At 75.2% G+C, this 55,233-nt stretch carries 51 protein-coding genes and 1 pseudogene (1 of these 52 only partly in view); 27 read left to right on the top strand and 25 right to left on the bottom strand.

Features of this window, described 5'->3' with window-relative positions; genetic code table 11:
* A protein-coding gene (locus AB0D01_RS29965) for an NAD(P)-dependent oxidoreductase (protein WP_363060684.1) crosses the window boundary here: on the top strand, positions 1–98 show its 3' end. Its footprint begins 808 nt before the window's first position; 98 of the gene's 906 nt are visible here — the last part of the coding sequence; its start codon lies beyond the left edge, outside the window; it ends in the stop codon at positions 96–98.
* Between the two features lie 66 nt (positions 99–164).
* Here AB0D01_RS29965 and AB0D01_RS29960 read toward each other — a convergent pair whose 3' ends face one another.
* Positions 165–359, bottom strand: coding sequence for a hypothetical protein (locus tag AB0D01_RS29960; RefSeq protein ID WP_363060682.1), 195 nt, complete (start codon positions 357–359; stop codon positions 165–167).
* A gap of 161 nt (positions 360–520) precedes the next feature.
* On the opposite strand from AB0D01_RS29960, the gene AB0D01_RS29955 reads away from it, so the two are divergent.
* The 5 genes from AB0D01_RS29955 (at position 521) to AB0D01_RS29935 (ending at position 3,681) form a co-directional block, all read left to right on the top strand.
* On the top strand, positions 521–910 hold the full coding sequence (locus AB0D01_RS29955) for an STAS domain-containing protein (RefSeq protein ID WP_363060680.1): 390 nt from the start codon (positions 521–523) through the stop codon (positions 908–910).
* A gap of 123 nt (positions 911–1,033) precedes the next feature.
* Complete coding sequence (locus AB0D01_RS29950) at positions 1,034–1,213, top strand: DUF6381 family protein (protein WP_363060678.1); 180 nt, start codon at positions 1,034–1,036, stop codon at positions 1,211–1,213.
* Positions 1,214–1,340: 127 nt separating this feature from the next.
* Positions 1,341–2,225 carry a GNAT family N-acetyltransferase gene (locus AB0D01_RS29945; protein ID WP_363060676.1) on the top strand — a complete coding sequence of 295 codons (885 nt, stop codon included), beginning with the start codon at positions 1,341–1,343 and terminating at the stop codon, positions 2,223–2,225.
* A gap of 118 nt (positions 2,226–2,343) precedes the next feature.
* Positions 2,344–2,745: a BlaI/MecI/CopY family transcriptional regulator gene (locus AB0D01_RS29940; protein WP_363060674.1), complete on the top strand. Its 402-nt coding sequence runs from the start codon at positions 2,344–2,346 to the stop codon at positions 2,743–2,745.
* Between the two features lie 6 nt (positions 2,746–2,751).
* A complete protein-coding gene (locus AB0D01_RS29935; protein WP_363060672.1) occupies positions 2,752–3,681 on the top strand; it encodes a M56 family metallopeptidase in 930 nt (309 codons plus the stop codon).
* Positions 3,682–3,727: 46 nt separating this feature from the next.
* Here AB0D01_RS29935 and AB0D01_RS29930 read toward each other — a convergent pair whose 3' ends face one another.
* The 3 genes from AB0D01_RS29930 to AB0D01_RS29920 all read right to left on the bottom strand — a co-directional run bounded on the left by AB0D01_RS29930 (position 3,728) and on the right by AB0D01_RS29920 (position 5,617).
* Positions 3,728–4,183 (bottom strand): tellurite resistance TerB family protein, encoded by a 456-nt coding sequence (locus AB0D01_RS29930; RefSeq protein ID WP_363060670.1) that lies wholly within the window; start codon positions 4,181–4,183, stop codon positions 3,728–3,730.
* 144 nt (positions 4,184–4,327) lie between these two features.
* The gene (locus AB0D01_RS29925; protein WP_363060668.1) at positions 4,328–5,314 is read right to left on the bottom strand and encodes a sporulation protein; all 987 of its coding nucleotides are present in this window, start codon (positions 5,312–5,314) and stop codon (positions 4,328–4,330) included.
* Between the two features lie 81 nt (positions 5,315–5,395).
* Entirely contained in the window at positions 5,396–5,617 is a 222-nt protein-coding gene (locus AB0D01_RS29920) for a hypothetical protein (RefSeq protein ID WP_363060666.1), read from the bottom strand.
* 401 nt (positions 5,618–6,018) lie between these two features.
* On the opposite strand from AB0D01_RS29920, the gene AB0D01_RS29915 reads away from it, so the two are divergent.
* The 4 genes from AB0D01_RS29915 to AB0D01_RS29900 all read left to right on the top strand — a co-directional run bounded on the left by AB0D01_RS29915 (position 6,019) and on the right by AB0D01_RS29900 (position 9,915).
* The gene (locus tag AB0D01_RS29915) at positions 6,019–7,359 is read left to right on the top strand and encodes a hemolysin family protein (protein WP_363060664.1); all 1,341 of its coding nucleotides are present in this window, start codon (positions 6,019–6,021) and stop codon (positions 7,357–7,359) included.
* The gene (locus AB0D01_RS29910) at positions 7,356–8,369 is read left to right on the top strand and encodes a hemolysin family protein (protein ID WP_363060662.1); all 1,014 of its coding nucleotides are present in this window, start codon (positions 7,356–7,358) and stop codon (positions 8,367–8,369) included. Before AB0D01_RS29915 ends, AB0D01_RS29910 begins: the two co-directional genes overlap by 4 nt.
* A 238-nt stretch (positions 8,370–8,607) precedes the next feature.
* Positions 8,608–9,606 (top strand): zinc-binding dehydrogenase, encoded by a 999-nt coding sequence (locus tag AB0D01_RS29905; RefSeq protein ID WP_363060777.1) that lies wholly within the window; start codon positions 8,608–8,610, stop codon positions 9,604–9,606.
* A 132-nt stretch (positions 9,607–9,738) separates the two neighbouring features.
* Entirely contained in the window at positions 9,739–9,915 is a 177-nt protein-coding gene (locus AB0D01_RS29900; RefSeq protein WP_363060660.1) for a hypothetical protein, read from the top strand.
* A gap of 81 nt (positions 9,916–9,996) precedes the next feature.
* Here AB0D01_RS29900 and AB0D01_RS29895 read toward each other — a convergent pair whose 3' ends face one another.
* Positions 9,997–10,338, bottom strand: a complete 342-nt coding sequence (locus AB0D01_RS29895; RefSeq protein WP_363060658.1) for a transglycosylase family protein — start codon at positions 10,336–10,338, stop codon at positions 9,997–9,999.
* A gap of 427 nt (positions 10,339–10,765) precedes the next feature.
* Between AB0D01_RS29895 and AB0D01_RS29890 the strand changes: the two genes are divergently transcribed.
* The 3 genes from AB0D01_RS29890 (at position 10,766) to AB0D01_RS29880 (ending at position 14,621) form a co-directional block, all read left to right on the top strand.
* A complete protein-coding gene (locus AB0D01_RS29890) occupies positions 10,766–12,289 on the top strand; it encodes an oligopeptide:H+ symporter (protein ID WP_363060656.1) in 1,524 nt (507 codons plus the stop codon).
* Positions 12,290–12,443: 154 nt separating this feature from the next.
* Positions 12,444–13,580 (top strand): Gfo/Idh/MocA family oxidoreductase, encoded by a 1,137-nt coding sequence (locus tag AB0D01_RS29885; protein ID WP_363060654.1) that lies wholly within the window; start codon positions 12,444–12,446, stop codon positions 13,578–13,580.
* 15 nt (positions 13,581–13,595) lie between these two features.
* Complete coding sequence (locus tag AB0D01_RS29880; RefSeq protein ID WP_363060652.1) at positions 13,596–14,621, top strand: Gfo/Idh/MocA family oxidoreductase; 1,026 nt, start codon at positions 13,596–13,598, stop codon at positions 14,619–14,621.
* Between the two features lie 66 nt (positions 14,622–14,687).
* Here the strand turns inward: AB0D01_RS29880 and AB0D01_RS29875 are convergent, their stop codons facing one another.
* The 5 genes from AB0D01_RS29875 to AB0D01_RS29855 form a co-directional block, all read right to left on the bottom strand.
* Positions 14,688–14,855: a hypothetical protein gene (locus AB0D01_RS29875; RefSeq protein ID WP_363060650.1), complete on the bottom strand. Its 168-nt coding sequence runs from the start codon at positions 14,853–14,855 to the stop codon at positions 14,688–14,690.
* Positions 14,856–15,018: 163 nt separating this feature from the next.
* A complete protein-coding gene (locus tag AB0D01_RS29870) occupies positions 15,019–15,894 on the bottom strand; it encodes an alpha/beta hydrolase (RefSeq protein ID WP_363060648.1) in 876 nt (291 codons plus the stop codon).
* 175 nt (positions 15,895–16,069) lie between these two features.
* Positions 16,070–17,185 carry an FUSC family protein gene (locus AB0D01_RS29865; protein ID WP_363060646.1) on the bottom strand — a complete coding sequence of 372 codons (1,116 nt, stop codon included), beginning with the start codon at positions 17,183–17,185 and terminating at the stop codon, positions 16,070–16,072.
* 181 nt (positions 17,186–17,366) lie between these two features.
* Positions 17,367–18,362, bottom strand: a complete 996-nt coding sequence (locus AB0D01_RS29860; RefSeq protein ID WP_363060644.1) for an AMP-binding protein — start codon at positions 18,360–18,362, stop codon at positions 17,367–17,369.
* 412 nt (positions 18,363–18,774) lie between these two features.
* Positions 18,775–21,465 (bottom strand): LuxR C-terminal-related transcriptional regulator, encoded by a 2,691-nt coding sequence (locus AB0D01_RS29855; RefSeq protein ID WP_363060642.1) that lies wholly within the window; start codon positions 21,463–21,465, stop codon positions 18,775–18,777.
* Between the two features lie 205 nt (positions 21,466–21,670).
* Here AB0D01_RS29855 and AB0D01_RS29850 point away from each other — a divergent pair, with 205 nt between their 5' ends.
* Complete coding sequence (locus tag AB0D01_RS29850; RefSeq protein ID WP_363060640.1) at positions 21,671–21,859, top strand: hypothetical protein; 189 nt, start codon at positions 21,671–21,673, stop codon at positions 21,857–21,859.
* Between the two features lie 80 nt (positions 21,860–21,939).
* Here the strand turns inward: AB0D01_RS29850 and AB0D01_RS29845 are convergent, their stop codons facing one another.
* Positions 21,940–22,125, bottom strand: a complete 186-nt coding sequence (locus tag AB0D01_RS29845) for a hypothetical protein (RefSeq protein ID WP_363060638.1) — start codon at positions 22,123–22,125, stop codon at positions 21,940–21,942.
* Positions 22,126–22,340: 215 nt separating this feature from the next.
* Between AB0D01_RS29845 and AB0D01_RS29840 the strand changes: the two genes are divergently transcribed.
* From AB0D01_RS29840 to AB0D01_RS29830, 3 genes are read left to right on the top strand one after another with little or no spacing between them, the layout of a single operon-like run.
* Positions 22,341–22,526, top strand: coding sequence for a hypothetical protein (locus AB0D01_RS29840; protein ID WP_363060636.1), 186 nt, complete (start codon positions 22,341–22,343; stop codon positions 22,524–22,526).
* Positions 22,527–22,572: 46 nt separating this feature from the next.
* Complete coding sequence (locus tag AB0D01_RS29835; protein WP_363060634.1) at positions 22,573–25,749, top strand: lantibiotic dehydratase; 3,177 nt, start codon at positions 22,573–22,575, stop codon at positions 25,747–25,749.
* Positions 25,746–26,987: a lanthionine synthetase LanC family protein gene (locus tag AB0D01_RS29830; RefSeq protein ID WP_363060632.1), complete on the top strand. Its 1,242-nt coding sequence runs from the start codon at positions 25,746–25,748 to the stop codon at positions 26,985–26,987. Before AB0D01_RS29835 ends, AB0D01_RS29830 begins: the two co-directional genes overlap by 4 nt.
* Positions 26,988–27,163: 176 nt before the next feature.
* On the opposite strand, the gene AB0D01_RS29825 is transcribed toward AB0D01_RS29830, so the two are convergent.
* Positions 27,164–27,451, bottom strand: coding sequence for a hypothetical protein (locus tag AB0D01_RS29825; protein ID WP_363060630.1), 288 nt, complete (start codon positions 27,449–27,451; stop codon positions 27,164–27,166).
* Between the two features lie 331 nt (positions 27,452–27,782).
* Between AB0D01_RS29825 and AB0D01_RS29820 the strand changes: the two genes are divergently transcribed.
* Positions 27,783–29,138, top strand: coding sequence for an MFS transporter (locus tag AB0D01_RS29820; RefSeq protein WP_363060628.1), 1,356 nt, complete (start codon positions 27,783–27,785; stop codon positions 29,136–29,138).
* 53 nt (positions 29,139–29,191) lie between these two features.
* Here AB0D01_RS29820 and AB0D01_RS29815 read toward each other — a convergent pair whose 3' ends face one another.
* Positions 29,192–30,421 carry a helix-turn-helix domain-containing protein gene (locus AB0D01_RS29815; protein WP_363060626.1) on the bottom strand — a complete coding sequence of 410 codons (1,230 nt, stop codon included), beginning with the start codon at positions 30,419–30,421 and terminating at the stop codon, positions 29,192–29,194.
* A gap of 157 nt (positions 30,422–30,578) precedes the next feature.
* Between AB0D01_RS29815 and AB0D01_RS29810 the strand changes: the two genes are divergently transcribed.
* The 3 genes from AB0D01_RS29810 (at position 30,579) to AB0D01_RS29800 (ending at position 35,069) form a co-directional block, all read left to right on the top strand.
* Entirely contained in the window at positions 30,579–32,039 is a 1,461-nt protein-coding gene (locus AB0D01_RS29810) for an alkyl sulfatase dimerization domain-containing protein (RefSeq protein WP_363060624.1), read from the top strand.
* Complete coding sequence (locus tag AB0D01_RS29805; RefSeq protein WP_363060622.1) at positions 32,036–33,514, top strand: MFS transporter; 1,479 nt, start codon at positions 32,036–32,038, stop codon at positions 33,512–33,514. Before AB0D01_RS29810 ends, AB0D01_RS29805 begins: the two co-directional genes overlap by 4 nt.
* A 637-nt stretch (positions 33,515–34,151) precedes the next feature.
* Positions 34,152–35,069: an oxidoreductase gene (locus AB0D01_RS29800; RefSeq protein ID WP_363060620.1), complete on the top strand. Its 918-nt coding sequence runs from the start codon at positions 34,152–34,154 to the stop codon at positions 35,067–35,069.
* A gap of 92 nt (positions 35,070–35,161) precedes the next feature.
* Here AB0D01_RS29800 and AB0D01_RS29795 read toward each other — a convergent pair whose 3' ends face one another.
* The 4 genes from AB0D01_RS29795 to AB0D01_RS29780 all read right to left on the bottom strand — a co-directional run bounded on the left by AB0D01_RS29795 (position 35,162) and on the right by AB0D01_RS29780 (position 39,358).
* The gene (locus AB0D01_RS29795; RefSeq protein ID WP_363060618.1) at positions 35,162–35,809 is read right to left on the bottom strand and encodes a GAP family protein; all 648 of its coding nucleotides are present in this window, start codon (positions 35,807–35,809) and stop codon (positions 35,162–35,164) included.
* Between the two features lie 181 nt (positions 35,810–35,990).
* On the bottom strand, positions 35,991–36,803 hold the full coding sequence (locus AB0D01_RS29790; RefSeq protein ID WP_363060616.1) for a methyltransferase domain-containing protein: 813 nt from the start codon (positions 36,801–36,803) through the stop codon (positions 35,991–35,993).
* Positions 36,804–37,013: 210 nt separating this feature from the next.
* Positions 37,014–38,222, bottom strand: a complete 1,209-nt coding sequence (locus tag AB0D01_RS29785) for a NupC/NupG family nucleoside CNT transporter (RefSeq protein WP_363060614.1) — start codon at positions 38,220–38,222, stop codon at positions 37,014–37,016.
* Between the two features lie 224 nt (positions 38,223–38,446).
* Complete coding sequence (locus tag AB0D01_RS29780) at positions 38,447–39,358, bottom strand: hypothetical protein (RefSeq protein WP_363060612.1); 912 nt, start codon at positions 39,356–39,358, stop codon at positions 38,447–38,449.
* Between the two features lie 257 nt (positions 39,359–39,615).
* On the opposite strand from AB0D01_RS29780, the gene AB0D01_RS29775 reads away from it, so the two are divergent.
* Positions 39,616–42,357, top strand: coding sequence for a M4 family metallopeptidase (locus AB0D01_RS29775; RefSeq protein ID WP_363060610.1), 2,742 nt, complete (start codon positions 39,616–39,618; stop codon positions 42,355–42,357).
* A gap of 60 nt (positions 42,358–42,417) precedes the next feature.
* On the opposite strand, the gene AB0D01_RS29770 is transcribed toward AB0D01_RS29775, so the two are convergent.
* The 6 genes from AB0D01_RS29770 to AB0D01_RS29745 form a co-directional block, all read right to left on the bottom strand.
* The gene (locus AB0D01_RS29770; protein ID WP_363060608.1) at positions 42,418–43,899 is read right to left on the bottom strand and encodes an amino acid permease; all 1,482 of its coding nucleotides are present in this window, start codon (positions 43,897–43,899) and stop codon (positions 42,418–42,420) included.
* A 152-nt stretch (positions 43,900–44,051) separates the two neighbouring features.
* Positions 44,052–45,509 (bottom strand): multicopper oxidase family protein, encoded by a 1,458-nt coding sequence (locus tag AB0D01_RS29765; protein WP_363060606.1) that lies wholly within the window; start codon positions 45,507–45,509, stop codon positions 44,052–44,054.
* Between the two features lie 249 nt (positions 45,510–45,758).
* Positions 45,759–46,022: a hypothetical protein gene (locus AB0D01_RS29760; RefSeq protein WP_363060604.1), complete on the bottom strand. Its 264-nt coding sequence runs from the start codon at positions 46,020–46,022 to the stop codon at positions 45,759–45,761.
* Positions 46,019–48,250 (bottom strand): FUSC family protein, encoded by a 2,232-nt coding sequence (locus tag AB0D01_RS29755; protein ID WP_363060602.1) that lies wholly within the window; start codon positions 48,248–48,250, stop codon positions 46,019–46,021. The genes AB0D01_RS29760 and AB0D01_RS29755 overlap by 4 nt, the downstream gene beginning before the upstream one ends.
* Positions 48,251–48,674: 424 nt before the next feature.
* Entirely contained in the window at positions 48,675–49,478 is an 804-nt protein-coding gene (locus AB0D01_RS29750) for a hypothetical protein (protein WP_363060600.1), read from the bottom strand.
* Positions 49,475–50,359, bottom strand: a complete 885-nt coding sequence (locus tag AB0D01_RS29745) for a DUF692 domain-containing protein (RefSeq protein ID WP_363060598.1) — start codon at positions 50,357–50,359, stop codon at positions 49,475–49,477. Before AB0D01_RS29745 ends, AB0D01_RS29750 begins: the two co-directional genes overlap by 4 nt.
* 469 nt (positions 50,360–50,828) lie before the next feature.
* Here AB0D01_RS29745 and AB0D01_RS29740 point away from each other — a divergent pair, with 469 nt between their 5' ends.
* The 3 genes from AB0D01_RS29740 to AB0D01_RS29730 all read left to right on the top strand — a co-directional run bounded on the left by AB0D01_RS29740 (position 50,829) and on the right by AB0D01_RS29730 (position 53,263).
* Positions 50,829–51,008 (top strand): hypothetical protein, encoded by a 180-nt coding sequence (locus tag AB0D01_RS29740; protein ID WP_363060596.1) that lies wholly within the window; start codon positions 50,829–50,831, stop codon positions 51,006–51,008.
* A 330-nt stretch (positions 51,009–51,338) separates the two neighbouring features.
* Positions 51,339–52,406, top strand: coding sequence for an ATP-binding cassette domain-containing protein (locus AB0D01_RS29735; RefSeq protein WP_363060594.1), 1,068 nt, complete (start codon positions 51,339–51,341; stop codon positions 52,404–52,406).
* Positions 52,403–53,263 carry an ABC transporter permease gene (locus AB0D01_RS29730; RefSeq protein ID WP_363060592.1) on the top strand — a complete coding sequence of 287 codons (861 nt, stop codon included), beginning with the start codon at positions 52,403–52,405 and terminating at the stop codon, positions 53,261–53,263. Before AB0D01_RS29735 ends, AB0D01_RS29730 begins: the two co-directional genes overlap by 4 nt.
* A gap of 47 nt (positions 53,264–53,310) precedes the next feature.
* Here the strand turns inward: AB0D01_RS29730 and AB0D01_RS29725 are convergent, their stop codons facing one another.
* Complete coding sequence (locus AB0D01_RS29725) at positions 53,311–53,991, bottom strand: hypothetical protein (RefSeq protein WP_363060590.1); 681 nt, start codon at positions 53,989–53,991, stop codon at positions 53,311–53,313.
* A gap of 164 nt (positions 53,992–54,155) precedes the next feature.
* Positions 54,156–54,575 carry a hypothetical protein gene (locus AB0D01_RS29720; protein ID WP_363060588.1) on the bottom strand — a complete coding sequence of 140 codons (420 nt, stop codon included), beginning with the start codon at positions 54,573–54,575 and terminating at the stop codon, positions 54,156–54,158.
* Between the two features lie 330 nt (positions 54,576–54,905).
* Here AB0D01_RS29720 and AB0D01_RS29715 point away from each other — a divergent pair, with 330 nt between their 5' ends.
* Positions 54,906–55,097 (top strand): hypothetical protein, encoded by a 192-nt coding sequence (locus AB0D01_RS29715; RefSeq protein ID WP_363060586.1) that lies wholly within the window; start codon positions 54,906–54,908, stop codon positions 55,095–55,097.
* 42 nt (positions 55,098–55,139) lie between these two features.
* Positions 55,140–55,233: pseudogene (locus AB0D01_RS29710) on the top strand (sugar ABC transporter permease); the annotation flags it as partial.

The following is a 55,233-nucleotide window of genomic DNA, read 5'->3' as shown; positions in this document are numbered from 1 at the left end:
CCAACCTGCGCGTCTCGAACGCCCGGGCCCGGACCGAACTCGGCTGGACCCCCCGCTACACGGGCTGCGCCGAAGGCCTCGCCGCCCTCCGCGGCTGACGCCGTCCGACAGCCCTGAACCCCCGAGGCCCCTCCGCCCCCGCGCGGCGTACGGTCCGTCCTCGCTCAGCCCTCCTTGCCACGTCCGCCGCGTTCGTGGCGCTCTTCGCGGTGCGGGGTCGGCTCGGGGTGGCGATCCCGGTCCGTGCGGCGGCCGCCGCCTCGGTGCTCCTGGGTCTGGCCGGGGCGGGTCGTGAGGTCCTGCGCCTGCTCCTCGCGGCCCTTGCCGGGTTCCTGCCGCTTGTCCTGCATGCCTCCCATGACGTAAGGCTCCTTTCAGGTCGGGTTCTGCCTTGCCTCGCTCCTACCCGCTGCCACCCGTCGCACCGCCGGGGCGGCCGGCCCTCGTCCGCGGACGGGCACGGGTACGCATGCCCGGGCCGGGGCGGGGCAGACGCCTGGTGCCGTACAGGAGGTGCACGATGAACACCGGCACGACGCAGCCCCACGGTCCCGGCCCCTACGTGGTCCGCGTGAGCGGTGACATGGACCTGGAGCACGCGGAGGACCTGCGTACCGCGCTCGCGGCGGCGCTCGCCCGGGCCCCGGCCCGCTCGGAGATCGTCGTCGACCTCCGGAACTCCTCCTTCTGCGACTCGACGGGACTGAACGTGCTCCTGGAGGCGCGGCAGCAGGCCCTGAACCTGGGCCGTCGACTCGTCCTCGCCGCGCCCGGGCACCAGATGATCAGGATGCTGGAGATCACCTCGACGGCCGGCCTGCTCGCGTGCGTCCCCGCGCTCGCGGAGCGGGAGGAACCACTCGGGCGGGCCCCGGCCGAGGGCGGCGCACGGCCGACGTCGACACCGTAGGGCGCGCCGGTCGCTACGCCGCTGCCGGGAGCCGGACCAGCATGATGGGGCTGTCGGTGATCGCCGAGCACCGTGTCGCCACCGAACCGGAAGACCGCCCTCCCAGGTAAGGATCGATCGCTCATGAAGGATGCAGAGGAAGACGCCCGGCAGCTGCGTCGGCAGGCCGAGGAGCTGGAGTTCCAGGCCCAGCGGTCGCCCGATCCGGCGCGACGCCGGGAGCTGATCCGCAGGGCCCTGGAGATCCGGAGGGAATGCGAACGGCTCGGCGGGCCGGAGGCGGCCACCATGGACCCCATGTAGGGCCCGGCGCCGACACGCGTGTGCGCGGTGGCGCCCGCCCGCCGAGCGGGTGCGTGCGCCATCGTCGGTCGCCCTCGCCCGGAAATATCGGTGGGGCTCTGTCGGTGGGGGTGCCTACGGTGTGCCCATGCAGCAGATGGAGATCATTTCCGAAACGGGTGTGTGGCGCGACGAGTTCGAGGGGCGGGTGTTGGCCGGGTACCGGGATGCGGGGTGTTCCGAGCCGTTGGCGCGGGCCCTTCTCGAACAGGCCGTGAAGGGGATCGACGGTTGGACGGTGGCCACGGACGGCGCCGGATGGGCGGCCGTCGAGGTCCGCGAGGAGGACGGCGCCCTCGTGGGCCGGATACACGACCTCACGACGCCGCGCGGACGCGAGTGGGCCGAGCGGTGGTGCGCCGAGCGCGGGGCGCAGCGGGTGGCGGTGCGACTCACTGGCGCGGCGGGGGCGTTCGCCGACTATCCCGTGCGGGCGCAGAACCGCATGCGGGCCGTGGCCGAGGCCCCCGAGCTCCCGGCGGGCCTGACGGCCCGGCGCCTCACCGAGGACGAGTATCCGGACTGGCTGGCCGGTGAGCAGGCCGGTTACGTCGCGGACATGGTGCGGGCCGGGGCGATGACCCCGGAGCAGGCGAAGGCCAAGTCCGACCGGGACTTCGCCCGGCTCCTGCCTCAGGGGTACGCGACCCCGGGGCACGCGTTCTACGCGATGGAGGCCGAGGGCGTCGTGGTCGGGACGGGGTGGGTGAACCACGCCTTCCTGCCGGGGGTGACGTTCGGCTTCTCGTTGGAGGTGTACGAGGAGCACCGGGGCAAGGGCTACGGTCGGGCCGCGATGGCGGTCGGCGCGTGGGCCACCCGTCAGGGCGGCGACGAGGTGCTGATGCTGAACGTGTTCGGCGGCAACGACGTGGCGATGGGGCTGTACGAGAGCGCGGGGTTCACCGTGCTGGAGGAGTACCGGTCGATCGACCTCGACCCGCGCCTCGACCCGGTCCCCGCCCCCGCGTGAGCCGCGCCGCGTAGGAGTCCGGGCCGCGGCACGGCCGCCCCGGCGGGAGCGGCGGCCCGGGCTGCGTACGATGGGGCCCACCTCAGGTGGAACACGATCCCGGACGGGAGGCCCCGGCATGGCGGACGGGCACGGCACGGCGGGCGCGTCGCCCGCGCGGCGCGGGCAGGGCGAGCTGGAGGCCCAGATCCTCGCCGTACTCGGTAACGCGCCCGGGCCGGTCACCGTCGCCTGGGTGCAGGAGCGGCTGCCGGGGGCGCTGGCCTACACCACCGTCATCACGATCCTGACCCGGCTGCACGCCAAGGGGGCGGTGGAGCGCGAGCGCGTGGGCCGTTCCTTCGAGTGGGTCCGGGTGGCCGACGAGGCCGGGCTGGCGGCGCTGCGGATGCGCAGGGTGCTGGACGGCGAGGCCGATCGGGAGGCGGTGTTGACGAGCTTCGTCACCTCGCTCTCGCCGGGGGACGAGGAGCTGTTGCGGGGTCTGCTCGCGCAGACCGAGGACGAAGGAGAACGCTGAGCTCCCATGGGGGTCTTCGTCTTCCTTCCCCTGGTGCTCCCGTTCACCGCGTGGCCCATCGCGCGGCTGGCCGAGCACCATCTCCATCCCCGTACCGCGACGTGGCTGTTGACGGCCATCGCGGCCGTCCTCGCGGTCTGCAGCACCTTGTGCCTGGCGTTGTTGATGGTGGTCGGTACCGCCCAGCTGCCCGGGAACCCGCTGCCCGACGGCTGGTCCGACCCGGAGGTCCGTGACGCGGTGCCCTACGACGAGGTGGCGGGCAAGGCGGCCATCCCGGCGCTGCTGGCCGCCCTCGCCGGGTGCGCCTCGATCACGTGGCGCCACTTCCGGGTGCGGCGCGGGGCCGTGCGCGCCCTGGCCGGGTTGCCCCGGCGGAGCGTGACGGTACTGCCCGACGACGCGGGTTACGCCTACGCGGTGCCGGGGCGGCGCGGGCGGATCGTGGTGAGCACCGGGATGCTGGCGGCCCTCGACGGGCGCGAGCGGCGGGCCCTGTTCGCGCACGAGCGGGCCCATCTCGCCGCGCGCCACCACCGGTTCCTGTTGGTGGTGCGGCTGGCCGCCCGGGCCAATCCGTTCCTGCGTCCGCTGTGCACCTCGGTGGCCTACACCACCGAGCGGTGGGCCGACGAGGACGCGGCGGCGGTGACGGGCAGCCGCCGGGGGGTCGCGCGGGCCGTGGCGAAGGCGGCTCTGGTACGGGGTTCCGCTCCGGCGGGGGCGTTCGCCCACTTCGCCGTCGCGGGTCCGGTGCCGCGGCGGGTGGCCGCGCTGCTGGCTCCGGCGCCGGCCGTGCTGCGTTGGCCTCCGGTGTTCACGGCCGTCGGGCTGGCCGTGTGGGGGGCGACGGTCGGTGCGGCGGTCTCCGCGCTGTCGTCGGCGAACGCCGCGGTCACCCTGTTCTTCATCCTCAAGGCCGCCACGCCCCTGTAGGGGGTGGCGGCCCCGCCCCGGTCGTCGCGCGGGCGCCGTCGCGCGCTCAGAGGTCGAATTCGTGGGGCGGCAGGTCGAGGGTGTAGCAGGCCTCCCGGACGACGGTCTGTTCGGTCTTGTCGAAGTCGCCGTCGGCGCCGCCGATGACGATGCCGATCTGGACGACCGCGCGGGCCTCGGCGGGCTTCTTCCGTGCCTTGGCGACCTCCTGGAGGACGGCGACCTTGCCGAAGTCGAAGTCGGCCAGCAGCTTGTCGAGGTTGGCGTCGAAGCGGCGCTGGAGGTCGGTGGCGTCGAAGTTCTGCAACACCTCGTTGGTCATGATGAGCTGGGCCACGCGGCGCCGTTCGGACGGGTCGACCGTGCCGTCGGCGGCGGCGACCAGCGCACACATGGCCATGCTCGCGTCGCGGAAGGCGCCGCTCTTGAGGTCGTTCTTCCTGGCCACCAGCTGGGTCTGCATCGTCGATGCGGATTCCTTGATCCGGTCCCACAGTGCCATGCCCACTCCACATCCCTCGGTTGGTGGCCCCGGCGGACACCCGGAGCCCCTTGTTTCTACAACTCTGTAGAAGTTACCAGCAGGGCTGTGCCCGCAGGTGATCACCCCCGGGCCGCACACCCCGTCCGGGCCCGCGGCGGGCGACTACGCCTCGTCGCCCTCGTCGTCGTCGCCCTCGAAGAAGTCGCCCACCTCGTCGACGACTTCGGCCGCGACGAGGCCGCCGACCACACCGACGGCCAGGCCCGCGGCTCCGGCCGCGACGACCGCTCCCGCGCCCGGGCCCCGGCGGGCGCCGTGGCCCTTGTCGGCGTACCGGGCTCCGCCGAGGTCGCCGCCGAGCCCTCCGTCATGGCCGGCGCGGTATTCGACCAGGTGCCGGATCCAGCCCTCGACCTCCGCGTTCCAGTTCCGGTGCGGGACGTCGGCGTGGGCGACGGTGTGGCGGCCCACGGCGTCGTGGCCGTCGGAGAAGGGTCCGCCGCGCCGGTCGGCCTCCAGGACGACCTCCACCGCGTCCGGGCCGGCGAGGAAGGTCACCTCGATCTCCTCCACCCGGTGCGCGTACGCGGCGGGGGGCGTCAGCTCGATCTCCTGGTAGAACGGCAGCCGTTGTCCGGTGCCGCGGATGTGCCCGAGTTCCAGGTCGGCGGACCTGAAACCGAACCCGAGCTGCCCGAAGGCCTCCAGGACGGCCTCCTGGACGGGCAGCGGCCGGACGGCGACGGGGTCGAGGTCGCCCTTGTCCTTCGCGGCGGCGATGCCCAGCTCGGTCCGCAGGCCCAGGACGACGCCCAACGACTGCCCGTGCAGCTCGGTGACGGGCGTCTCCCAGGGCAGGGTGACCGCGAAGGGGAGGTCGCGCTCCTCCCCCGCGGCGAGGCGGAATCCGCCGGCCACGGTGAAGCTCTCGAAGACGACCACGCCGTCGGACTCGCCGTGCTCGTGCTCCGCCTCGACCCGGGCGATCAGTTCGAGGGTGACGTGCTCGACCGTGAAGTCCGCGGCGCCTCCCTTGAGGTGGACCTGACCGCCGAGGGTGCCGCCCGGCAGGGCGGCGAAGGGGTCCGGCACCGTGTCCACGGTCGGGCCTCCCAGACCGAGCGAGCCGAGCAGTCTCTTGAACACCATCGCGGTGTCCACTCCTTCCGGTTGTACGGGTGAGGACCGACGAGCGGGGTGGCGCGGCCGGGCCGGCCACCCCGCGCGCGGTTACTTGACGGAGGCGTCCAGCGTCGCCAGCGCCCGCGCCCAGTGGGCGTACTTCAGGTCGGCGAGGTCGGCGACGGTCTTGACGCCGAAGGCCTCCTCCAGGAGGCCGCCCTGGCGCTCGCTGACGCCCTTCAGCGCCGACACGGGCGCCGCGAGCACCTCGGGCAGGCTCTTCTCCGCCCACGCCTTGTCCAGCACCTTGCTCAGATCGATCGAAGCCACAGCGGTTCCCTCCACGGGTCAGGCGACGGATGCGAGAGCGCGGGCACGCGGAACCCGCGGCACGGCGCCGGTCGAGATCCCGGGGGCGGCCGCCTCTCGCTTTTTCTACAAAGCTGTAGAAGCATAGGGGTGGCAAGGCCACGAGCAGGCCACATCTCGGAATATTTCGGAAGCAAGGCCGGAAAACATCCACCCACGAGACGCGGCCCCGCCGACGCTTTGCCCTTCCTTTACTATTGGGGTGGGGTCTTCCCCACCGATCACCACCCGACCACCCCCGGGCCGCGCGACGCGGCCCGCGAGAGCAGAAGGAGCAGTAGACCCGCAATGGGTGAACCTCCCAGTCCACGCCGTGCCACGTCCCACCCGCAGCGTCCGAGCCGGGAAGCGGAGGTGGCACGGTGACCGAGATCCTGCTGCTCCTCCTCGCCCTGGTGCTCACGCTCGCCTGCGCGGTGTTCGTGGCCGCGGAGTTCTCCCTGACGACCGTCGAGCGCGGCGAGCTGGAACGTGCCGCCGCCGCCGGGGAACGGGGCGCCGAAGGCGCGCTGAAGGCCGCCAAGCGGCTGACCTTCCAGCTGTCCGGCGCCCAGCTCGGCATCACCGTCACCTCCCTGGTGATCGGCATGCTCGCCGAGCCCTCCGTCTCGGCCCTGCTGCGCGGCCCCCTGGAATCCGCGGGCCTGCCCGCCGGCGCCGTCTCCACCACGGCCACCCTGCTGGGCGTGGCGCTCTCCACGGTCGTCCTCATGGTCGTCGGAGAGCTCGTCCCCAAGAACTGGGCGATCTCCCGCCCCCTGGCCGTGGCCAAGGTCGTGGCGGGTCCCCAGCGCGCGTTCACGGCGGCCTTCGCCCCGCTGATCCGCCACCTCAACAACACGGCCAACCGGCTCGTCCGCCGCTTCGGCCTGGAGCCCGCCGAGGAACTGGCCTCCGCGCGGACCCCGGAGGAGCTGGTGGCGCTCGCGCGGCACTCCGCCCGAGAGGGCGCGATCGAAGCGGACTCGGCCGAACTGTTCGTGCGCACGCTGCACCTGTCCGAGCTGACCGCCGAGAACGTCATGACGCCCCGCATCGACGTGCAGGCCCTGGAACTGCACGCCACCGCGGCCGACGCCGCGAACCTGACGCTGGCCACCGGCCTGTCCCGGTTCCCCGTCTACCGCGACACCCTCGACGAGGTCGTCGGCACCGTCCACATCCGCGACGTGCTCGACCTCGACGAGGACAAGCGCCCGCTGACGGCGGTGTCCGACCTCATGACCTCCCCGCTGCTGGTGCCGCACTCCCTGCCCGTCGACACCATCCTCGGGCGGCTGCGCAAGGCCCGCACCATGGCCGTCGTCATCGACGAGTACGGCGGCACCGCCGGCGTCGTCACCGTCGAGGACATCGTGGAGGAGGTCGTGGGCGAGGTCCGCGACGAGCACGACCCGATCGAGGTCGCCGACCTCATCGAGGGCCCCGAGCAGGACGGCCGCAAGGTCTGGGAAGCCGACGGAGGCGTCCGTCTCGACCAGCTCGCGGAGATCGGCTTCGACGTCCCCGAGGGCCCCTACGAGACCCTCGCGGGCCTGGTCGCGACCCGACTGGCCCGCATCCCCGTCGCGGGCGACACGACGACCGTCGACGGCTGGGAACTCACCGTGCTCGACATAGACCACCACCGCGCCGACCGACTCACGGTCGTCGCGCCCGCCGGTGACGCCGCGCGGGACCACCGGCCGGAGGAGGGCCGATGACCGCGATCCAACTGCTGATCGGCGCCCTGACGCTGATCACGAACGCCTTCTTCGTCGGCGCCGAGTTCGCCCTGATCTCGGTCCGCCGCAGCCAGATCGAACCGGCTGCCCTCAAGGGGAGCCGCCGCGCGAAGACGACGCTGTGGGCCCTCGAACACCTCTCGGCGATGATGGCCACGGCCCAGCTCGGCATCACCGTCTCCTCCCTGGTGCTGGGCGCGGTCGCCGAACCGGCCATCGCCCACCTCCTGGAGCCGCCGTTCGAGGCCATCGGGGTCCCCGAGGCGCTCGTCCACCCCATCGCGTTCGTCATCGCCCTCACCGCGGCGACGTACCTGCACATGCTCGTCGGCGAGATGGTCCCGAAGAACATCGCCCTCGCCGCGCCGGCGCCGACCGCCCTGTTGCTGGGACCGCCCCTGGTGGCCCTCACCCGCGCCCTGCGCCCGTTCGTCTTCGGCATCAACGCCTTCGCGAACACGCTGCTGAGGCTGCTGAAGGTCGAGCCGAAGGACGAGGTCGGGGCGGTCTTCACCGACGACGAGCTGGCCCGACTGGTCAAGGACTCCAGCGCCGCGGGGCTGCTCGCCCCCGAGGAGGGCGAGCGACTGCGGGACGCCCTGACCCTCGGCAAGCGGCCCGTCGGCGAGATCATGATCCCCCGGGCGGAGTTCGTCACCGTACCGCTGGGCATCACGCCGCGCGGTCTGGAGCGCACGGCGGCCGACCACGGCTTCTCCCGCCTCGTCGTCACCGGCGGCGCCGGCGAGGTCATGGGCTTCCTGCACATCAAGGACGCCCTCGGCGTGAGCGACCGCACCGCGCCGTTCCCGGCCGACCGCCTCCACACCGTCACCGCGGTCCCCGAGACGACCCCGCTCGACGACACCATGGACGCCATGCGGGACGCCGGCACCCACCTCGCGGCGGTCACCGACGCCGCGGGCGCGGTCATCGGGTTCGTCACCATGGAGGACGTCCTGGAGGAACTCGTCGGCGAAGCGGTCTGACCGGGGCGGGCCGCGGAGGTCCCGGACGTCCCGGAGGCCCACCGCAGGAGGCCGGTCCCGTCACGGGGCCGGCCTCCTCCGCTTCACCCGAGGGGCGAGGGTCCGATCAGCGGCGGGCACCGGCGCGTCCCGCGCGGGGTCGACGCCGCGCCGGGGCCCGTGCGCTTCACTCGACAGGGCCGCACCGCCGGTGGTGCGGCCCTGTCGAGGAAGCGGAAGGAGGACGGACGTGAAGACGATGCTCGCCGGACGGCTCACCACCGAGGGGGGCGGCTTCGCCGTCGAGGAGGTGCCCGTACCCGAGCCCGGCCCGGGCCAGGTCCTGGTCAGGGTGCGCGCGGCCGGGGTCTGCCTGTCGGACGTCCACCTCATCCAGGGCATGCTCGCCCCGCACCCCCTGTCGGGGAACAAGGTGACGCTCGGCCACGAGACCGCGGGCGAGGTCGCGGCCCTCGGCGGCGGTGTCACCGCACTCGCGGAGGGCGACCGCGTCGTCCTCCAGGCCGGTGAACGGCGCGACGGAACCACCTGCACCCGGGGGGTGAACATCGACGGCGGCTGGGCGGAGTACGCCGTGGCCGCCGCCGACGCGGTGGTCCCCCTCCCGCCCGGGATCCCGTTCGAGCAGGCGTGCATCATCCCCGACGCGGTCTCCACCCCCTGGGCGGCCATCACCTCCGGCGCCCACGTACGGCCCGCGGAGGCCGTCGCGGTGTGGGGCGTCGGCGGGCTCGGCGCGCACGCGATCCAGTTGCTCCGCATGGTGGGGGCCTGTCCGGTCATCGCGGTGGACCCGCTGGCCGCCGCCCGGGAACGGGCCCTGCGGCTCGGCGCCGACACCGCCCTGGACCCGACCGACCCGGAATTCGCGACGCTGCTGCGCGCCGCCTCGGCCGGGGGCGTCGCCGCGGCCTTCGACTTCGCCGGTGTCCCCGCCGCACGCGACCAGGCACTGGCCTCCCTCGCCGAGTCCGGCCGACTGGTCCTCGTCGGCCTCACCGACCAGCCCTTCACGATCCGCGACAACCTGTGGTTCTGCCGCTTCCGCCAGCGGGTCATCGGCCACTACGGCTCCGCTCCCGAGGACCTCGTCGACCTGGTCCGCCTGGTCGGCATGGGGCGACTGGACCTCTCCGGCTCGATCAGCGCGATCCACCCGCTGGCCGACGCCGCGCGGGCCGTGGACGTCCTGGAGCGCAAGGAGGGCGACCCGATCCGGCTGATCCTCAGACCGTGAAGGGGCAGCGCGGCGTCGCCGCGCGCCGGATCGTCGGCGTATTCGTCCGATGGGAGGAGGGCGGCCGGGGTCGGGCGTGGTGATGTGGTCCGTGCAACGTCCCCCTTCCCACTCCTCACCCGGGAGGCAGTCATGCGTTCCACCGTCCTCGCCGTCAGCGCCCGCACGGGCACGGCGGCGTCCTGCGCCTTCGAGCCCGTCGACCTGCCCGCCCTTCCCCCGCGGGACCGACGGGCCTGCCCCTACTGCCAGTGCAACCGCAATTCCGGCTCCGCGGAGGACCGGCCGGGCCTGCGCCGCAAGGGCTGAGCCCCGCGACGCGGCCGGGGCCCCTCCTTCCGAAGGTTCGGTGAGGAGGGGCCCCGGCCGCGTCGCGCGCGCCGGCGGGTGTCACAGGCCGGCGGCCTCGCCACACACCGGCCATGCCCGCGGTCCCTGTGCCCGAAGGACGTTCCGGGCGACCTGGATCTGCTGCCCGCGCCCGGCCTCGTCGGCTCGGGCGGCGAACCGGTCCCCGCCGAAGGCCTTCCAGTCGGTCGCGGTGAACTGCAGGCCACCGCTGAAGCCGTTGTGGGTGTCGCTCGCCCAGTTCCCGCCGGACTCGCAGGCCGCGACCCGGTCCCAGGTCGAGGAGGAGGTGTCCGCGCGGGCCGGCGAGGCGCCGGAGAGGGGCAGGGCCATGCCCGCGGTGAGGAGGGCGGCGGCGAGGGCCCGTACGGCGAACATGGTCATCCCTTCGTTGGCGTTCGGCGGTCGGCTGCCGGCGGGCCGCTTTCGGCGTTCGGCAGCCGGTTCACTGCGACCACCCTGGCGGGGCCGGCGGTGGGAGCGGATCGACCGACCGGGGGTACGGGGCGACGACCCGCCCGTACCGATCGACGTCGTTCACCCGGGGCCACCGGCTGCGGCGGCGGGGCGGCGGCCCGGCCCCGCCCGGCCCGGCCCGCAAGCCTCCGATCGGAGGAGGCCACGGGCCGGTGCGCGGCCCCCTCCGGCCGACCCTGCGTGCGCCCCACGAGGCGTCGTACGGGTCTGCCGCGCACCCGCGCCCGGCGCGAGAGTGGCCGGTGCACGGCCTCGTGCGCCGGGGCACCCGCCCGGCGTCGCCCGTGCGGCTCTGCGGCCGCACGCCTCCCGATCCCCCGAGCATTGGCACGCCATGACCACCACGAGTCGGGTTCCCGCCCCGCAGGGCGGAGGGATCTCCGAGAAGACCTTCTTCGGACACCCCCGCGGACTGGCCACGCTCTTCCTCACCGAGATGTGGGAGCGGTTCAGCTTCTACGGCATGCGGGCGCTCCTGCCCCTCTACCTGATCTCGGGCGGGCCCGAAGCGGCGGCCGGTTCCCAGGGGCACGGTCTGGCCATGAACGGGTCCACCACCCTGGCCATCACCTCGCTCTACATGGCCATGGTGTACCTGCCCTGCATGGCCGGCGGCTGGCTGGCCGACCGGCTGTGGGGGCCGCGGCGCACGGTCGTCGTGGCCGGGTGCGTGATCATCACGGGCCACCTGTTGCTGGCGGTGCCGGGGCTGCCCCCGTTCTTCGGCGGCCTGGCCCTGGTCGCCGTCGGCTCGGGCCTGCTGAAGCCGAACGTCTCCACCCTGGTCGGTCACCTCTACGAGGGGCCGGACGACCCCCGGCGCGACGGCGGCTTCACCGTGTTCTACATGGGCATCAACCTCGGCGCCCTGCTGGCCCCGCTGGTCATCGGCACCATCGGCCAGCAGTACTCCTGGCACCTGGGGTTCGCCCTCGCCGCCGCGGGAATGGCCCTGGGCCTGGCCCAGTTCGTGCTGGGCACCCGGCACCTGCGGGGCCCGCACGACATCGTCCCCCGGGCCCTGGAGCGCGGCGTGCCCGCCTCCCTCGCCCGCAGGTGCGCGCTCTGGTCGGTGGTCGTCGTCCTCTGCTACGCCGCGCTCGTCCTGTCCGGGCACTACACCCTGAAGTGGGCCCTGGTGCCCTTGGCGTTGGCGGGCGTCGCCATCCCCGTCGGCGTGCTGGTCCGGATCCTGCGCGACAGGGAACTGGACGCGGCGGAGCGGTCCCGCATGGGCTCCTACGTGTGGCTCTTCGCGGCCGCCGCCGTCTTCTGGATGGTCTACGACCAGGGCGCCTCGACCATGGCGGTCTTCGGCGCGAACTCCACCGACGGCCGGCTGTTCGGCCTCGCGTTCCCGAGCTCGTGGCTCCAGTCGGCGAACCCGGTGTTCATCATGCTGCTGGGGCCGCTGTTCGCCTGGGGCTGGCTGCACCTGGCGCGGCGCGGACGGGAGCCGACGACCACGGTGAAGTTCGCCCTGGGCCTCGGGCTGGTCGGCGTCTCCTTCCTCGTCCTGGTCGCGCCGATGGCCATGGCCGGGGAGGGTGCGAAGGTCAGTCCCCTGTGGCTCGTGTCGATCTACCTGATCCAGACCGTCGGCGAGCTGTGCCTGTCGCCCGTCGGCCTCTCGGTGACCACCAGGATGGCTCCGCTGAAGTACGCGAGCCAGACCATGGGGATCTGGTTCCTGGCCGTGACGGCCGGCGACAGCGTGGCCTCGCTGCTGGTCCTGTCCGGGGTCGACCTGGGCACGACGGCGGTCGTGGCCGCCGAGGGCTGCCTGGCCGTCCTCGCGGGCGCGGCCCTCTTCCTGCGGCGCGCGCGGGTCGACTCCTGGCGACGGACGACGCCTTGAGCCGCCCGTCCGCACCCTGCCCGGCGGAGGGTACTTCGTCCCCGGCGGAGTCCGAACGCAGGACGCGGCGCGCGGGGCGGCGTCCCTACGGTGACCTTCCGGCGCGCCGCCCACCGGCGGCGGCCTGCGACGCGTCGACGGAAGGAAGACGACGGTGAACCGGTCCGCGACCACACGACCCGCACCCCGCCCCCCTGCCCCGTCGCCGGCGACGACCTGCGTGTTGGTCGGCCACGGGGTGATGGGGCGGCTCCAGCTGGCCAAGCTGACGGAGCTGGGGGTGCGGACCGTCGCCGTGGTCGACCCCCGGCGGGCGGGGACGGCACTCGCCCCCGGCCTCCCGGTCGTGGGCCGCCTCGACGAGGTGCGCGATCCCCGGTCGGTGGGCCTGTGGAGCATCTGCGCCCCGACGGCCACGCACGCGGCGGTGTTCCATCGGATCGGCCGGCTGGCACCGCGGGCGGACGTGATCGTCGAGAAGCCGGTCTGCGCCCCTCGGGACGTGCCGCGGATGTACCGGCTGCTGGAGGCCCACCTCGGCCGGGTCAGCGTGGACGAGCACTACCTCTCCTCGGCGATACCCGAGGCGGTGGCGGCGGCCGTGCTGTCGGTGCCCGGCGCCGCGGTGGTGCGGGTCGTCGTGGAGATGACCAAGCACCGCGGGCCCGACCGGGCCCGGGGCCGGTTCGAGGACCGGGCGCTGGGCGCGCTCGGGTACGAGGGTCCCCACCTGCTCGGCGTACTCGACGCGCTCGGGCGCCGGCTCGGCGTGCCCATGACGCCCGCCTCCCCCGCCGCCTGCGCCTTCGACGGGCCCTGGGGGGCGGACGGCTCGCCGCCCCAGGACGGCGCCGAGGTCTCCTACCGCACCGCCGGCGGGTGCGAGGTCGTCCTCCACACCTCGCTCGTCGGCCGCACCCGCTTCCCGGACCACCCCCCGATCGCGTACGGGTCGCCCCGCCGCCACCGCGTGCTGCGGGTCGAGGCCGTGGACCCGGCCGGCCACCGGTGGCGGGTGATCGGCACGTTCGCCCCGACGGGCGAGCGGGACCGCGAGGTGGGCACGCTCACCGTGCTGCGCGACGGCCTGCCGCTCGCACCGCCGCGGACGGTGTACGACGACCCGCTCGGCCGCCATCTGCGGCGGATCCTGGGCTACTTCGCGGGAGCCGCGCCCAACCCCGCGCCGGCCCCGCACTGCATCGGCCACGTCGCGCTCCTGGAGGAGTGCGTCGCGACGGCACGATCCGCGGACCCCCGCCACCGCGCGGTGCGGTCCGCGACCCGATAGGAAGGCGACGAGGAGATGTCCTACCAGCGCGAATACGACCGGCGGCTGCGCGTCGGCCTGGTCGGTCTCGGCGGACACGGCTACCGGACCCTGCTGCCCGCCCTCAACAACCTCCCGGTGCGCCTCGACGCGGTCTGCGACGTGGACGCCGGCCTGGCCGTCCTGACGGCCCGGCAGTACGGCGCGGTCCCCTACACGCGCCAGCGCGACATGCTGGCGGGGCAGTCCCTCGACGCCGTCCTGCTGGCGGCGCCGCCCCACGAGCATCCGGCACTGGCGGTCGAGGCCCTGGAGCACGGACTGCACGTGTGGATGGAGAAACCACCAGCGGTACGCGCCGCCGACCTCGACCCCGTGATCGCCGCGCGCGGCGACCGGGTCGTCGTGGTCGGCCTGAAGAAGGTGTTCATGCCGGCGGCGCGCAAGGCGCTGGAACTGCTGGCGATGCCCGGAACGGGACGGCTGACGAGCCTGTACGCCCGGTACGCCCTGTCGGTGCCCGAGACCGGTGGGGAGCTGCCGGCCCGGCGGGAGTCCAGCCACTGGCTGACCGAGGGCTGCCACCCGCTGTCCCTGCTGCTGGCCGCGGGCGGCCCGGTGGAGGCGGTCGAGGTGCACCGCGGCGGGCTGGGCGACTGCGTGTGCGTGCTCCGCTTCGGGGACGGCGCGCTGGGGGTGCTCCAGATGAGCGAGAACCTCACGATGTCGCAGCCGTTCGAGCAGTACACGTTCGTCGCCGAGCACGGCACGGCCGAGATCCTCAACGGCAGTCGCGTCACGTTCCAGCGGGGCATTCCCTACGAGTACGGGGTCACGACCGGCTTCGCGCCCGAGGGCGCGGACGGCGGGCTGCTCACGTGGGAGCCGCAGCACAGCAGGGCCGCGCTGGAGAACCAGTCGCACTTCGTCCAGGGGATCCACGCCGAACTGGACCACTTCTGCCACAGCGTCCTGCGGGGCCGCCCGGCGACCCTGGGCACCCTGGAGTTCGCGCGCCGGGTCATGGAGGTGTACGAGGCGGTGCTGCTCGCCGCCCCGTGACACGGGCGCACGCGAACGCGCGGCCGTCGGGGTCGGCCGGAGCCGACCCCGACGGCCGCGCGGGGTTCAGGAACGGGTCCGCTTCGCCTGCGCCACGCTCTGGTGGGCTGCGGCGCGCCGGACGGTGGACACCCGGGAGCACGGCTGGCACAGGAGCGCCGGCCGGGTGGTGGCGGCGACGGGGACGGGGCTGAATCCGAGGTGGAAGGACGGGGTGACTCGGTGCTCGACCATGGTTCCTCATTCCTGGTTCCTGCGAAGGGGGTGCGGGGCCTCGCGGTGAAACGCGGTCCGGCCCCGCTCGGTCGACTCCAGTGTGGGAACCGCCGTGCGCGTGGGGGTTCCTCCCAACGGGCGACGGTCCGGCTGAACGCCCTTCGGTGGGAGGGACCCGCGCTCAGGAGTCGGCCGGGTGGGCCGCGAGGTGGGTCAGGAGGAGCGGGTCCACGCGGTCGGCGTGCTCGTCCGGCAGCCAGTGGCCCGCACCTTCGAGGACCTCGAAGCGGTAGTGGGCGTCGATCCAGGCGCCGGTGCCCTCGGCCGCGCCGCGGCCGAGGGCACCGTCCCGGTCGCCCCAGACGAACAGCGTGGGGACGCGGATGCGGCCGCTGGGCACGGTGAGGGTGTCGGGCAGTGCCCGGTACCAGTTCAGTGCGGCGGTCAGCGTGCCGGGCTCTGCGAACCGGGCGACGTAGGAGTCGACGCGGTCGGGCGGCAGGGAGTCCCCGTAGACCCGCCGCAGGGCGGCCGCGCCGTCGGCCAGCAGGTCGGCCTCGGCGAGGCCACCGGGCTGCCGGAAGCGTGGGACGTAGGCGCTGCGGCGGGCCTGGTCGGGATCGGACCGCAGGGCCGCGGCGAGGGCCCGCGGGTGCGGGGTGGAAAGGACCGTGAGCGAGGCGATGAGTTCGGGGTGCTCGGTGGCGAAGGCCCAGGAGACCAGGCCGCCCCAGTCGTGGCCCACGAGGTGGAAGGGCCCGCCGCCGAGGGTGCGGGCGAAGGCGAGGGCGTCTGCGACGAGCCGGTGGACGGTGTAGTCGGCCACGCGGTCGGGCCGCGCGCCCCGCGCGTAGCCCCGCTGGTCGACGGCGAGGGCCCGGTATCCGGCGCGGGCGAGGTGGGTGAGCTGGTCCGTCCACGAGTCGGCGAACTGGGGGAAGCCGTGCAGGAGCAGGACCTTCTCGCCGCCGTGCGGACCGGCGGCGAGGGCGGTGTGTATGTGGGGGCCGACCGCGAGGGCGGTGCGCACCGGCTCGTACTCGTGCTCGTACTCCATCGGACTCGTCGCCCTTCCGGTCGGGAAAGGTGCGGCCGTCGCCGGGTGTCGGGATGGAGCGCGGAGGCGGGTCCGGCGGGGTGCCGCACCGATCCGACCAGTGGACCCGTCACGCCTACCCCGCCGCGTCGTCCGATCGGCCCCCGGGCAGGACGAACGCCCGCCCGCGCCCGGCTCATCGGCCGACGGGGAGCGGTCGGGGACGTACGGACGCCTCGCCCGAGGCGGCGACATCGGCGGTGCGGCCGGCGTCCGAGCGGCTTCGTCGGGCCCCCGGCCACAGGAGGTGGCCCACCACCAGCGCTATCGCGCAGCCGATCAGGCTGTCTTGCATCAGCTGGCCGACGAGCTCGGCCCCCTCCAGGTTTCCGAGGTCGGACAGCAGGAGGATGACGGGGGTCACGGCCGCGGTCTGGAAGCCGTAGCCGCGACGGGACAGGACGGGGAGCAGCGCGCCCAGCAGCATCAGCACGGGCAGCTCCCACCAGCCGCGCGGCACGGCGGCGAACACGGCGACGGCGACCAGGAGCCCGGTGGCCGTGCCGGCGGCCCGCAGCAGGGCGCGCGAGAAGACGGAGCCGAGGTCCGGCTTGAGGACGAAGACCACGGTGACGGGGACCCAGTAGGCCCGCTCGTACGGCATCAGGACGACCAGGGCCTGTGCGAGGCCCACGCACAGGGCCAGGCGCAGGCCGTAGCACCACGGGGCGGGCGAGGCGAGGAAGGCACGCGGCCGACGGGGCGCGGGCGGTGCGGGCGGCGCCGGGGCGGCGGCGCGGGCGCGCCGGGCTCCCGTGCCCGGGAGCCCGGTGGGCAGGCACAGGGCCAGGATGAGCAGCCCGCCTCCGGCGACCAGCAGGGGCGGGAGCCACCACGGCGTGCCGGTGGGGGGCACCCCGGCCGCCAGGACGGCGTTCAGCAGGAGCATCAGTCCGGCCAGTGAGGCGGCGCGTCCGAGCGCCGAGAGCATCCCGGAGAGCAGGGCCAGGGCCGTCAGCACCCCGAACGCCGTCCAGCCCCGGCCGTCGACGAGTCCGCCGAGGGCGGCGCCCGCAGCACCGAGCAGGAGGGAGGCCGTGACCGTGCGCAGCCGCGTCCGGCGGGCGGGCGCGGTGGCGGTGAGCACGCCGAGGAGGGCGCCGAGGGAGGCGAGCGCGCCGTACTCGGGGTGGTGGGCCGCCAGCCCGACGGCGAGCGGGGCGGCCAGGGCGACGGCCCCCCGGACGGAGGCGGTCCCGGGGGCGCACGCGGCGGTGGCGCGTCCTGTGGGGCGGTGGCCGGGGCGGTCCATGGCGGTCCTTCGTACGGGTGCGGGGTGGGGTGTCCGGGTGGGCCTGTCGTCCGACTCCCGTCGTCGCCCGGCGGGCGGCCCCGGAGTTTGACGACAGGCCCCAGCACACCAGGGGTCCGCCGCACCGGTCGTCCTGCCTTCGGACCATCCGCCGGAGGAACCGTGATCGGCTGCGGGGCCGTCAGCCCCTGTTCCTCGTCCGGCCCACCGCGCCCGGCGGTGCCGGACACACCCCCTCGTCCGACGGGTACGCGCGCGCGTACGTGTCGATCATGCGGCGGCCCGGCGACCACCGCGTGGTGAGCTCCGCCGGGCAGGCCTCGCCGCCCACCACCAGGGTCCGCAGGTGCGGGAAGTCGTCGTGGGGAAGGGTGGCCAGGGTGGCCGGGGGAATCAGCGCGTGGCTGACGCGGTGGTCCGTGAGGGTGCGGGCCAGTTCCTCGCCCGCGAGGGGGCCGGGGGGCGGCAGGACGAGCGTCCCGCCGCAGGCGAAGGCCATCAGCAGTTCCGTCGAGGCGGCGTCCAGGCTCGTCGAGGCGAGTTGCAGCACCCGGCTCGTCCCGTCCAGTGCGAACCGTGGTTCGAGGTTCGCGGCCGGGCCGACGAGGCCGGCGTGCGTCGTCACGACGCCCTCGGGGGTGCCCGTGGGGTCGGGGGTGGGGAGGAGCCGGGCCGGGTGCTCGGGGCGCAGGGGCGCGGTCCGGTCCCCGTCCGTCGGATCGGCCGCCGACCAGCCCGCGCACGTCAGCTCGTCCACCAGGATCCGGCGCGTCCCGGTCCGCGGCAGCGCCTCGGCCTGCTCGCGCGTGGTCAACAGCAACCGGGGAGCGATCGACTCCAGGACGGCCGAGGTCCGGCGCGCCGGATGCGCCGTGTCCAGGGGCAGGTACGCCGCCCCCGCTTTCGACACGGCCAGCAACGCCGTGATCGCCGTCGTCGACCTCGGCACCGCCAGGCCCACCACGTCCTCCGGGCCCACCCGGTGGACGGCGACCAGATACCGCGCCAGCCGGTTCGCCCCCTCGTTCAACTCGGCGTAGCTCACCATCCCGTCGGGCCCCGCCACGGCCGGCGCACACGGCGTGCGCGCGACCTGCGCCTCGAAGAGGCCGGGCAGGGTGGTGTCGGTCGGGGGCGATCCGGTCGGGGTGGGGGAAGCCGTGTCGATCTGATTCATGGCTGGTGACGCTCGCAATCGGGAGCACGGGCGCGGCGCGCGTTCCGCTTGTGCTGCGTGCGCCGCGCGTGGTGGCGCGGCGGCGCGCCGTACGCCCGCTCGGGGACCCGACAACGTTAGGAATCCGCGGAGGTCTGCCTCGCCCTCCGTCCGGAGGAACGGGGGGAGGACGCGCCGCGACCGCTCGCGCTCCGCCTCCCGCTCCGATTCCCGCTCCGATTCCCGCTCCGCACCGGGGTCACTTCCACTGCCTCCCCAGGTCCCATCCGCTGTCGTACGTCTCGTCTCCCACGCCCGCCCCTCTTCTCCTCCGGTGTGGCGGCTCCGTGCCGCCCGGTCGGAATCTAGGGCGGCCGGATCCGCGCGTCGTGAGTGTTCACCACTCATTGCGCGGGCTCGGTGAGCGGCCGTGTCAGTGGGGGCGGAGGGCGGCCCCGAGGTCCCCACGGCCGTCCACGCCGAGCTTGTGGTAGACGCGGTTGAGGTGGTTCTCCACGGTGCGCGGCGATATCCGCAGGTCCGCGGCTATTTCCTTGTTGGAGACACCCCGGGAGGCCAGCAGGGCGATCTCGGTCTCCCGCGTGCTCAGCCGGTTGCCCGCGTGGGCCGTGCGCAGCGCGGGGGTCAGGGCCCCCTGGCACCGGTCGAGGAGGGTCGAGGCCGTACGGGAGGCGGCCTGGGCCCGGCGCGCACGACCCTGGGTGCGCAGGGTCGCGGCTGCGGTGGAGGCCGCTTCCGCGGCGAGGAGGTCGGCTCCGCGGGCGTGGAACCGGTCCGCCAGTTCGAGGAGGCGGTCGGGGTCGTCGTCGCGCCAGGCCCGGGCCAGGTCCGAGCGGGCCACGTGCCCGGGCTCGGGAAGCTCGGCGGCGATCTCGCTCAGGCGTGGCGCCGCGTCGGCGGCTCCGCCCAGTCGTGTCAGATCGGTCAGCAGCACCGACTCGCGCCAGGTGTGGCCGAGGAGGCGGGCCTGTTCGGCGGCGGTGGCGAGCAGGTGCCGGGCCCGGCCGAGTTCGCCCCGGCACGCCGCGGTCCAGGCGGCGCCGAAGGCATGGTCCGGGAGGGCGGCGCCGGGCGGGGCGGCCCGCCCGCCCTCGTCCAGGGCGCGGTTCGCGGCCTCCAGGTCTCCCTGCTGCGCCGCGGCGGCGGCCTGGAGGCACAGGGCCTCGGCGAACAGGGCCGCGCGCTGGGTGCGGGTGGCCCGGACGACCTCGGCGAACATCAGGCGTGCCTGTTCCAGTCGGCCGCCTGCCAGCGCGGCCCGTCCCAGGGCCATCACCAGCCATCTGCTCTCGTACGGGTCGAAGGGGCGGCGCCCGCCCCGGGTGCGGGTCCCGTACGTCAGTGCCTCCCCGAGGCGCCCCGCCGCCGTGAGGACGCTGACGAGGACCGTGTCCAGGGCCACCGCCGCCGTCACCTCCGCGTACGGATCCGGCCCCGGTGCCGGTGGCGACGTCGGCACGGGTGTGGACGCCCGCGTCTCGACCGCGGCGCGGGCCGAGGTCACCGCCTCGTCGGCCCGGCCCAGGCAGGCCAGGGACAGGGCCTCCAGGAGCTTGGCGCGCAGGGCCAGGGGCGTCGGCACGGGTTGCGGGGACGACGCCCCGGAGCCCGTGAACTCCGCGCAGAGCTCCAGCGCGCGCCGGAACTCGCCGGCTCCGGCGGCGACCGTGGCCCTCAGGAGGGACAGCTCGCCGCGGCCGACGGCGGTCGTGACCCGCGGCCCGCTCTCCTCGATGGCCTCGATCGCGGCGCGGCCGCGGTCCGTCGCGTCGCCGAGCCCGTAGACGAAGTTGTGCACGCGGGCGGCGAGGGTGTCGCGGACCTCCCGCTCGTCGCCGGCGAGCGCGGCGGCCTGGGCGAGGGCCCATTCCGCCCGGGTGCAGTCCCCGGCCCGGAACAGGGCCTGGCCCAACAGGTGCAGGGCCTCGTAGTCGCGTTGTGCGCGCGGCACGGACTCCAGGAGCCCGCGCGCCCGGTCGAGGTCCTCGAAGTCGGCGGCGTGCCGGACGGCCTCGGCCAGGTCGCCGGGCATGCTGCGGCCTGTGGCCCGGAGCGTGAGGACGGCCCGCATGCCCCGGTCGCCGCTGCGGCGGGACCCGCGCTCCTCGTTCCAGGCCAGGTAGTGCAGCAGCAGGCTTCGGGCGCGGACCTCGGGCACGTCGCGGCGCAGGACGACCGTGTGGAGCGGCTGGGTCAGGCGCACCGTGGTGCGGCGGCCGTCGCGGGTGACGGCGACCAGCCCGGTGCGTTCCAGTGCGGCGATCCGGTCGTGATCGAGGTGTTCCCGTACGTACGCCAGCGGGCAGGGGCCGCACACGGCCGGCACCTCCAGGTCCCGGATCGGGCCGCCGGCCCGGAGTTGGGCCCGCAGCCGGCCCGCGAGGTGCGGGGTGAGGGCGACGTCCGTGGAGGTCAGGTCCCACACGGCGCCGTCGCTCGTCAGGGTGGACGCGGCGAGGGCCGCGCGGACGAGTTCGCGCAGCGGCAGGGGCATGCCGCCCGACAGCAGGTGCAGGCGGGCGACCGCCCTGCCGGTGACGGGCCGTCCGAGGGCATGCCTGAGCAGGGCGGCGGTCCGTTCCTCGTCGAGGGGGTCGAGGTCCACCCGCCGGACGGTGTCCTGTTCGGCCATGACGGCCGCGGCGGCGACACCGGGGCTGTCGTGCACGCCGGTGCGGACGGTGGCGAGCAGGAACACCCTTCCCGCGTCCAGGAGTTGCCGGATCAGGATCGTGGAGGCGGTGTCGAGCAGGTGCAGGTCGTCCACGAACAGCACGGGCCGGCCGCGGCCCGTGGCGCGACGGGGCAGATGGGCCGAGGTCCGGGAGTAGAGGTGGGCCGGTCGGGTCGCGGAGACGTCCGGGGGCAGCAGGTGCGCGAGGGCGCCGAGCGGCACCCGCGCGGCCGCGGCCGTGGCCCGGGCGACGGACACCGGGTGCCCCGCCCCCGCCGCCCGGCGCCGGCACTCGGCGGCGAGCCGGGAACGGCCCGCACCGGGCGGGCCGAAGACGAGGAAGGCCCCGAGGGAGGGGTCGTCCAACGCGGCGGCGAACTGTTCCAGCTCCGCCCCGCGCCCGGTCAGCGGCCATGTCGTGCCGGACACGTGGTTCTCCGTCATCCGGACAGTAGGTGGGGTCGGGGGGCCTCGCCGGTACCCCCGATCGGAGGACGCGGGGTGTCGTCGCAGCGCCTCGGGGCCGCCGCGTCGGTCCGGACCGTCCGACGCGTGGTCCGATCGGATGACCTGACGCGCGGCGGGCCGCTGGTGTGCTGGTGCGGACCGAACGTCCAGTCTTCCAGGAGGAATCGTGTCCGAGAACGTACTCACCTCGACCACCACCGCACGCGCGAGCGACATCAGCCTCGTTCCGACGCCGCTGCCCCGCAGCGGGTCCGAGGAGCGCGGGTGCTCCTGCATCTACTGCTTCAACGCCCCGACGACCTTCGTCGAACCGCCGGCACGCCACTCCGGCGACGGGGTGGGCGCGGCCCGTTGACCACAACCGCCCTTGATCCGGTCCGCGTACCGGGTCAAGGGCGGTCGGCTGTCCGCGTCTTCGTTCCTCCACCTCCTCTCCTACCGGCGCCCGCGGCCCTTGCGGCGCGGCGGGACGTCCGTCTTGACCTGCATGCAGGTGCCCATGCAGAAGACGCAGAAGGTCTTCGCCCAGGCGTCCCGCGCGGGCCCCCGGGCATCGAGCCGTTCGAGGGTGAGGAGCGGGCCGGGCGACGGGGTACCGGTGACGGGCGGGTCGTTCTCCATGAGATGTCCTCCCAACGGGGCGAGCGGAAAAGGTGGCCATCGTCGCCCCGCCCGCGACCGGTCGCCGTCCTACGACCGGATGACGGGCGGGACCACGGCGGGCGGAGCGGGTCGTCCCGGGAACCGTCCGGTCGGAGGACGGGAGCCGGCGGCGACGGTTCCTACGGTGGTCGCGGCCGGCGGGACCGCCCCGCCGGCTCGATGGAGGAGGAACCATGGACGCGCACTTCCTCGGCGACGCCTTCCGGCTCGACCCCCGTACGCGGGACACGTACAGCGCGGGCGCCGGTGCGTTGGGTGTCCGGGGCCGGGACCTGACGGTGCCCGACTGGATGACGACCGGCTGTGCCGACCCCGTGCCGCCGCCGGCCGCCGGCCGCCCGACGCCGGCCGGCGACTGAACCCCGTGCCGGACCGACCGCGACCGGAGCCGATCGAGGCCGGGTCATGACGCCGAGGCGGCTCTTCGACCCCGAACCCGTGGCCCTCGCGCGGATCGCGCTGCGGGCCGCGGACCGGCCCGGCGCCGGCCTCGGCCTGCTGGCCGAGGGGATCCTGCTCGCCGCCCCGGACCTCGCGGCCGCCGACGGTACGCGTCCCCGGGCCCAGCGGGCCCTGCGGGCGTACGAGGTCCGTTCGCGGACCCGGCCGACGCCCCACGGCGTCTTCGGCGCGGTGGCCACGGCCCGGTTCCGGAGCGGGCGGACCGACCTCCCGGAGGGGGCGGGGCCGCCCGCCCCGACCCTCGGCCCCGCGCACCGGGCGGTGACGGCCCCGAACCCGCTCTGGCTCGCGGCCGTGTACGACCGGATGCTCGACGATCCCTCGGTGCTCGACGGTCTCACCCTCACCACCCACCCCCTGGTCCGTACGGTGGACGGGAGGTACGAGGTGGAACACGCCCGACCCCCCGGGCCGCTCGCCCTGCACAGCGTCCGCGTCACCGGGGTCTCCCGGTGGCTGCTCGACACCTGCGTCGGCGGGCACGCCGCGGCCCCGCTCCTCGCCCGGCTCACCGCGTGGGCCGCGTCCGGCGACGGCGAGGACGACGGTGCCGACGGCGGCGAGCCCGGCGACGCCGACGGCGGGACGGGCGGTGACGGGACCGGCGACGGCCGTGACGGGACCGGCGACGGCGGTGTGGGCCGGCGCCCCGGCACGACGGCCGGCACGACCGCCCGAGCGACCGCCGGCGCGGCGGAACCCACCGCGGCGGCCCGGTCGGCGGCCGAGTCGGCGGTCCGGGAGCTGATCCGCTCCGGGCTGCTGCTGACCGACCTCGCCCCCGACGGCCGGCCGGACGCCGCCCTGCGCCGCCTCGCCCACCACGCGCCGCCGACCCCCGAGGGGCTCGCCCTGCGCCGGGTCCGGGACCTGCTGGCGCGGGCCGACGCCCTGCCGCCCGGCGCGCCCGATCGCATCGCGCTGCTGCGCTCGGTCGGCGGGCTGATGCGCGATCCCGCGCCGCCCCGACGACCGTTGGTGGCCGACGCGTACGCCGACGCCCGGATCGAACTGCCCGCGCGCCTCGGCGAGCAGGCCGCCGTCGCAGCCGACGTCCTGTGGCGCACCACGCCGACCCTGCCGCCGCTGGCCGACTACCACCGACGGTTCGTCGCCGCCTACGGCACGCGGCGGCCGGTGCCGCTGGCCGAGGTGCTGGACCCGGCGGCGGGCCTCGGCCCGCCCGGTGCGGACGACGGCCTGGGCAGGCTCCGCGAGCCGGGGCCGGACCGGTCCGCCCTGCTGGCCCGGCTCGCCACCGGGGCCGGGGGTGAAGCTGAAGTGGAGGGTGAGGGTGGGAGCGGCGGAGCGTGCGGGGAGGTCGTCCTCACCGATGCCCTGGTCGACCGTCTGACCTCTCCGTCCGCGGAGCCTCCGCCGCGGTCCGCGGAGATCCACGTCCGGGTGGTGCGCGCGCCCTCCGGGGCGTTGCGGTTGGCCGTGTGCCCGTACTCCGGCTCGCAGCAGGCCGGCTCGGCGGCAGGCCGGTACGCCGCCGAGCTGGGGTGGCCGCGCCGGCCCGACGACGGGCCGTCGGACGGGACGGGCCCGATGGTCGCCGAGATCGTCTGCCGGCCGACCGACGCGGCCGCCGGCGCGCTCACGGCCCCGGCCGGCCTGGCACCGTACCGGATCGCCGTGGACGTGCCGCCCCGGCCCGGCGACCTCGTCCCGGCCGACCTGTACCTGGTGTCCGCCGGCGGCCGGCTGGTGCTCTGGGCGCCGCGGAACGGCCGGCCGGTGCTGCCCGTGGTCGGCCACCGGGCCGTCCCCGCGCTGCTGCCCCCCGCCGCCCGACTGTTGCGGCTGCTGGGGCAGGCGGGCACCCGGCCCTGGCGCACGTGGTCCTGGGGCCCCTACGAGGCGCTCCCCCACACCCCCCGCGTGCGGTACCGGGAGGTGCTGCTCGCGCCGGCCCGGTGGAACCTGCCCGAGGAGGTCCTCGAAGCGGCCGACCGGCCGCACGGGTTCGCGGCCCGGCTGGCCGCGTGGCGGGCCGGCGCCCGGCCGGCCCCGCCCCGCACCGTCCTCGTCGACGAGGCGGACCGCCTGCTCCCGGTCGACCTCGACGACGCCCGGGACCGGGAGGTGCTGCGCGGCCGGGTGCGTCACGGCGTCCGGGCCGTCCTCGAACCGTTGGGCGGTCCCGGCCACGACCCGGCGGTCGTGCGCGGACCGGACGGCGGGCACGTGCTGGAACTCGTCGTGTCCCTGCGCGCCAGGGCTCCCGGGAACGCCGTCCGGCTCGATCCCCGCTGCTTCGCCGTACCGTCCGGCGCGGCGCGCGGGCCGGTGCTCGACCCCGCCGGGGCCCGCGGCTGGGCCTCCCTGGCGCTGCGGGTGCCAGAGCACCGGCAGGACGCGGTGCTGCGCCGGCTGGCCGCCGAGGCACCGCGGTGCTTCTGGCTGCGCTACGACACCCCGGAGTTCGGACCCCATCTGCGGATCCGGTTCGGCGGTCCGGGGGGTGGGCCGGCGCCCGGGGTGCGGCGGGCCGCCGAGCGGTGGGCCGCCCGGATGGCGGCCCTGGGATTGGCGGGCGCCGCGCGCTGGGAGGCGTACGTACCGGAGACCGAACGCTACGGCGGGAGCGCGGGGCTCGCGGCGGCGGAGGAGGTGTTCGTCGCCGACAGCGCGCTGGTGCTCGACGCGCTCACGGAACTCGACCGGCCCGACCCGTCCCTCCCCGGTCCCGACGACGCGGATCCAGCCGACCCCGCCCTCGCGGCGACGGCGGACCGCGTCCTGCTCGCGGCGGCCGGGGCGGTGTCCGTGGCACGGGTGCTGGCGGCCGGGTCGCCCTCGGCGCTCGGCCGGGCCCCGCTCGACGCCACCGGCCGCCGGTGGCGGGAGGCACTGCGCGGTCGGCTCCGGGCCGCGCCGGGCGAGGGCGTGGTCCCCGTACGTCCGACCGCGCGGTGGCAGGCCCGCGAACGGGCCCTGGCCGCCTACCGGACCGCGCTGTGGGAGGGCTTCGACGTGGCGCGACGGGAGGAGGTGGCGTCCCTGTGCGCCTCCGATCTGATCCACCTGCACGTCAACCGGCTCCTGGGACCCGATCCGGCGCTGGAGCGCCTCGTGCGTTCCCTGGCCTCGGACCGGTTGCGCCGCCCGTCGTGACCGCCGACCGGCGAGCGGCGGCCGACGTCGCCCTGCGGATCGCGGACGCGCTGGCCGACCCCGTCGAGGTGGCCCGCGCGCTGCCCCCGGACCGCGGGCACACCCTCTGCGACGGCCTCGCCGGCACCGCGCTGCTGCACGCCGCCCTCGCCGACGCCGTACCCGGGTCCGCCGCGCGCGCCCTGGCGCACTGGCGGCTCGCCGCCGAGACCCTCGGGGCCGCCCGGCCCGACGGGGTGTACCGGGGCCCGGGCGGCCTGGCCGCGTCGCTGACGGTCGGGGCGGGGTCGGTGTTCCGGGACGAGCCGCCGGGCGACGCGGTGCGGGACGCGGTGCGCTGGTTGGCGGCGCGGGCCCAGGCGTTGGCGGCGCGGGCCGAGGCACTGGAGGCCCACCCGTGGCCGGGGCCGGTCCACGACGTGATGAGCGGGCTCACCGGCATCGGGAGGGTGCTGCTCGCGGCGCACGGATCCGGCCTGGCCGCCGAGTCGGCCTCGGGGCTGACGGCCGCGCTGTCCACCCTGACGCGGATGGTCCTCGACGGAACGCCGGATCGCCCGGGACGGTGGCGGCCCGCCGGGCGGTGGCCCGGCCCGGTCCCGGGGCACCCCGGGGGCGGCGCCGTCACCGGGATGGCCCACGGCATCGCCGGGCCGCTGGCGTTGCTGGCCCTCGCCGAGACCACCGGTCCGCCCCTGCCGGGGCGGAGGGCCGCGGTACGGGTCGCGGCCGACTGGCTGGTGGCCGTACGGGAGGGCGGTTCCTGGCCACCGCGCGTCACGGGCGCCGGAGCCGGCTCGGGTTCCGGCCCTCGGAACGGCCGCCGGGACGCGTGGTGCTACGGCGCCCCGGGCATCGCCCGCGCCCTCGGACCGGCCTCCGCGGCCCTGGGCGATCCGGCGTACGCGCGCCTCGCGGACCAGGTCCTGACCGCGTCGGCCGGACGGCCCGCCGCCGGTTGGGACACCGTCGGGCCGGGCCTGTGCCACGGCAGCGCGGGCGTCCTGGTGTGCGCGCTGCGCGCGGGTCACCGGACGCTCGCGCGCAGCGCCGCCCGGGTCACCGTGGACCTGGCGGCGGAGGCCTCTCGGGGACCCTCGGGCCTCCCGGCGGCCGGGGGGACGGGACTCGGGTTCCTCAACGGGGCGGCGGGCACCTGCCTCGCGCTGGCGCAGTACGCCGGGCTGCTGCCGCGGTCCCTCGCGGTGCCGTGGGACTGCCTGCTCCTGAACGCGTGACGGCGTGACGGCGTGACCGCTTTCACGCAAACCGACCGCCCCGCACGCGGAGGTCGCGTGCGGGGCGGTCGACACCACGGAGACGGGCGCGTCGTGCCTGCCGGGGGTGGGGAGGCCCGGGAGGGGGACGGCCGCGCCCGGCTCCGTGTCAGGGGGTCGTGGCCGGGCCCCGCCGCTCAGATCTCGAACCCGCCCCGGGGAACGGACGTCAGCTCGAACCCGCCGCTCTCGGGGGCGGAGGCGAGCTTGACGCCGCCACCCTCGGGGGCGGGAGCGAGCTTGAACCCGCCGCCCTGGGCGAAGACGGTCGCGGGGTGGGCGTGCGGGAGGTTGGCGGCCGAGGAGTGCGGGACCGCCACCTCGGGGCGGCTGTGGGCGGTGTCCGCGGCGAAGGCGGCGGAGCCGGTGAAACCGAGGGCGGCGACGGCGATACCGGAGACGGCGATGGTACGGGTGACACGCATGATCAGGTCCTCCAGAACGATGGGACCCGTCGGTGCCGTACGGGGTGGGCGGGTCCCAGGGGGTGGGGGGTCTGCTGCACCGACCCCTCCACTGAACCGTCAGGCCCCCGGCCCGCCCGTCATCCGTTCGGCCCCCCGACCGGACGAACGCGTCAGCCCCCTCGACCGCCCGCGACCACGCGGTTCCTCCCCCGCGCCGACCGTCCGGAGGAATCCGCGGCCCGGACTTCCCTCCTAGCGTCGAGGAGCCACCGGAGCCGACCGGCGGACCGCGCCCCGTTCGCGCGGCCACCGCGACGGACTCCACGCCACGCCCAGGAGCGAACGTGCCATGTCCCCCCTCCCGCACAGCACCGCCCCGTCCGTCACCGCCCTCCCCCGCGCCCTGCGCGAGCTGCGCCGTCGCGACCGCGGGAACGGTCCCCTCGCCTCCCGGGCCTTCCGGCTCTTCCTGCTCTCCCAGTCCGTGGCCGGTACCGGCACCTGGGTGCAGCGCACCGCCCAGGACTGGCTGGTACTGCAACTCACCGGGAGCGCGGCGGCGGTCGGCCTCGTGGTGACCGTGCAGTGCCTGCCCGCGCTGCTCCTCGGCCTGTGGGGCGGTTCGATCGCGGACCGCCACCGGCCCCGGCGCCTGATGGTGTGGTGCAACGCGGCCGCCGCGCTCCTGGCGCTCGCGATGACGGTCCTGGTCACCACGGGTACCGCCCGCATGTGGTCGGTGTGCGTCCTCGCCGGGGCGCTCGGCGTGATGACGGCGGTCGAGGGGCCGGCCCGACAGGCCCTCATCCCGCGCCTGGTCGCGCCCGAGCACCGCCGCGCGGCGACGGGACTGGCGACGGCGAACTTCCAGTTGGCCCGGATCCTCGGACCGGCCGCCGCGGGTCTGGTCATCGGCTGCCTCGGCACCGGTTGGGCCTTCCTGCTCTGTACGTTCACCCCCGTGCTCTGCGCGGTCGTCCTGCTCGCCCTGCGCCACGTCCGGGCTCTGGACCGGGCGCCCGGAGCGCACGCGGAAGCCCCGGCCCGGCGCCACGGGGCCCTCGTGGTCCTCGCGGCCCGGCCGCGGCTGCGGTGGACGCTGGTGCTGAGCGGGCTCATGGCCCTGTTCGGGATCAACCTGCCGGTCCTCCTGCCGGCCCTGGCCACCGACGGTTTCGGCGCCGCACCGCAGTCCTTCGGCGCGCTCAGCGCCCTGCTGGCCGTCGGGTCCCTGCTCGGCGCCCTGTTGGCCGCCCGGCTGCGGACCTGTCCGTTGCGGACCCTCGCGGTCTGCGCCGCTTCGATCGGCGCCCTCCAGGTCACGGCCGGTTTCGTCCCGTCGATGGCGGCCTTCGGGGCGCTGCTCGTCCCCGTCGGGATCGCCGCGCTGTGTTTCACCACCACGGCGGCGACGGCCGTGCAGATGGAGGCGGGGCCCGGGCTCCAGGGCCGGGTGGCCGGGCTGGCCATGCTGGTGACGCTGGGTTCGGCCGCCGCGGGCGCCCCGCTGGCCGGCGTGGCCGCCGAGGCCTTCGGGGCGCGCGCGGCGTTCGCCCTGGCGGGTGCCTGCTGCGTCGCCATCGCCGTCGTGGCGGCCGTGGCCGTGGTCCGTACGCGGTCCGCCGTCCGCACGGCTCCCGTACGGGTGCGGACCCGAAGCGCCATCGCCCTGGCGGCACGGCGGCCCGCGACCGCCGAGGCGTGAGGGGTCGGTCGGTGTCCCGCGCCGTGCCGCAGGAGGGGTCGGGGCCCGGCCGCTCAGGCGCCGTCGCGGGCGCCGTGGGCGGGTCGGCGGGTCTCGCGGAGCAGTTGGGCGGCCAGGGCGAGCGCGGTGCCCCGGGGAGAGGAGAGGTCCAGGCCGGTCAGGGCGGTCAGCCGGGCCAGGCGTTTGTCCACGGTGTTCGGGTGGACGCCGAGGGCGGCGGCGGTGGCCCGGCGGTCCAGCCGCAGTTCCAGGTGGCTGCGCAGCGTGGCCAGCAGTTCCGGGCGGTGCCCGACGGGGTCCAGCAGGCCGGCGATGCTGTCGCTGCCGGGGCCGGGCCGCGAGAGGTGGAACTCCAGCAGGACGCCGTCCAGTCGGTGCACGCGGTCGGCCGGCAGACCGCTCGCGCGGGCGATCCGTACGATCTCGGCCGCGGTCCTGGCGGCTTCGGGCACCCCTGCCGGATCCGGGGCGTGCGCCGCGGCGACGTACAGCGGGGCCCCGTACCCCTCCGACAGGTGCGCTGCCAGGCCGGTGGGGACGCCGGCGCACCCGGGCACCACGGCCCGCCCGGCGAGGTCCCCGCCCTCCGGCTCCTCGGCCAGCAGTGCGGTGGTCGCGGCGCCGGGGATCCGGGCGAGGGCGCTCCGCAGGCCCCGCAGCCGCCGGTGGTGGCCGACGGGTCCACCGGGTGGGGTGGGGGCGGCGGGCTCGGCTCCCAGCGCGAGGACGAGGAGCGGGCCGGTGAGGTCCACGTCGGCGTGCCGGACGTCCTCGGGGCCGAGTCCGCCGTCCAGCAGCCGGTGCGCGAGGCGCGTGCCGTCCGCCGCGCGCTCGGCGGCGAGCGCCTCCCGCTCCGCCAGGTAGCGTTCCGTCACCACCCCCACGACGTCGGTCTGGGCCCGCAGCAGCAGGTCGACGAGTTCGGCCACGGCTCCGCTCTCGTCCGGCCGGGCCTCCTCCCGGATCACCTGCCACAGGCCGTGCACGCCGAGCGCATAGGTGCGCAGCAGCAGGTGCAGCGGGACCCCTTCCTCGGCGCGCCGGGCGGCGCGTTCCCGGAAGAGGGCGTACCCGTCCGGGTCGGCGGGTGGGTGGGCGACGCCGCGCAGGAAGAGGCGTACGCCGTGCCGGACGGTGGCCGCGATCTCCAGGTCCTTGATCTCCGGGGGCAGTTCGGCGTACCCGGGCACGCTCTCGAAGACCTCCCTGCTCAGTTTCCGGGCGAGGGAGTTGGCGCGCCCCTCGCAGCGGACGGCGAGCGTGCGGGCGGCCTCGGATACCACGTGCCCTCCAGGGGCCGGAGATGTGACGCGTCACCCTAACCGGCCCCGCCCTGTGTGACGAGGGACGGTGTCGCGGCGCTCCCCGGGCGCCGAGACTCACGGTGCGAGCGCGGAACCACCGTTCGCGCGTACGAGCGGAAGCAGAAGGAGAGGATCCATGAGCGCATCCGTCGTTCCCGAGCCGTTCGCCGACGGCCCGGACCTGCCCGACCGGTCCCCGGAGTACCTGGCCTACGCCGATCGCGTCTGGCACGGGACGGCGGGCCTGGAGGACCACCTCACCGGCGTCTGGTCCGGGGAGCGGCTGATCCGGTTGCGCGAGGAGGTGGGCTTCTGCCCGGGGTTCGCGAACTCGGTGGTGTTCGACACCGGCGACGGGCTGGTGCTGGTCGACTCGGGGGACGTGCTGTCCGCGCCGCAGCGGCACACGGCCGTACGGAACTTCTCCGCGGCCCGCGTGGCCGCGGTGGTCCTCACCCACGGTCACGTGGACCACGTGGGCGGGATCGGTCCGTTCGACGCCGAGGAGCACCGGCCTGAGGTGGTGGCGCACGAGGCCGTGGCGGCCCGTTTCGACCGCTACCGTCGCACCGACGGCTACAACTCCTGGATCAACCGGAAGCAGTTCGGAGTGCCGTGGCTGGACTGGCCCACCGAGTACCGCTACCCGGACAGCTCCTACCGGACCCGTCGCACCCTGCGGCAGGGCCGCCTCACCTTCGAGCTGGTGCACGCCCGGGGCGAGACCGACGACCACACCTACGTCTGGGTGCCCGAGCTCAAGGTGCTGTGCACGGGCGACCTGTTCATCTGGAACACGCCCAACGCGGGGAACCCGCAGAAGGCGCAGCGCTATCCGGAGGAGTGGGCGGCCGCGCTGCGGGCCATGGCCGACCTGGGGGCCGAGGTCCTGCTGCCCGGTCACGGCGTGCCCATCGTCGGGGCGGGGCGGGTGCGGGAGGCGCTGACCGACACGGCCGTCCTGCTCCAGACGCTGTGCGACCGTACGCGCGAGCTGATGAACCAGGGGCTGCGCCTGGACGAGGTCGTGCGGGGGGTGCGGGTCCCGGAGTCCCTGCTCGCCAGGCCGTACCTGCGGCCGGCGTACGACGAGCCGGAGTTCGTCGTGCGCAACCTGTGGCGCCTGTGGGGAGGTTGGTACGACCAGAACCCGGCGCACCTCAAGCCGGCGCCGGAGGCGGAGGTGGCCGTCGAGTTCGCCGTCGCGGCGGGGGGCGCGCACGTCCTGGCGGCGCGGGCGGCCGAGTTGCTGGCGGACGGACGGCCGCGCCTGGCCGCGCACCTGGCGGAGACGGCGGCGCTCGCCGCGCCCGGGGACAAGGAGGTGGCCCGGGTGCGGGCCGAGGTGTACGCCCACCGGGCCGGGATCGAGACCTCGACCATGGCCCGCGGCATCTTCGCCTGGGCCGCGGCGGAGTCCTCGGCGGTGGTGGAGGGGACGGACGTGGCGACGGAGCTGGCCCGCACCCCGCAGGGTGCCGAGCGGGCGGCGGGCCGGGTCGGTGTGGGGTTGGCGGACGATCCGGCGGGGGCCGGCGCCGCCGATGCCGCCGATGCCGTCGGGGCCGGTGGTCGGGACGGCGACGCCGCGCCGTGAGGCGGGCCGGCGACGTCAGGGAGCGGGTTCCCGACCCGTACTTCCCCGGTGCCTGGCCGACCGCCCGGCTGCTGGTGCTGTTCATGGTGGTCAACTTCGCGGACAAGGCCGTACTGGGCCTGGCCGGGCCGGAGATCATGGACGAACTCGGGCTCACCAGGAAGCAGTTCGGTTCCGCGCAGGCGGCGTTCTTCGCCCTGTTCTCCCTCTCCGCGATCGGGGTCTCCCTGCTGACCCGGCGCGTGCGCAGCTCGGTCCTGCTGCTGGCGATGGCCCTCACCTGGTCCGCGGCGCAGCTGCCGATGCTGTGGCCGAGCGCCGGGCTGGGGGTGCTGATCGCCACCCGGGTGTTGCTCGGGGCCGCGGAGGGCCCGGCGGCCCCGGTGGCGGCGCACCACCTGTACGGGTGGTTCGCGCAGCGGGACCGTACGCTGCCCACGGCCGTGCTGCTGATCGGCGCGGCGGCGGGCGTCGCCCTGGCGGCACCCGTGTTGACCTGGGTCATCGCCGCGTGGGGGTGGCGGTGGGCCTTCGGGACCGTGGGGCTGGCCGGGATCGGTTGGGCGGCGGTGTGGGCCCTGCGGGGCCGGGAGGGGCCGCTCGCTCCGCCGGTGGGGGCGGGCCCCCTTCCGCAGCGTGCCGGGCCGGGCGGCGAGGCGGGAGGCGAGGCTGCCGGGGCGGGTGACCACGGGGCTGTCGCGGGTGACGACGGGCCGCCCCTGGGCCGCATCCTCACCTCTCCGAGCGTGCTCGCGGCGGGCTTCGCCTGCTTCGCCGTCTACTGGCAGATCAGCGCGCAGCTCACCTGGGTCCCCGACTACCTGCACACGGCCCTGGGTTGGTCCGCCGGGGCGACGGGGCTCGCGGTGGCGGCGGGTTCGCTCGCCAACGCCGCCGTGTTGCTGACCCACGGCCTGCTGGCCCGGCGCGCCGGCGTGCGCGGCGCCCGGGCGGGCCCGGTGCCGGCCGGGGCGGGACCGGGGTTGCTGATGGTCGGCGCGGCCGCGGCGGTCGCCGCGTTCGTGGTCGGCCCACCGTGGTTGAAGGTGGCGATGATGTGCGGCCCGATGGCGCTGTGCGCACCGATGATGACGGTCGGCCAGACGGTCTGTGCCCGGATCTCACCGGCGCACCGCCGGGGATCGGTCCTCGGCGTCGTCGTCGGCGTGTCGTCCCTGGGCGGGGTGGTCTCCCCGGTGGTGCTGGGCCGGATCGTCGACGGCGCCCCCGAGGCCGTCACCGGCTACGGGCGGGCCTGGCTGCTCACCGCGCTCCTCCTCGCGCTCGCCGGAACGCTCGCCGCCCTGTTCCTGCGCCCCGAACGGGACGCGGACCGCCTCGCGGTCCCGCCGGAGGGGATCGGCCGGTCGGCTCCACGGGTACCCGATCGCCGCCCCGGCCCGCCGCACCGACGAGGCGGCGAGGTCCACGGCCCGGCCCACGGGGACCAGGAGCCCCCGGACGCGGCGGTCTAGGGCCTGTCGTCGAACTCCTGTCGTCGCCCGGAGGGCGGCCCCGCGGCGTCTGGTGCGTGCTCTCGGCGTGCCGGGCGGAAGCCCGTGTACTGGACGTACTCGGTCTTTCGTCCGGTGCGGCGAGAGCGCGTGCCGGGCGTCGCGGGGCAGGCGGGAGTTCGACGACAGGCCCTAGCTGTGCGGGGCGCCGAAGAGCGGGGGCGCCGGGAGGTGGTGGGGGCCGGCGGGCGGGGTGGGGTCGCTTCCTCGGCCGCGGCGCGGGAAGCGCGTGCGGGCACGGGTCGGGGTACCGGGGGCGTCCGCCCCGGGTGCCTCCGGCCCGCCGGTGCGGGAGGGGTTCGGCTTCGACGTGTCCATGGGTCGCCTCGGTCCTCGTTCGGGGTGCGGTGCGCGCACCTCGCGGTGGGCGCCGTACGCCTCGACGGTCACCGACGCGCCCGGGGTGGCGCTTCGTCCGGCCGGTCGGTCCGACGGGCGCCGCCCGGACCGCCGGACCGACCGATGGGAGGACACGTCGGCTCCGCCTCCGTGCCTAGGGTGTGCCTCCCGGCCGGCGCCGCCGCGCGGGACGCACCCCGGTGGCGCCGGCCGCGACAACCCCCGGTCCGTCCGGCCCGGGAGACGCAAGGAGCAGACCATGACGTGGGATCCCCGCGCCGTCCCCCCACAGGACGGCCGAACCGCAGTGATCACCGGGGGAAACGCCGGCATCGGCTACCACGTGGCCGAGCAACTGGCCCGCGCGGGCGCGCACGTCGTACTCGCCGGACGCAGCGCGGAACGCACCCGCACCGCCCTCGCCGCGCTGCGGGCGGCCGTGCCCGGCGCCCGGGCGAGCGAGGTCCGGCTCGACCTCGCGGACCTGGACTCCGTCCACCGCGCGGCCGGGCGACTGACCGCGACGGGGCCGGTGGACCTCCTGGTGAACAACGCCGGGGTCACCGCGTCCGGGAAGCGCGCCGAGACCGCGCAGGGGTTCGAGCTGATGTTCGGCACCAACCACCTCGGGCACTTCGCGCTGACCCTCCTGCTGGTCCCCGCCCTCGCGACGGACGCGCGGGTCGTCTCCCTGGGCAGCCTCACCCACACCCGGGCCCACCTGGACTTCGACGACCTGCAGAGCCGCAGCGACTACCGGTCGATGACCACGTACGGCAGGTCCAAGCTGGCGGTCCTGCTGTTCGCCGGCGAACTGGACCGGCGGCTGCGGGCGATCGGGAGCGCCGTCCGGAGCGTGGCCGCGCACCCGGGCTGGGCCGTGCAGGGTCTGACCCCGGCCCGACCGCCGCTGTGGGAGCCCGGGGCGCTCGCCCGGGTCCGCTCCGCGCCGCTGGCGCTGATCGCCCAGGGCAAGGACCGCGGCGCCTGGCCGGTGGTCCGCGCCGCCACCGACCGGGAGGCGCTCGGCGGCCAGTACTTCGGCCCGTTCGGGCCCGGTTCGCTGAAGGGTCCCCCGTCGGTGCGGAGCACGGCCGAGTCGGCCCGCGACCGGGAGGCCGCCGCCCGTCTGTGGGCGGTGTCGGAGGAACTGACCGGCGTCCGCTGGGAGGGCTGACCCGACGGTGGTCCGGGCCCGGTGCGGCGGGGCCTTCGGGGGGCCGGGCCGGTCGCCGCCCGAAGGGTCGGGGGGCGGGACGCCCTCGGGGGTCAGACGCCCAGGGCGCCTTCCACCAGCAGCAGGACGCCGATGGCGACGATCACCCCGGCCATGACGGCCGCCGCGTGGGTCTCCAGCCACTCCTTGACCCGCGCCAGCGGTCCCAGTGCCCTGGGGCCGCCCACGGCGTGCAGCAGGACGGGGAGGGCGACGGTACTGGCGGCCACCGCCGTGAACACGGCCAGTGCGGCCGCCGCCCCCGCGAGGGACGGCCCGGCGGAGCCGACGGCGAGCCCGGCCGCCGCCGACAGCAGGAAGATCTTCGGGTTGGCCAGGGCCAGCAGGATGCCGAGCCGGAACGCCTTGCCCGGTCCCGCCTCGCTGAGCAGCCGCATCCACCCCGGGGCCGCCTTGCCGTGCCGGACCAGCCACTGACGGATCCCGAGCGCGACCAGGCACAGGCCCAGACCGATCCGCGCCCAGGCCGTCCAGGGCCGGTCGTGGGAGGCGAAACCGAGGACGGAGGTCAGCGCCGCGCACAGCACCGCGGGCACGGCGACCCCGATGATCCACCCGGCGAGGAAGGCGCCGCCGGTGGGGCGGGCCCGGGGGGTGAACTGCATGAAGACGGCCGGGATCAGCGTGAACGGCGAGACGGCGATCACGAGGGCCAGGGGCAGCACCTCGCCGATCACCACGCGCCCCCGTACCGGGCCGGTCCCGGTCCCGCCCCGGGTCCCGACCCGGGTCCCGCCCCCGGCCCCGGTCCCGTCGCGCCCATGGGCACCTCTCCCTTCCGGCCCGTCCGCCGCCCCTGTCTCCTGTCTACCCGCATCCGCGCGGGTCCGCCCGCCGCGCCCGGGCCGCGGCGGCTCCGGATCAGCGCCATCCGTGCGCCAGCAGCGCGACGTGCGGCAGCCGCAGTTCCCCGCCGGCGGACAGGAACGGCCGGCTCAGCTCGGCGGCGTGCCGCACGATGCGGGAGACCTCGGCGGGGTCCGCCGCGTCCGGTGCGGGCAGGCCGGTCGCCAGCAGCCGGGCGAGCCCCTCGGACCAGGCCGCGGCGTCGATCCGCAGGTCCCAGACGACCGTCCGGCAGACGGCCCGCCGCAGCCCGGCCGCGTCCAGCAGCCGCACCATCCCGACCGTGTCGCCCGGGTGGGCGGCCCCGGGGGGCCGCAGTCGCGCCGTGGCCGTCATCGCGACGCCGGCGGCGCGCAGGGCCCGGCCCAGCAGGGTCTGCCCGGCGGCCGGCGCGTCGGTCCAGCCGGTGAGCCCGACCCGACCCCCGGGGCGCACGACCCGGCGCAGCTCGGCCACCACGGCCCCGGTGGGACCGGCGTGCCCGAGTACGAAGTTGCCGACGGCCGCGTCGAAGCAGGCGTCCCGGAACGGGAGCCCGGGGAGCGCCGCGATGAGCGTGTGGGCCCGGGGGGCCGCGTCCCGGGCGAGGGCGACCATGGCGGCCGAGGCGTCGACGGCCGTCACGGCGGCCCCGCGCTCCGCCGCGGCGGCGGCCACGGTGCCGGGGCCGGTGCCGACGTCCAGCACACGGGTTCCGGGGCCCACCTGGACGGCGTCGAGGAGGGATGGCACCGGTCCGGCGCACGCGGCGCCGAGGGTCCGTACGTAGAGGGCCGCGTGTTCCTCCCAGAGGTTCGCGGCGGGCTCCTGCTGTCGCGTGCCTGCCATGACCGCCCTCCGTCCGGCCGCCCGCGCGGCCCGCGTCCCACGGGGTGCGGGGCGCGGCCGGGCCGCCACCGCCAGCACACCGGGCGGAGGCGCCCGGCGACGACGACCGATCGGAGGAACGGCGGGAGGAACCACCTCGGGGGCCGGGGCCGGAGGGCCGGCGCACGGCCGGGCGGCGGACGGCTGACGGCCGGGCCGCCGGCCGCCCGGTCAGCCGACGATGCCGACGATCGCCGCGTTGCTGAGGTTGGCGAGCGTCCCCGCGAGCAGCGCCAGGAGGCCCAGCCGGGCGACGTCGCCCCGGCGTTCGGGTGCCAGCGCCCCGAACGAGCCGAGCTGGATGGCGATCGATCCGAAGTTGGCGAAGCCGGCGAGGGCGAAGGTGGTGATGAGTACGGTCTTGGGTTCGAGGGAGGGGATCTCGGGGCCGAAGGAGGCGTAGGCGACGAACTCGTTGATGACCGTCTTCTGACCGAGGAGGCTGCCCACCGTCGAGGCTTCGTCCCAGGGCACCCCGATGAGCCAGGCGACCGGCGCGAAGATCCACCCCAGGACCCGCTGGAACGTCAGGTCGTCGACGCCGAACCAGCTTCCGGCCACGCCGAGGATGCCGTTGGCCAGGGCGATGAGCGCCACGAACGCGATGAGCAGGCAGCCGACGATGACGGCGAGGCGGCCACCGCTCAGGGCGCCGCGGGCGAGTGCGTCGATGGCGTTGGCCGACTCCGTGTCGCGCACGCCGCGGATGTCGCCCTGCTGTTCGGTCTTCTCGGTCTCGGGGTAGATCGCCTTGGCGATGACGAGCATGGCGGGCGCGTTCATGACGCTCGCCGCCAGCAGGTAGGGCAGGGGCGCGCCGAGCAGCGAGTAGCCGACGAGGGTGGAACCGGCCACGGACGCGAACCCGCCGGTCATGCAGGTGAACAGTTCCGAGCGGGTGAGCCGGCGCAGGTAGGGGGCGATCAGCAGCGGCGCCTCGGATTGCCCGAGGAAGATCACCGTCGTCGCCCAGATCGACTCGACGCGGCTGGTGGCGAGGAGGCGGGAGATCAGGCCGCCGACGATCTGCACCACCCATTGGATGACGCGCAGGTAGTACAGCAGCCCGACGAGCGCGCCGAGGAAGATGATGACGGGCAGCACCCCGAGGGCGAAGGGTACGGACGAGCCCTTGGCGAGCGAGCCGAAGAGGAACTCCGTTCCCGCGGTCGTGTAGCCGATCACCTTCGCGATCAGGTCGGCGAACCAGCGCAGGGCCTCACGTCCGGGTTCCCACTTCAGCACCAGCAGGGCGAAGCCGACCTGGAGGGCGAAGCCGATGCCGAGGGTCCGCCAGTTGATGCGCCCGCGGTGGCGCGAGATGGCGTAGCACAAGCCGTAGATCACGATGAGGCCGAGCAGCCCCTGCAGCCGAGTCATCGGACGCGATCTCCCCATCGGGCCGAGGCCGGCCCCTCGTGGCCAGGCGGGCTCGTGGGCGGGCCGTACGGTGGCGGGCGCGCACCGGACGGCCGCACGGAACAGATCCGGGTGAACCCGGACGTACCGAACCTACGAGACGATCCCGCCCGGGACCGCGAGGACACGCCCGACCCACGCCCGACCCACGCCCGGACCGGGTCGACACCGGGTCAGGCACCGGGTCAGGGTGTGGGCCGCAGCCAGCCGCGGGTGGCGGCCTGGACGCCGGCCTGGAAGCGGGTGTCGGCGTCGAGTTCCTCCAGCATGCGGGTGATCCGTCGACGGGCGGTGTGCACGTGCACGCCGAGCCGGCGCGCGATGGACTCGTCCTTCAGGCCCGAGGCGAGCAGCCCCAGCAGTTCGCGCTGGTCGGCGGTGAGCGGGCTGCCGGCGCTGCCGACCGGGGTGGCGCGCGCCCACAGCGATTCGAAGAGCGGCAGGGCCGCCCGGTGCAGGAGGGATTCGCCGAAGGCCAGGGCGACCGCGTCGGCCCCCTCGCCGTCGCCGTCGCGGTCGCCGTCGCGGCGGGGCGGCGGCAGCAGGCACGTGCGGCGGTCGACGAGGACGAGGCGGGTGGGCAGCCGCGCGCCGATCCGGGCCTGGAGGCCGAGCTCGGTGAGGGCGAGGAGTTCCTTGGCCCGGTCCGGGAAGTCGGCGCCGCGGCGGTCGGTGACGGTGCGTACGGTGACGCCGCGCTCCAGCAGCTCCCGGACGCGGACCAGTTGCGTCTGCGCGTCCCCCTCGCGGTCGGACGCCCGCGGGGTCCGGGCCATGCGGTCGAGGATCAGCACCTCGGTCTCGGCGGCGCCGAGCATGGCGTCGAGGCGGGCCTCGACGGCGTCGGCTCCGGTCAGGAACTCCACGCCCGCGGCGGGCCCGTGGGTGCTGGCCGCCTCCCCCGGGAGCCGGTCGGCCAGTCGGTCGGCGTAGGAGCGCAGGGACTCCAGGTCGGCGGACTCCTGGTCGAGGAGGGCCTGTCGGCGTCGGACGAGTACGCGCAACACGGAGGCCGGATCGGCGGCCGTGCGGATCACCGCCCCGGTGTCGCCGCGCCTGTGGTCCGGAGTCCGTTCGTGCGGGTCGGTTTCGATCATGCGGGGGATTCTGACCGCCTTCACAGAGCCCCCACAAGTGTGCATGGCCACTTCTGAGGCGGGCCCGACCCTGGTCCCCGGCCTTCCGCGGCGCTTGCATTGCGGCGACTCACAGCAACGCACCAGGCACTCATGGTTGAGGAGACCCCTTGCCCAGGTTCAGCGCAGGTTCGCCGGCACACACCCCTGCCGCACGACAGATATGGCGGAAAGAGCTCCGGTCCGCCGGAGGAATCGCGGTTCTGCTCGCCGCCGCGATGACCCTGTCGGCTTCGCCGGCATGGGCCGTCGACCCCGATGTCGGCCCCTCCAACGCGGTGCCCGCCCAGGGCACCGAGACCCCGGTGCTCGTCGAGGGCATCCGCGAGGCCGTGGACGCCAAGGCCGCTCCGGCCGACGCGGCGCGCCAACACCTCGACGCGAACAAGGGCCGCTACCGGATCCCGCGGGCGGGCAGCGACCTCGTCCCCCTGTCGGCCTCCACCCGGGCCGAGGAGGAAACGGTTCGCCTCCAGCAGCGGCACCGCGGTGTCGACGTGCTCGGGGGCCAGTACGTCGTACGCATGCAGAAGCGGGACGGCAAGCGGGTGGTGACCGGCACCTCGGGGCACTACTTCACCGCCCTGCGCACCGACGTCACCCCGCAGGTGACGCAGGACGTCGCCGTCCGTCGTGCGGTGGCCGCCACGGCCCGCCGACTGGGCACGGCCCTCGACAAGGGCGCGGCGCCGCGGTCCGAGTCCGGCGATCCGGCGGCCGGCGGCATGACGGGCGAGGCCAAGGGGCTCGTCGTCCTGCCGAAGGGGGCGGGCGTCCTCGCCTACCGGGTCACCGTGCGCGGCACCGCGCCCGGCACCGGGGCCCCGGTGGTGGACGAGGTGTACGTGGACGCCCGCTCGGGCTATCCCGCGTTGCAGTACAGCGCGCTGAAGACGCTGACGGCCCCGGCGGCCGCGACCGCCGGCACGGCGGCGGACGGGCCGGCGGCGGACGGTCCGCCGGCGGCGCCCGCGAACCTCGTGCCCGAGACGGGGTCCGGGACCAGGTTGAACGGCAGCGCCGCCGCACTGGACATCGCCTACGATCCGGCGGCCGGCAACTACCTGCTGGCGGACGCCGGACGCATGCGCACCACCAGCAAGAGCCTGCTCGGCACGTGGGACGCCCGGGGCAGGTCGGTGTCGGAGACCGCGGGCAAGTGGCCGGCCGGCATCTCGATGTTCTCCTCCACGGGCACCGCCTTCGGCGCCGAGGCGACCGACTCGGGCGCCGTGGACGCCCACTGGAACGCGGGTCGGGTCTACGACTTCTACAAGAACGAGCTCGGCCGCGACAGCCTCGACGGCAAGGGCGGGGCCGTCAACTCCCTGGTCGGCGTGACGTACTTCGGCCTCCCCTACGCCAACGCGTTCTGGGACGGCACCAAGATGGTGTACGGCAGCGGGGACGAGGAGTTCAAGCCGATGTCGGCCGACACCGACGTCGTCGGCCACGAGATGACCCACGGGGTCATCGAGCACTCGGCGAACCTGGTCTACGCCGGCCAGTCGGGCGCCCTGAACGAGGCCCTGGCCGACTACTTCGGCAACGCGATCGACGTCACCGCGAGCGGTACGCCGATGAGCGATCCCGCCGCCGGTCTGATCGGCGAGAACCTGTGCCGCACCAAGGCGGCCGCGGAGTGCGCCCTGCGCGACCTCAACGACGGGGCCACCACCTCGAAGAGCTTCCTGGGCGTGTCGTTCGCCACCGACAACGGCGGCGTGCACCTGAACTCGACGATCTTCTCGGGCGCCCTGTGGGACATGCGCGAGGACCTCGGCACGCTGGCCGACAAGATCGTGTACAAGGCGGTCACCGAGTACATGACGCCGATCGACGGGTTCACCGAGGCCCGGGGCGCGGTGCTCGCGGCGGCCAAGGCGCTGGGCGCCACCTCCGCCCAACAGAACACGGTCAAGCGGTCGTTCAACGCCCACGGCATCGTCCCCGGGTGGGAGCAGGCCCTCGGCGTGGACTCCGACACCCTCTTCGGCAAGCTCAACACCACCGACACCGGCGTGGGCGCGGGCGGCGGCTGGTGGACGGTCTCCAAGTCCAACGACGACGGCTCCGAGCCCTACTCGGTCTACGCCGGCCGACTGGACCGCAAGGGCTCCCCGAAGGTGATCAGCCCCAACGACGGCCGCTACCACACCGCTCCGGCGACCGACGGCAAGACCGTGGTGTGGACGGCGTACGGCCCGACCTCGGTCGACGTCCTGTCCCGCCCCGTGGCGGGCGGCCCGATCAAGACCCTGCACAGCTCGGTGACCGGCGTCGCGGGCCTGCGGGTGGACAAGGGCACCGTCGTCTTCGAGGAGTACGACGTCCTCGGCGGCCGGCACGTCGCCTACCTGCGGCCCACCGACAAGGCCCCGGTCTTCCCCGACGGGCGCAGGTGGAACACGCTGACCGCGCTCCCCTCCCTCGCCGGCGACCGGCTCGCCTACGCGAAGCTGTACCCGCAAGGCGGCTCCTACCGGCTGGGCGTGGAGGTCCTGGACCTGACCACCGGACGGGCGGTCATGACCGAGCAACTCGACGAGCCGGTGAGCCTCGGCCAGACCGGGGTCAACGACAAGAACGTCTTCTGGCTGGCGGACACCGACGCGAGCGACGGAGGCCTGACCTCGGTCCTCAGTGCCGGTCTCGACGGCCGCGGCGCCTACCTCGTCGCCAGTGAGCACAAGCCGGGCGCCGTCATCGCCTCCGACCTGACCGTCTCCCAGGAGGCGCTGACGCTCGTGGCCCGCACGCCCGACACCCGCTACCGCAACGAGTCGCTGCCCAAGCTGTGGCAGCTGACCACGGACGGCTCCCGCCGCGAGCGGGTCTCCTGCAACCGCGGCGAGCAGGGCAGCCCGGCGGCCGGCGCCGGCCGCCAGGTCGCGTGGCTCGACTCGACCACCGGCTCCACCGACCTGGTCGTCCGGGAACGACCGGCCGGCACCTGCTGATCCCGAACCCGCCCGGAGGGGTCGGCGGCCGTGCCGCCGACCCCTCCCGGCCGTCACGGGTCACGCCGACGGACGCTCCGGCGGACGAGGCGTCGCGGAAGGTGCGCAGGACGAGGCCCGGCCTGCCGCGGCGATCCGCCGGCGGACCGTGAACCAGCCGCCGACGAGCGCCGCCGCCACGGCGGGCACGGCCGCCACGGTCATCGTCCCCACCCCGTGGTCGGCGCACATGAGCACGAGCACGCCGAGCAGGAACAGCAGGGTGAGGGCCTGCGTGTACGGGGCCCCGGGCAGGCGGTGGGCGGGGCGGGTGACGAGACCGCGCCGGGCCCGGTGCCAGAACAGCAGCGAGCAGATCATGATCATGCCCCAGGTGCCGAGGACGCAGACCGACGCGAAGTTGATGACGACCTCGAAGGCCCGCGCGGGCATGAGGTAGTTCAGGCCGACGCCGAAGACGCCGAACGAGGCGGTGAGCAGGATGCCGCCGTACGGGACCCGCCCGCGGTTCATGCGGGCGGTGAACCTCGGGGCCGAGCCCGCCACGGCCATCGAGCGCAGGACGCGCCCGGTCGCGTAGAGGCCGGAGTCGAGCGAGGACAGCGCCGCGGTGAGCACCACGAGGTTCATGACCGACGCCGCGCCCGGGACTCCGAGCAGGGTGAGGACGGTGACGAACGGGCTCTGGTCCGCCGAGTATGCGGTGTGGGGCAGCAGCAGGGCGAGGAGCACCACGGACCCCACGTAGAAGAGGAGGATGCGCCACATGATCGTCTTGAGGGCCCTGGGGACGACCGTGCGGGCGTCGCGGGTCTCGCCGGCGGCGACCCCGCAGAGTTCGAGGCCGGCGTAGGCGAAGACGACGCCCTGCATGACCAGCAGCATCGGAAGGAAGCCGGACGGGAAGAACCCACCGTGGTCCGTGATGGTCGCGAGTCCGGGGACATGCCCGCCGACGGGATGGCGCGTCGCCACGAGGACGACGGCGAGGACCATGAAGGCGGTGAGGGCGGCCACTTTGACGACGGAGAACCAGAACTCCGTCTCCCCGAAGTACCGTACCGAGACCAGGTTGGCGCCGAGCACGACGGTCAGCGCGGCGAGCGCGAGCACCCACTGGGGGACGTCCGCGAAGACGGACCAGAAGCGGGCGTAGGTGGCGGCGGCGGTGATGTCGGCCATGCCCGTCGTGGCCCAGCACAGGAAGTAGGTCCAGCCGGCCGCGTAGGCGCCCTTCTCGCCCATGAACTCGCGGGCGTAGCTGACGAAGGCGCCGGAGGACGGGCGGTGGACAACCAGTTCGCCCAGGGCGCGGACGACGAGGAAGGCGAAGACCCCGCAGAGGGCGTAGGCCAGGGCGAGGGAGGGACCGGCGGCGGCGAGGCGGCCGCCCGTGCCGAGGAACAGTCCGGTGCCGACGGCCCCGCCGATGGCGATCATGGTCATGTGGCGCGGCCCGAGCCGTTGGCTGTAGCCCTCGTCCCCGGCGTCCGCGCGCACGGGACCGGACGCGGGCGGGGGCGGGGCGCTCAGGGAGGTCATGCCTCCAGCGAACGGCACGCGGGCCCCGCGCGCTTACTCCGATCGAGCGAGACGCGGGGGGATTCCCGCGGAACCGCGAAGGCCCGGGTCTCCGGTGTCCGCCCGTGGGGGGCGGACACCGGCGGCCCGGGCCGGGGGTCACCGCGTCGGCGTCACTTGTCGATCTGCAGCGTCGCCATCATGCCCGCGTCCTCGTGGTTGAGGATGTGGCAGTGCAGGACGGTCTTGCCCGGGAAGTCCAGGAAGCGGCTCCGGATCACGATGTTGCCGCGTGCCGGGACGTCCACGGTGTCCTGGAAGCCGTAGTTCACCTCGGGCTTGCCGTTGATGCTCATGACCTGGAAGTCGTTGGTGTGGACGTGGAACGAGTGGACCTCGTCGCTGTCGTTGCGGATCGTCCACTCCTCGACCGTGTTCAGCTTGGCCCTGAAGTCGATCCGGTTGTGGTCGAACTGCTTGCCGTTGATGTAGAAGAGCGTGCCGTCCGCGTTCTCCGTGAACACGATCGTCTTGCGTCCGGCGATCGGCTCCTTGGCCAGGTCGTCCACCGGTGCGAACGTCGTCGGCAGCGCCGCCTGCTCCACCGGCGTGCCGCCGGTCTCCACGGTCGCCAGCGTCGCCTGCGGGAACTGGTTGCCGGCCTTGCCGCTGTTGTACGGCTGGGTGACGAGCTCCTGGGTTCCGGCCTTCCCGCCCTGCACCAGCACGTCGTAGCGGGCTCCGGCCGGCACGACGATCGAGTCGACCGGGTAGACCTTGTTCACCGGGTAGCCGTCCTGCGCCACCACGTGGAAGGTCGTGCCGGGCAGCGCGACCTTGTAGAAGATGTTGGCCCCGATGTTCGCGATGCGCCACAGCTGTGTCTCGCCCGGCTTGATCCGGATGCGCGGGTTCAGCTGTCCGTTGACGGTGCGGGTGGTCGGGGCGCCCATCTTCAGGTCGGCGGTCTTGATCTCGTCGCCGACGATCTGAAAGTCCTTCAGGGCGATGGCGTGCTCGGTGATCCCCCGCAGCGCCTGCGGCATGTACCGGTCGAGGCCGTCGACGACGATGAGGCCCGCCATTCCGCCCGCCGTCTGCGCGGCGGAGAGGGTGTGCGGGTGCGGGTGGTACCAATACGTGCCCGGTTCCAACGATTTCAGGAACTGGTACTTGAAATCGAAGGTCTTGCCCGGGTCGATGCTGAGGAAGATGTTGTCGGAATTCCCGCCGGGCGATACGTGCATGCCGTGCACGTGGAGATTCGTGAACTTGTCGAGCTTGTTCTCGAAGGTGATCTCCATGCGGTCTCCGGGCCGCAGGCGCAGCGTCGGGGGCATGTAGAGACCGTTGTACGTGAGCGCCCACAGGTCCTTGCCCGCCAGCCGGACCTTCTTGCGCTCCACCACGATCCGGGTCTTGAGCAGGCCGCCCTCGCTGACCACCTCGGCGGGGTCCCGCAGGTCCTCGGTGGCCGCGGCGGTGAGCGCGGGCGACGGCGAGACCGTCGCCGCCACGGTGGGAGCGGCCTGGCCGTGGTCCGGCTGGGCCGTGCCGCAGCCGGAGGCGAGGGCCAGGGCCGCGAGGAGGGACCCGACCGCGGTCCACCTGCCGAAGGGGTGTCTGATCATCCGGACTCTCCGAAAGGAATATGGGGAACGACACGGCCACCGGGGCCGGTTCCGCGCCATCATGCCGCCCCCGACCTAAAAAGCCTTCCAATGACCCGCAGGGCGGCGAGAGTCATCGGAAACGGCCGTCAAGAGGGCGGAGAACGCACGGCGGTGATAAGACTTTCATTCCGGTCGCGCTCCGGTTTCCTTTCGACGGGGCTTTTCGATCGCCCTCCGCTTTCGCCCCGGTTCGGGCCGTCGCGCGCTTCAGGTCTCGCGGTCGCAGGCCGCGCAGATGCGGACGCCGCTGATCTGCGGCCACCAGGCGTCGCCGGCCGCATCCGGCCGGTCGCCGGGCGCGGGCTGCATGCCCGCCGTGCTGCGCCCGCACAGGGTGACCGGGCCGGCCCGCAGCCCGCTGTCGTCGGTCTCCGCCGCGTGGACCGTCCCGACGCGGTCCCGGTCGGTCGGGCTGGCCGGGCGGTGGGGAGGTCGCGCGACGACCTCGTGGACGGCCGCGTACCCGTTCACGCCGGCCCCCTCGCGGGTCCGTCCCCGGCCGCCGGGTCCGGTGCTCCCGCTCCCCCACGCCGCAGGGCCGCGGTGAGCGCCCGTACGTCGTCGTCCATCCGGCGGAAGTGCTTCAGCACGCGCGCCTCCTCGGGAGCGGCGGCGCCCGGTTCCGGCGCACCGCCCGGCGCGCGGGGCCGCGCCCCGTCCACCCGCCCCTCGGCCAGTGCCTCCAGCCGGTCGGCGACCGTCCGCGCCCGCTCCTCCAGCAGCGGCCGGGCGGGCGAGCGCGACCAGCTTCCCGGTTCGCCCCGGCCGGCCTCCACGGCGAGCACCCGTACGTGGTAGGCGCAGGTCTCCAGCAGGCCCAGCACGTACAGGGAGGTCCGGCGCCTGGCCCGGTGGGGTGCGACGGGGTGCACCAGCGGGGTGAGCGCGCGCTCCAGCTCCTCCACCCGGCGGTCCGCGGTGTGCGCGGCGCGGATCAGGTCGTCCGGGGAGGGCTCCGCGTCCGGGGCGACCAGTCGGCGGGCGGTCGCGGTGACGGCCTCAGCCAGCGCCCTCAGCGCGTCGCCGAGCAGCACGTCGGTACGTCGCCCCGTCGCCCGGGGCAGGACGACGACGGCGGCCGCCACCCCGCACAGCACGCCGAACGTGGTCTCGGCGATCCGGATCCACAGCAGGCCGTCGGTGTAGCTGCCGAGCAGGTCGGAGAGCAGGGCGATCATCAGGGTGATGAAGAAGGTCGCCGCGGTGTAGGACAGGGCCGCCGTGTAGGCCATGCCGAAGACGCAGACGAGGGTGAGGACGAAGGCGGGCCAGGGCCGGCCGGCGAGGGCGGAGGCGACGAACAGGCCGACGAGCGCTCCCGCGAGGGTCCCGGCCACCCTGCGGGACCCCTTGAGCGCGATCTCGCCGGTGGAGGAGGTGTTGAAGAAGACCATCCAGCAGGCGAGCACCGACCAGTACCAGTGGTCGGCGGAGATCAGCTGACCGCCGGCGGTCGCGAGGGTGGCTCCGCAGGCCACCTGGACGGCCGCGCGGGTGGTCGGCCTGCGCAGGCCCCCCGGCTCGGGTGGGGAGGGCGCGCGGGGCGGTGGCGGGGCGGATGGGGCGGTCCCGGGCGTGGGGTCCCGGCGGAAGGCCTCGTGGAGCCCGGCCGCGGCCTGCTCGAAGTCCGTCAGGGCGCGGTGGGCGTCGGCCAGGGCCGTGACGGCGGTGGGAACGGGTGCGGGGACGGGGCGTGCGGCGGGGGCGGGGGCCGCGCCCGTGGCCACGAGCTCCGGGAGCGCGCGCAGTCGTGCCGCCAGGGACGCTCCGCCGGCCCCGGCGCCGGCGTCACCGGTGGGCACCCCGGTGACGGGCAGGTGCAGGCGGTGGGCGAAGTCCTGCGGGGAGGTCCCCCCGTCCTGCCCGAGCCGCAGCAGCATCACCGCGAGCCGTTCGGCCCGTACGTCCGTCTCGGTCATCCGCGTCCGCACCGGCGCGGCGACCTCCGGGGCGGCGCAGGCCTCGACGGCGTCCTGGAGCATCAGCGCGCACGTGTGCAGCCTGCGCAGCCGGCGCCGCAGCGCCGCGATCCGCCCGGCGCGGTCCCGGTCACGGTCCCGCCCGGAAGCGTCGCCACCGTCGGCGAGCGCCGCCAGCGCCCCGGTCACGTCCGCGAGGCAGGCCCGCACGGACCGGCGCAGCCGGACGAAGGACCGCGCCGGGGAGGTCCGCAGCAGCGCGAACCGCACGACGGCGCCGCAGGCGAAGGCCACCGCCAGGGCCGCCCACAGCCGGGGCAGCCCGGCCGCGGGCAGGGGCACGAACTGCATGACGAAGTACATCTGGAAGGCGTTCATGCCCAGGGCGGTCCCCCGGGGCCCGTAGCGGCGGACGTACACCGTCACGAACAGCAGCGCCACGAAGAAGGTCCCCGACACCACCGGATACGGGGCGAGGAGAACGGCCGCCGTGGCCGACAGCAGCGCGGCGGGCAGTCCGAGGGCGTGGGTGACGGCCTGCTCCGCCTCCCTCGGCCCGGTCAGCACCATCGACCACACCAGCGCGGAGGAGCCGGCGGCGACCAGGTACGGGGTGTCGAAGCCCAGCGCCCACAGCACGGCCAGGGCCAGGCAGATCGCACCGACGGTGTGGGCGGCCCCGACCAGCCGGACCAGCCCCGGGTCGGTGGCGTCGAGGAGGTCCCGGACGGCGCGCGGCGCACCGCGTACCGGGCCTGCTCGCTCCCTGCCGGCGTCCACCTCCCCAGTGAACCCCGTTCCCGCGGTCCGGGCGCGCGGAGCCGGGCGGAGCCCTGCGGGACCGCGCGGAACGGCGTGGGCGCAGGAAAAAGGCCGGCTGGTCAGCCGGCCCGATGGAGCGTGGAGCGTGGAGCGCAGGTACGTTTCCGGAATGTGCTGTGGGGGTCTACTCACGGATTGGTCACCGCCGGTCCGCATGCCCGGTGAGCGGTTGCCGTCACAGCCGCGCATGCTCCCCATGTCGCGGACGTTCCGGATGCTGTCCCTGCTGTTCTGTTGGTCTTCCCTGTGCACACGTCCGACACTACGGATCCCCGCGGGCCCTGTGATCCTCCGACCGGGATGTGACGGGGGCCACGCGCCGTTCGTCCGATCGGACCCCCACGGGCCGTCGCGCCGGCCCCCTCCCCCCGGCCGGGGGGTGTCATCCGTCCGGTCCCCCGCGCGGGACGAGGAGCCCCGCCCGGGCCAGTGCCGCCAGCACGGCGCCCGCCCGGGCGGGATGGGCCCCGGCCTCGGCGGCCGCCGTCAGGGCGGTCCGGGTGCCGTCGCACAGCGCCAGCAGGTCCCGGGTGCCGGGGTCGAGCCGGAACGCGCGCACGGGCTCGCGCCACACTCGTTGCAGGGCCACGGCGACCGGGACGCGCGGGACCCGCGCCGGGGCGTCGGGGGCGGTCACATCATGGGTGTGGGAGACGACCAGGACGTTCGCCGGTACGACGGGGACCCCGTACTCGATCCAGGTCCCGGCGGGGTCGCTCGGCGGCCGGCACTCGGTCTCGTGCCGGTAGCGGGCCGCCTCGGAGGCGATCTCGTCGCGGCGCAGGCGGAAGCGTTCCAGTTCGAACCGGCCGAACTCCGCCAGCCCCTCGGGGATCCGACCCTCCGCGTGGTCCAGGAAGGCCTGCGCGGCCCGTTCCGCGCCGACCGGGTCGTCCGGATGCGGCGGGCGCACGCCATCGTTCAAGTAGGCGTCCAGCACACCGCGATGACGGACCGTCACCTCGTCGATCGTCTGCGGCATGGCCTGGGCCACCACCAGCCGGTGCTTCGCGGCGACGTCCCGGGCCACCCGGGCGTACGCGTCGTCCGGGACGCGGGTGAGGAGGGCCAACTCCTCCTCGCTCAGGTCGAAGCGGGCGCGCACCCCCTCGGGGTCATCGTGCAGTGCGCCGGCGCTCAGCGGACCTCCGGCGAGCAGGGCCGCGAGCGCGTCGAACACCGTCATCGGGCCGCCCTCCCCCGTCCGGGCGCGGCGGCCGCCGCTCCGGGCCGCGCCGGCCCGGGGCCCCACCCCGCGGTGTCGCGGGCCCGGGCGATCTCGGCGGTGATCTCCGCGAAGTCCTCGGGGAAGTCCTGGTCCCGTTCCAGCAGGGTGGCCTTGATGTCGGTGCGGGCGGACAGTTCGGCCAGCAGGGCCCACACCCGTTCGGGTACGGGCGCGCTGTGGGTGTCGCGGGCCGTGCCGTCCGGTTCCTGCGTACCGCCGGCGAGGTGGACCTGGACGACGCGCTCCAGCGGGATCGTGTCGAGGAAGTCGCCCACGTCGTAGTGGTGGTTGCGGGAGTTGATGTCGAGGTTGGTGAGGTCCAGCAGCAGTCCGCACGCGCAGTGCTCCATCACCTCGGCGATGAACCGGGCCTCCGTCAGGGGGTTGGGCAGGTCGATGTGGTAGGTGATGTTCTCCAGGATCAGCGGTACGCCCACCTCGTCCTGCACCCACTGGGCGCGACGGGCGACGTCCCGGGCGACGGCGCGGCTGCGCGGCAGCGGTGTGAGCGTGCCGACGGAGGCGCCGTCGGTCCTGGTGAAACAGAGGTGGTCGCTGAACCAGGGAGCCCCGATCTCCTCGACGAGCCCGGCGAGCGCGGCGACGTAGTGCGGGTCGGGGGGTTGCGGGGAGCCGAGGGACAGTTCGAGGCCGTGGGGCACCAGCGGGTGGCCGCGGCGCAGCTCCCGCAGGGCCTCGCGGGTGTCCGGGGGTGCGAACAGGTAGTGCTCCGTGATGACTTCCAGCCAGTCGACGGCGTCCCCCGACGCGGCGATCTCCTCGGCCAGTTCCCTGCGGTATCCGAGCCCGGAACCGAGGTGCGGCAGGTGTGCGGACATGGTCTCTCCTCGGACGGCGGTCGCGGGTCGGTCGGCGGTCGCGGCCGTTCCCGCTGCGGTCCCTCCCGACGCTAGGGACGGGGCCGCCCGCGGACCGTCCTGCGAACGGTCGATCCCGTGGCCGGATCCGCCGGAGCCGTACCCCGCGCCCGACGCCCCGCGCCCGACGCCGCTCGCCCGCCCGTCCGTCCGTCCGTCCGTCAGCCCGTACGTCAGCCCGTACGGACCGCCCGCGGGCGGTTCGTCCGGGCGGACGTCCGATCGCAGGACAGTCCCGGCCCCGACCGCTTCCTAGCGTGGTGGCTGTCGTCGCACGGCGCACCACCCCCGCACCGCACGACGGCCCCGCACGGACACCCGCCGCCGACGGCCCGGCCAAGCGAACCGCCCGCGGCCCGTGCGCCCACCGAAGGGAAGATCCGCGGCCGCCCCGGGACCCGGGGCCCGCCCCACACGATCGGGAGTTCCCATGACACGCACCACCACCACCGCGACCGCCACCCGCTCGTTCGGCTTCGAACAGCTGCCCGCGGCGGTCGAAGGACCCGCGGCCGCCTGTCAGCAGTCCTGCCTCGACTGCGTCACGGTCACCCCGGACAGCGAGGCCCGCACCCGCCGTACCCGGAACGCGCCCCGGTCGCACCGGTAGCCCGCGCGGTCGAAGACCACCCCACTCGAAAGGATCGACACGATGTCCCGTACCTCCCCCGCTCCCGCGCCCGTTCGGACGCGGGGCACCGGTCCCACGGCGGAACTGGGCTTCGCGGCGGCTCCCTGGGCCACCCGGCGGCACGCCGACCCGATGATGCGCTGCATCTCCTGCGCGGGTCCCCCGCCGCCCCCGCCGTCCTGCAGCACGCGGGTCCGTCACTGAACGGCTGATCGGCCGCGGGAGGCCGGGTCCCGGACCAGGACCCGGCCTCCCTCCCTTCGTGTCCGCCCCCGCCGGCGCGCGACCGACCCTCCCGAGGAGCCCACCGTGACCACCACAGCCCCCGCGTCCCCGCGTCCGTCGCCGCTCCCGGTGCCCGCGCCACCGCCCCCGGGCAGGCCCGCGCCACCGCCGGCCGTCGAGGCGCGCGGCCTGCGCAAGACCTACGCTCACGTCGAGGCCGTGCGCGGGGTGGACCTCAGCGTGCGGCCCGGCGAGATCTACGGGTTCCTCGGCCCCAACGGCGCCGGCAAGTCGACGACCATCGGGATGCTGTGCACCCTGGTGGAGCCGAGCGGCGGCACCGCGACCGTCGCCGGTCACGACGTCGTCCGCGAACGCGACGAGACCCGTCGCCAGATCGGCCTGGTCTTCCAGGAGTCCACCCTGGACTCGCAGCTGACCGTCGAACGCAACCTCCGCTTCCACGGCCGGATGTACGGGATGCCGCGCTCCGCGCTCGCCCCGCGCGTCGACCACGTCCTGGAGCTGGTGGGACTCGTCGATCGGCGGCGCAGCAAGGTCAAGGAGCTGTCCGGCGGCATGCGGCGGCGCGTGGAGATCGCGCGCGGCCTGCTGCACGCGCCGCGGGTGCTGTTCCTCGACGAACCCACCGTCGGACTCGACCCACAGACGCGCCGTCACCTGTGGGACTGCATACGCGAACTGCGCCGCACCGAGGGCGTGACCGTCTTCATGACCACGCACTACCTCGACGAGGCGGAGGTCTGCGACCGGATCGCCATCATGGACAAGGGGGTCGTCGTGGCCCTGGGCACCCCGGCCGAGCTGAAGGCCCGCACGGGGGCCGACGTGGTCCGGTTCACCACCCCGGACGCGCGGGCCGCCGTCGCGGCCCTGCGCACGCGGTTCGGACTGTCGGCCCACGCCGAGGCCCTCGGCGCGGTCGTGGTGCGCGTCCCGGACGGGGCGGCGTTCCTGCCGCGCCTCGCCTGCGGACTGGGCGTACCCGTCCGGTCGATGGAGGTGTCCCGGCCGACGCTGGACGACGTGTTCCTCTCCTGGACCGGGCACCCCGGCGAGGAACCGCCCGACGAGGGCGGGGCCCGTACCGAGCGGGCCGCCTGGGCCGCGCGCGCCAGGGGCTCCCGATGAGCGCCGTCGGCCTGCTGCCGGCGGCCGCTCCCCCGGTCGCGTTCACCCGTCGGCCCGTCACGGGCCCGCGCGCGCAGCTGCGCGCCGTGTGCGTGGTGTGGCACCGCGACCTGCTGCGGCTGCTCGCCGAACCGGTCCGGGTGGTCACCGCGCTGCTCCAGCCGATGCTGTTCCTGTTCGCGCTGGGCGGCGGGCTGGGCTCGCTGACCCGGTCCGCGTACGGGGTCCCGTACCAGACCTTCGTCTACGCGGGCGCGCTCGCCATGCCGGTGGTCTTCGCCTCCATCGGCGCGGCCTCGTCGATCGTGTGGGACCGGGAGTTCGGCTTCCTGAGGGAGATGCTGGTCGCCCCCGTGAGCCGGACGGCGGTGGTGGCGGGCAAGTGCCTGGGCGGGATGACCACGGGCCTGTTCCAGGGCACGCTCGTGCTCGCGCTCGCCGGCGCGGTGGGCGTCCCGTACGACCTGCCGCTGATGCTCACCCTGCTCGCCTACATGGCGCTGCTGGCCTTCGCCTTCTCGTGCTTCGGGGTGCTGGTGGCGGCGCGGATGCGGTCGGTGCAGTCCTTCATGGCGCTGACCCAGATGGTGGTCCAGCCGCTGTTCTTCCTGTCCGGGGCGCTGTTCCCGCTGTCCCGGCTGCCGGGCTGGCTGGCCGTCGCGACCCGGTTCGACCCGCTGACGTACGCGGTGGACCCGATCCGTCGGGCGGTCCTCGGCGCGGTGGGGGCGACGGCGGCGGCCCCCGGGGTGACGTGGGGCGGCTACACGGTGCCGGTCTGGCTGGAGTTGCTGCTGGTCCTCGCCTCGGGCGCCGGCATGCTGTGGGTGGCCTCCCGGGCGTTCCGCCGCGGCTGACGGCCGGGCCGTGGCGGCGCGCGGCCGCCGGTCGGGGGCGAGCGGGGTCAGGCGGGGTGGCGGGGGCGGTGGAACGCCAGGCGCAGACCGCTCGCGAGGACCCACAGGACCAGGGGCCAGATCGCGATCCGTTCGAATCCGCCCTGGAAGGCGTGGGCCTTCAGGCCGACGCCGAAGCAGGCGCCGGCCGTCAGCCCGAGGCAGCCGACGGCCCGGCCGCACCGACCCCACCAGCGGGGCAGTGCTCCGGTGTCCGACAGCAGCGACCCCATCACGGCCACGGCGAGGTTCCCGCACAGCAGGGCGACGAAGGCGCCCGCGTAGTGGGGCACCGGCCTGACGTCGTACGGGTTGGCCGCGACCAGGACCGTGCCCGCCGCGGCCGGCAGCATCAGGGCGACCGCCAGGGAACGGCGGCGCCCCGCCCGCAGCAGCGGGCGGACGAGCAGTGCGCCGGCGCCCACGCCGAGTCCGGCCAGGGCCCAGGAGAGGTTCACGGTCGTGGACATCGGTGAGCACGTCCACCGCCCCCGCACCGTGCCGCAGTCGGCGGCGCCGAGCGTCGACACCATGTCACGGGCCAGGTCCAGGGAGTGCACCCGCGCGGAGGCGACGGCGCTGACCACCGCGGTCTGGACGGCGGAGGTCGACCACACGAGGCCACCGACGCGGGCGGCCACGTGCCGTCGGTGCGGGGTAGGCGGCGTCGCCGAGGGCTGTGTCGTCATGCCCTCCACGCTCCGCGAACACCCGCTCCGGCCGCGTCCCGCGAACGATCGGTCGACCCGCCGCTGCGGATTCCTCGTCCCCGGAGCCGATCGGACGACAGGCCGGGGGCGCACGGAAGGACCCGGTGCCGGGTGGCACCGGGCCCTTCCTCGACCGGTGGGGCTCAGGCCTTGAACACCGTGGACGGGAGTCCGAGCACGGTGGACGGGACGCCGAGCACCGTGGACGGAAGCGCGAGGACGGTGTTCGGAAGGCCGAGGACGGTGTTCGGCAGCGGGCCCTCGGCGAGCGAGATGGCCTTTTCGGTCGCCGGGAGGTTGATGGCCTTCCCGCTCGCCGGGAGATTGATCGCCTTCTCGGTCGCGGGGAGGTTGATCGCCTTCTCGGTCGCGGGAAGGTTGATGGCCTTCTCGGTGGTCGGCAGGCTGATGTGCTTCGTACCTGCCTGGAGGTCGACGCCCGACGCCCGCGCCGTCGTGGTGGCCGGGGAGGTGGTGGCGGCCTGGGCGGTGAAGGCGGTTCCCGTCAGGACGACAGCGCCGGTGGTCAGGACGGCGGTGGTGAGAGCACGGGGCTTGCGCATGATCTGTTCCTCCAAAGGCGGGGGACCCTCGGCGCCGTGCCGGGTGGCGGCAGGTCCCGTAGGGGGTGAGGGGTTCCTCGGGCACCGATGCCCCCAGTGAAGGCGCGGGCCGCCCGCCGCGGTGTCGTCCGACCGGACGACCGCCGGGACGACGAGCCTCGCGCGGCGTGCCCGCGCGGACGGTGGCGGGCGCTTCGTCCCGGGTGACGGCCGAACGGATGACCGGGCGGGCGGCGGACCCTGCCTAGCGTGGCCGTACCGCGGCGCACCCCCGCCGCCCTTCGACGCCCTCGCGGCCCGTGAGGAAGCGGTCCCGGAAGGATCTCCGCCATGAACTGTCTGACCTGTCGTACCGAAGCCGGCCACACCCACCCCGCGGAGGGCGTGTGCCGCTCCTGCGGGGCCGCCGTGTGCGGGGAGCACCTGCGGATCGTCCGGAGCGAGCGGACCGTCCCCATGGGTCTCGGCACGAGCCGCGTCCGTACGGTGGCGGCCGTCCACTGCACCGCCTGCCCCGCCTGAGCCCGCCCCGCGTGTGGAGGTCCCCCGGTCCGTGGACCGGGCAACCAGCCCAACCTGGTCCTGTGGTGCCTGCTGCTCGTCGTGGTCTGGCACGGCGTCGGCTTCTACCTCGTCCTCTTCTCGGCCGCCATGCAGT

The sequence above is a fragment of the Streptomyces sp. NPDC048606 genome, from assembly GCF_040650855.1.
Lineage (GTDB): Bacteria > Actinomycetota > Actinomycetes > Streptomycetales > Streptomycetaceae > Streptomyces.
Note: the sequence above shows the minus strand (reverse complement) of the source record. Positions and strands in the feature narration are given on the sequence as shown.

What these genes read in the sequence shown, in the direction of transcription:
- AB0D01_RS29960 (WP_363060682.1), bottom strand. Translation starts at nt 359, where the DNA reads ATGGGAGGCATGCAGGACAAGCGGCAGGAACCCGGCAAGGGCCGCGAG.
- AB0D01_RS29955 (WP_363060680.1), top strand. Translation starts at nt 521, where the DNA reads ATGAACACCGGCACGACGCAGCCCCACGGTCCCGGCCCCTACGTGGTC.
- AB0D01_RS29950 (WP_363060678.1), top strand. Translation starts at nt 1,034, where the DNA reads ATGAAGGATGCAGAGGAAGACGCCCGGCAGCTGCGTCGGCAGGCCGAG.
- AB0D01_RS29945 (WP_363060676.1), top strand. Translation starts at nt 1,341, where the DNA reads ATGCAGCAGATGGAGATCATTTCCGAAACGGGTGTGTGGCGCGACGAG.
- AB0D01_RS29940 (WP_363060674.1), top strand. Translation starts at nt 2,344, where the DNA reads ATGGCGGACGGGCACGGCACGGCGGGCGCGTCGCCCGCGCGGCGCGGG.
- AB0D01_RS29935 (WP_363060672.1), top strand. Translation starts at nt 2,752, where the DNA reads ATGGGGGTCTTCGTCTTCCTTCCCCTGGTGCTCCCGTTCACCGCGTGG.
- AB0D01_RS29930 (WP_363060670.1), bottom strand. Translation starts at nt 4,183, where the DNA reads ATGGCACTGTGGGACCGGATCAAGGAATCCGCATCGACGATGCAGACC.
- AB0D01_RS29925 (WP_363060668.1), bottom strand. Translation starts at nt 5,314, where the DNA reads ATGGTGTTCAAGAGACTGCTCGGCTCGCTCGGTCTGGGAGGCCCGACC.
- AB0D01_RS29910 (WP_363060662.1), top strand. Translation starts at nt 7,356, where the DNA reads ATGACCGCGATCCAACTGCTGATCGGCGCCCTGACGCTGATCACGAAC.
- AB0D01_RS29905 (WP_363060777.1), top strand. Translation starts at nt 8,608, where the DNA reads ATGCTCGCCGGACGGCTCACCACCGAGGGGGGCGGCTTCGCCGTCGAG.
- AB0D01_RS29900 (WP_363060660.1), top strand. Translation starts at nt 9,739, where the DNA reads ATGCGTTCCACCGTCCTCGCCGTCAGCGCCCGCACGGGCACGGCGGCG.
- AB0D01_RS29895 (WP_363060658.1), bottom strand. Translation starts at nt 10,338, where the DNA reads ATGACCATGTTCGCCGTACGGGCCCTCGCCGCCGCCCTCCTCACCGCG.
- AB0D01_RS29890 (WP_363060656.1), top strand. Translation starts at nt 10,766, where the DNA reads ATGACCACCACGAGTCGGGTTCCCGCCCCGCAGGGCGGAGGGATCTCC.
- AB0D01_RS29880 (WP_363060652.1), top strand. Translation starts at nt 13,596, where the DNA reads ATGTCCTACCAGCGCGAATACGACCGGCGGCTGCGCGTCGGCCTGGTC.
- AB0D01_RS29875 (WP_363060650.1), bottom strand. Translation starts at nt 14,855, where the DNA reads ATGGTCGAGCACCGAGTCACCCCGTCCTTCCACCTCGGATTCAGCCCC.
- AB0D01_RS29870 (WP_363060648.1), bottom strand. Translation starts at nt 15,894, where the DNA reads ATGGAGTACGAGCACGAGTACGAGCCGGTGCGCACCGCCCTCGCGGTC.
- AB0D01_RS29865 (WP_363060646.1), bottom strand. Translation starts at nt 17,185, where the DNA reads ATGGACCGCCCCGGCCACCGCCCCACAGGACGCGCCACCGCCGCGTGC.
- AB0D01_RS29860 (WP_363060644.1), bottom strand. Translation starts at nt 18,362, where the DNA reads ATGAATCAGATCGACACGGCTTCCCCCACCCCGACCGGATCGCCCCCG.
- AB0D01_RS29845 (WP_363060638.1), bottom strand. Translation starts at nt 22,125, where the DNA reads ATGGAGAACGACCCGCCCGTCACCGGTACCCCGTCGCCCGGCCCGCTC.
- AB0D01_RS29840 (WP_363060636.1), top strand. Translation starts at nt 22,341, where the DNA reads ATGGACGCGCACTTCCTCGGCGACGCCTTCCGGCTCGACCCCCGTACG.
- AB0D01_RS29835 (WP_363060634.1), top strand. Translation starts at nt 22,573, where the DNA reads ATGACGCCGAGGCGGCTCTTCGACCCCGAACCCGTGGCCCTCGCGCGG.
- AB0D01_RS29825 (WP_363060630.1), bottom strand. Translation starts at nt 27,451, where the DNA reads ATGCGTGTCACCCGTACCATCGCCGTCTCCGGTATCGCCGTCGCCGCC.
- AB0D01_RS29820 (WP_363060628.1), top strand. Translation starts at nt 27,783, where the DNA reads ATGTCCCCCCTCCCGCACAGCACCGCCCCGTCCGTCACCGCCCTCCCC.
- AB0D01_RS29810 (WP_363060624.1), top strand. Translation starts at nt 30,579, where the DNA reads ATGAGCGCATCCGTCGTTCCCGAGCCGTTCGCCGACGGCCCGGACCTG.
- AB0D01_RS29800 (WP_363060620.1), top strand. Translation starts at nt 34,152, where the DNA reads ATGACGTGGGATCCCCGCGCCGTCCCCCCACAGGACGGCCGAACCGCA.
- AB0D01_RS29790 (WP_363060616.1), bottom strand. Translation starts at nt 36,803, where the DNA reads ATGGCAGGCACGCGACAGCAGGAGCCCGCCGCGAACCTCTGGGAGGAA.
- AB0D01_RS29785 (WP_363060614.1), bottom strand. Translation starts at nt 38,222, where the DNA reads ATGACTCGGCTGCAGGGGCTGCTCGGCCTCATCGTGATCTACGGCTTG.
- AB0D01_RS29780 (WP_363060612.1), bottom strand. Translation starts at nt 39,358, where the DNA reads ATGATCGAAACCGACCCGCACGAACGGACTCCGGACCACAGGCGCGGC.
- AB0D01_RS29775 (WP_363060610.1), top strand. Translation starts at nt 39,616, where the DNA reads ATGACCCTGTCGGCTTCGCCGGCATGGGCCGTCGACCCCGATGTCGGC.
- AB0D01_RS29770 (WP_363060608.1), bottom strand. Translation starts at nt 43,899, where the DNA reads ATGACCTCCCTGAGCGCCCCGCCCCCGCCCGCGTCCGGTCCCGTGCGC.
- AB0D01_RS29765 (WP_363060606.1), bottom strand. Translation starts at nt 45,509, where the DNA reads ATGATCAGACACCCCTTCGGCAGGTGGACCGCGGTCGGGTCCCTCCTC.
- AB0D01_RS29750 (WP_363060600.1), bottom strand. Translation starts at nt 49,478, where the DNA reads ATGACGGTGTTCGACGCGCTCGCGGCCCTGCTCGCCGGAGGTCCGCTG.
- AB0D01_RS29745 (WP_363060598.1), bottom strand. Translation starts at nt 50,359, where the DNA reads ATGTCCGCACACCTGCCGCACCTCGGTTCCGGGCTCGGATACCGCAGG.
- AB0D01_RS29740 (WP_363060596.1), top strand. Translation starts at nt 50,829, where the DNA reads ATGACACGCACCACCACCACCGCGACCGCCACCCGCTCGTTCGGCTTC.
- AB0D01_RS29730 (WP_363060592.1), top strand. Translation starts at nt 52,403, where the DNA reads ATGAGCGCCGTCGGCCTGCTGCCGGCGGCCGCTCCCCCGGTCGCGTTC.
- AB0D01_RS29725 (WP_363060590.1), bottom strand. Translation starts at nt 53,991, where the DNA reads ATGACGACACAGCCCTCGGCGACGCCGCCTACCCCGCACCGACGGCAC.
- AB0D01_RS29720 (WP_363060588.1), bottom strand. Translation starts at nt 54,575, where the DNA reads ATGCGCAAGCCCCGTGCTCTCACCACCGCCGTCCTGACCACCGGCGCT.
- AB0D01_RS29715 (WP_363060586.1), top strand. Translation starts at nt 54,906, where the DNA reads ATGAACTGTCTGACCTGTCGTACCGAAGCCGGCCACACCCACCCCGCG.